This window comes from Nocardia cyriacigeorgica (assembly GCF_029868385.1).
GTDB lineage: Bacteria > Actinomycetota > Actinomycetes > Mycobacteriales > Mycobacteriaceae > Nocardia > Nocardia cyriacigeorgica_F.
Map to the genome: position 1 here is coordinate 1 of NZ_JARWNX010000060.1, position 57,001 is coordinate 57,001.

Annotated in this window: 51 protein-coding genes, 1 tRNA gene and 1 pseudogene (1 of these 53 cut by a window edge); 18 read left to right on the forward strand and 35 right to left on the reverse strand. The window is 67.4% G+C overall.

Annotation, left to right across the window (positions count from 1 at the left end; all coding sequences use genetic code 11):
• Window positions 1-125 (forward strand): annotated as a pseudogene (locus tag QH168_RS20765) (lipase); the annotation flags it as partial.
• A gap of 746 nt (window positions 126-871) precedes the next feature.
• Here QH168_RS20765 and QH168_RS20770 read toward each other — a convergent pair.
• The 5 genes from QH168_RS20770 to QH168_RS20790 form a co-directional block, all read right to left on the reverse strand.
• Window positions 872-2,422 carry an acyl-CoA carboxylase subunit beta gene (locus QH168_RS20770; RefSeq protein WP_280236424.1) on the reverse strand — a complete coding sequence of 517 codons (1,551 nt, stop codon included), beginning with the start codon at window positions 2,420-2,422 and terminating at the stop codon, window positions 872-874.
• A gap of 138 nt (window positions 2,423-2,560) precedes the next feature.
• The gene (locus tag QH168_RS20775; protein ID WP_280236425.1) at window positions 2,561-2,716 is read right to left on the reverse strand and encodes a hypothetical protein; all 156 of its coding nucleotides are present in this window, start codon (window positions 2,714-2,716) and stop codon (window positions 2,561-2,563) included.
• 192 nt (window positions 2,717-2,908) lie between these two features.
• On the reverse strand, window positions 2,909-3,475 hold the full coding sequence (locus QH168_RS20780; protein ID WP_280236426.1) for a hypothetical protein: 567 nt from the start codon (window positions 3,473-3,475) through the stop codon (window positions 2,909-2,911).
• A complete protein-coding gene (locus QH168_RS20785; protein WP_280236427.1) occupies window positions 3,472-3,744 on the reverse strand; it encodes a hypothetical protein in 273 nt (90 codons plus the stop codon). Before QH168_RS20785 ends, QH168_RS20780 begins: the two co-directional genes overlap by 4 nt.
• Before the next feature lie 271 nt (window positions 3,745-4,015).
• On the reverse strand, window positions 4,016-4,990 hold the full coding sequence (locus QH168_RS20790; protein WP_280236428.1) for an AraC family transcriptional regulator: 975 nt from the start codon (window positions 4,988-4,990) through the stop codon (window positions 4,016-4,018).
• Window positions 4,991-5,187: 197 nt separating this feature from the next.
• On the opposite strand from QH168_RS20790, the gene QH168_RS20795 reads away from it, so the two are divergent.
• Both QH168_RS20795 and QH168_RS20800 read left to right on the forward strand, forming a co-directional pair.
• Window positions 5,188-6,156, forward strand: coding sequence for an alpha/beta hydrolase (locus QH168_RS20795; protein WP_280236429.1), 969 nt, complete (start codon window positions 5,188-5,190; stop codon window positions 6,154-6,156).
• A 25-nt stretch (window positions 6,157-6,181) separates the two neighbouring features.
• Window positions 6,182-7,870, forward strand: coding sequence for a 3-ketosteroid-delta-1-dehydrogenase (locus QH168_RS20800; RefSeq protein ID WP_280236430.1), 1,689 nt, complete (start codon window positions 6,182-6,184; stop codon window positions 7,868-7,870).
• Between the two features lie 308 nt (window positions 7,871-8,178).
• On the opposite strand, the gene QH168_RS20805 is transcribed toward QH168_RS20800, so the two are convergent.
• Window positions 8,179-9,042: a MerR family transcriptional regulator gene (locus tag QH168_RS20805; RefSeq protein WP_280236431.1), complete on the reverse strand. Its 864-nt coding sequence runs from the start codon at window positions 9,040-9,042 to the stop codon at window positions 8,179-8,181.
• A 222-nt stretch (window positions 9,043-9,264) separates the two neighbouring features.
• Between QH168_RS20805 and QH168_RS20810 the strand changes: the two genes are divergently transcribed.
• The 4 genes from QH168_RS20810 to QH168_RS20825 all read left to right on the forward strand — a co-directional run bounded on the left by QH168_RS20810 (window position 9,265) and on the right by QH168_RS20825 (window position 13,411).
• Complete coding sequence (locus QH168_RS20810; RefSeq protein ID WP_280236432.1) at window positions 9,265-9,876, forward strand: lipocalin family protein; 612 nt, start codon at window positions 9,265-9,267, stop codon at window positions 9,874-9,876.
• Complete coding sequence (locus tag QH168_RS20815) at window positions 9,873-11,231, forward strand: cryptochrome/photolyase family protein (RefSeq protein ID WP_280236433.1); 1,359 nt, start codon at window positions 9,873-9,875, stop codon at window positions 11,229-11,231. The genes QH168_RS20810 and QH168_RS20815 overlap by 4 nt, the downstream gene beginning before the upstream one ends.
• Before the next feature lie 61 nt (window positions 11,232-11,292).
• Window positions 11,293-11,955: a fasciclin domain-containing protein gene (locus tag QH168_RS20820; protein ID WP_280236434.1), complete on the forward strand. Its 663-nt coding sequence runs from the start codon at window positions 11,293-11,295 to the stop codon at window positions 11,953-11,955.
• Between the two features lie 160 nt (window positions 11,956-12,115).
• The gene (locus QH168_RS20825; protein WP_280236435.1) at window positions 12,116-13,411 is read left to right on the forward strand and encodes a hemolysin family protein; all 1,296 of its coding nucleotides are present in this window, start codon (window positions 12,116-12,118) and stop codon (window positions 13,409-13,411) included.
• 208 nt (window positions 13,412-13,619) lie between these two features.
• On the opposite strand, the gene QH168_RS20830 is transcribed toward QH168_RS20825, so the two are convergent.
• From QH168_RS20830 to QH168_RS20870, 9 genes are all read right to left on the reverse strand, one after another.
• Window positions 13,620-14,972, reverse strand: a complete 1,353-nt coding sequence (locus QH168_RS20830) for a flavin monoamine oxidase family protein (protein ID WP_280236436.1) — start codon at window positions 14,970-14,972, stop codon at window positions 13,620-13,622.
• 41 nt (window positions 14,973-15,013) lie between these two features.
• The gene (locus QH168_RS20835) at window positions 15,014-15,709 is read right to left on the reverse strand and encodes a transporter (protein ID WP_280236437.1); all 696 of its coding nucleotides are present in this window, start codon (window positions 15,707-15,709) and stop codon (window positions 15,014-15,016) included.
• 118 nt (window positions 15,710-15,827) lie between these two features.
• The gene (locus QH168_RS20840) at window positions 15,828-17,126 is read right to left on the reverse strand and encodes an NAD(P)/FAD-dependent oxidoreductase (protein WP_280236438.1); all 1,299 of its coding nucleotides are present in this window, start codon (window positions 17,124-17,126) and stop codon (window positions 15,828-15,830) included.
• Window positions 17,127-17,131: 5 nt separating this feature from the next.
• On the reverse strand, window positions 17,132-17,506 hold the full coding sequence (locus tag QH168_RS20845) for a hotdog domain-containing protein (RefSeq protein ID WP_280236439.1): 375 nt from the start codon (window positions 17,504-17,506) through the stop codon (window positions 17,132-17,134).
• A complete protein-coding gene (locus QH168_RS20850) occupies window positions 17,503-19,167 on the reverse strand; it encodes a flavin-containing monooxygenase (protein WP_280236440.1) in 1,665 nt (554 codons plus the stop codon). The genes QH168_RS20845 and QH168_RS20850 overlap by 4 nt, the downstream gene beginning before the upstream one ends.
• 113 nt (window positions 19,168-19,280) lie before the next feature.
• Window positions 19,281-20,738 (reverse strand): aldehyde dehydrogenase family protein, encoded by a 1,458-nt coding sequence (locus tag QH168_RS20855; protein ID WP_280236441.1) that lies wholly within the window; start codon window positions 20,736-20,738, stop codon window positions 19,281-19,283.
• Window positions 20,739-20,782: 44 nt separating this feature from the next.
• Window positions 20,783-21,877 (reverse strand): Zn-dependent alcohol dehydrogenase, encoded by a 1,095-nt coding sequence (locus QH168_RS20860; RefSeq protein WP_280236442.1) that lies wholly within the window; start codon window positions 21,875-21,877, stop codon window positions 20,783-20,785.
• On the reverse strand, window positions 21,877-22,671 hold the full coding sequence (locus QH168_RS20865) for an enoyl-CoA hydratase/isomerase family protein (protein ID WP_280236443.1): 795 nt from the start codon (window positions 22,669-22,671) through the stop codon (window positions 21,877-21,879). Before QH168_RS20865 ends, QH168_RS20860 begins: the two co-directional genes overlap by 1 nt.
• A 10-nt stretch (window positions 22,672-22,681) precedes the next feature.
• Window positions 22,682-24,289, reverse strand: coding sequence for a class I adenylate-forming enzyme family protein (locus tag QH168_RS20870; RefSeq protein WP_280236444.1), 1,608 nt, complete (start codon window positions 24,287-24,289; stop codon window positions 22,682-22,684).
• A 288-nt stretch (window positions 24,290-24,577) separates the two neighbouring features.
• Here QH168_RS20870 and QH168_RS20875 point away from each other — a divergent pair, with 288 nt between their 5' ends.
• On the forward strand, window positions 24,578-25,258 hold the full coding sequence (locus QH168_RS20875) for a TetR/AcrR family transcriptional regulator (RefSeq protein ID WP_280236445.1): 681 nt from the start codon (window positions 24,578-24,580) through the stop codon (window positions 25,256-25,258).
• A gap of 68 nt (window positions 25,259-25,326) precedes the next feature.
• On the opposite strand, the gene QH168_RS20880 is transcribed toward QH168_RS20875, so the two are convergent.
• From QH168_RS20880 to QH168_RS20890, 3 genes are read right to left on the reverse strand one after another with little or no spacing between them, the layout of a single operon-like run.
• Entirely contained in the window at window positions 25,327-26,091 is a 765-nt protein-coding gene (locus tag QH168_RS20880; protein ID WP_280236446.1) for a gamma-glutamyl-gamma-aminobutyrate hydrolase family protein, read from the reverse strand.
• Window positions 26,088-27,443 carry a glutamine synthetase family protein gene (locus tag QH168_RS20885; RefSeq protein ID WP_280236447.1) on the reverse strand — a complete coding sequence of 452 codons (1,356 nt, stop codon included), beginning with the start codon at window positions 27,441-27,443 and terminating at the stop codon, window positions 26,088-26,090. The genes QH168_RS20880 and QH168_RS20885 overlap by 4 nt, the downstream gene beginning before the upstream one ends.
• Window positions 27,436-28,092 (reverse strand): hypothetical protein, encoded by a 657-nt coding sequence (locus QH168_RS20890; RefSeq protein WP_280236448.1) that lies wholly within the window; start codon window positions 28,090-28,092, stop codon window positions 27,436-27,438. Before QH168_RS20890 ends, QH168_RS20885 begins: the two co-directional genes overlap by 8 nt.
• A gap of 155 nt (window positions 28,093-28,247) precedes the next feature.
• On the opposite strand from QH168_RS20890, the gene QH168_RS20895 reads away from it, so the two are divergent.
• The gene (locus tag QH168_RS20895; RefSeq protein ID WP_280236449.1) at window positions 28,248-29,207 is read left to right on the forward strand and encodes an alpha/beta hydrolase; all 960 of its coding nucleotides are present in this window, start codon (window positions 28,248-28,250) and stop codon (window positions 29,205-29,207) included.
• A 126-nt stretch (window positions 29,208-29,333) separates the two neighbouring features.
• Here QH168_RS20895 and QH168_RS20900 read toward each other — a convergent pair whose 3' ends face one another.
• The 3 genes from QH168_RS20900 to QH168_RS20910 all read right to left on the reverse strand — a co-directional run bounded on the left by QH168_RS20900 (window position 29,334) and on the right by QH168_RS20910 (window position 30,701).
• Window positions 29,334-30,047 carry a DUF998 domain-containing protein gene (locus tag QH168_RS20900; RefSeq protein WP_280236450.1) on the reverse strand — a complete coding sequence of 238 codons (714 nt, stop codon included), beginning with the start codon at window positions 30,045-30,047 and terminating at the stop codon, window positions 29,334-29,336.
• A gap of 148 nt (window positions 30,048-30,195) precedes the next feature.
• The gene (locus QH168_RS20905; RefSeq protein WP_348537603.1) at window positions 30,196-30,558 is read right to left on the reverse strand and encodes an NUDIX hydrolase; all 363 of its coding nucleotides are present in this window, start codon (window positions 30,556-30,558) and stop codon (window positions 30,196-30,198) included.
• Window positions 30,559-30,628: 70 nt separating this feature from the next.
• A tRNA-Asn gene (locus tag QH168_RS20910) sits at window positions 30,629-30,701 on the reverse strand.
• A 199-nt stretch (window positions 30,702-30,900) separates the two neighbouring features.
• Here QH168_RS20910 and QH168_RS20915 point away from each other — a divergent pair.
• A complete protein-coding gene (locus tag QH168_RS20915; protein WP_280236452.1) occupies window positions 30,901-31,146 on the forward strand; it encodes a hypothetical protein in 246 nt (81 codons plus the stop codon).
• Window positions 31,147-31,159: 13 nt separating this feature from the next.
• On the opposite strand, the gene QH168_RS20920 is transcribed toward QH168_RS20915, so the two are convergent.
• The 5 genes from QH168_RS20920 to QH168_RS20940 form a co-directional block, all read right to left on the reverse strand.
• The gene (locus QH168_RS20920) at window positions 31,160-31,810 is read right to left on the reverse strand and encodes a DUF6636 domain-containing protein (RefSeq protein ID WP_280236453.1); all 651 of its coding nucleotides are present in this window, start codon (window positions 31,808-31,810) and stop codon (window positions 31,160-31,162) included.
• A gap of 231 nt (window positions 31,811-32,041) precedes the next feature.
• The gene (gene dnaG / locus QH168_RS20925; RefSeq protein ID WP_280236454.1) at window positions 32,042-33,970 is read right to left on the reverse strand and encodes a DNA primase; all 1,929 of its coding nucleotides are present in this window, start codon (window positions 33,968-33,970) and stop codon (window positions 32,042-32,044) included.
• Window positions 33,971-34,047: 77 nt separating this feature from the next.
• Entirely contained in the window at window positions 34,048-35,301 is a 1,254-nt protein-coding gene (locus QH168_RS20930) for a deoxyguanosinetriphosphate triphosphohydrolase (RefSeq protein ID WP_280236455.1), read from the reverse strand.
• Window position 35,302: 1 nt separating this feature from the next.
• A complete protein-coding gene (locus QH168_RS20935; RefSeq protein ID WP_432421146.1) occupies window positions 35,303-35,998 on the reverse strand; it encodes a YdcF family protein in 696 nt (231 codons plus the stop codon).
• Window positions 35,999-36,074: 76 nt separating this feature from the next.
• Window positions 36,075-36,683 (reverse strand): TetR family transcriptional regulator, encoded by a 609-nt coding sequence (locus QH168_RS20940; protein ID WP_280236457.1) that lies wholly within the window; start codon window positions 36,681-36,683, stop codon window positions 36,075-36,077.
• A 258-nt stretch (window positions 36,684-36,941) separates the two neighbouring features.
• Between QH168_RS20940 and QH168_RS20945 the strand changes: the two genes are divergently transcribed.
• The 3 genes from QH168_RS20945 to QH168_RS20955 all read left to right on the forward strand — a co-directional run bounded on the left by QH168_RS20945 (window position 36,942) and on the right by QH168_RS20955 (window position 39,692).
• Entirely contained in the window at window positions 36,942-38,264 is a 1,323-nt protein-coding gene (locus QH168_RS20945; protein ID WP_432421147.1) for a lipase family protein, read from the forward strand.
• 370 nt (window positions 38,265-38,634) lie between these two features.
• The gene (locus QH168_RS20950) at window positions 38,635-39,291 is read left to right on the forward strand and encodes an SRPBCC family protein (protein ID WP_280236459.1); all 657 of its coding nucleotides are present in this window, start codon (window positions 38,635-38,637) and stop codon (window positions 39,289-39,291) included.
• Window positions 39,291-39,692 (forward strand): ArsR/SmtB family transcription factor, encoded by a 402-nt coding sequence (locus QH168_RS20955; RefSeq protein WP_280236460.1) that lies wholly within the window; start codon window positions 39,291-39,293, stop codon window positions 39,690-39,692. Before QH168_RS20950 ends, QH168_RS20955 begins: the two co-directional genes overlap by 1 nt.
• Before the next feature lie 300 nt (window positions 39,693-39,992).
• Here QH168_RS20955 and QH168_RS20960 read toward each other — a convergent pair whose 3' ends face one another.
• Both QH168_RS20960 and QH168_RS20965 read right to left on the reverse strand, forming a co-directional pair.
• Window positions 39,993-45,452, reverse strand: a complete 5,460-nt coding sequence (locus QH168_RS20960; RefSeq protein WP_280236461.1) for a carboxyl transferase domain-containing protein — start codon at window positions 45,450-45,452, stop codon at window positions 39,993-39,995.
• 160 nt (window positions 45,453-45,612) lie between these two features.
• The gene (locus QH168_RS20965; RefSeq protein ID WP_280236462.1) at window positions 45,613-46,290 is read right to left on the reverse strand and encodes an MBL fold metallo-hydrolase; all 678 of its coding nucleotides are present in this window, start codon (window positions 46,288-46,290) and stop codon (window positions 45,613-45,615) included.
• A gap of 143 nt (window positions 46,291-46,433) precedes the next feature.
• Between QH168_RS20965 and QH168_RS20970 the strand changes: the two genes are divergently transcribed.
• Window positions 46,434-48,404, forward strand: a complete 1,971-nt coding sequence (locus QH168_RS20970) for a TPM domain-containing protein (RefSeq protein WP_280236463.1) — start codon at window positions 46,434-46,436, stop codon at window positions 48,402-48,404.
• 98 nt (window positions 48,405-48,502) lie between these two features.
• On the opposite strand, the gene QH168_RS20975 is transcribed toward QH168_RS20970, so the two are convergent.
• On the reverse strand, window positions 48,503-49,786 hold the full coding sequence (locus QH168_RS20975) for a phthiocerol/phthiodiolone dimycocerosyl transferase family protein (protein WP_280236464.1): 1,284 nt from the start codon (window positions 49,784-49,786) through the stop codon (window positions 48,503-48,505).
• Here QH168_RS20975 and QH168_RS20980 point away from each other — a divergent pair.
• Window positions 49,764-50,258, forward strand: coding sequence for a hypothetical protein (locus QH168_RS20980; protein WP_280236465.1), 495 nt, complete (start codon window positions 49,764-49,766; stop codon window positions 50,256-50,258). The two genes, QH168_RS20975 and QH168_RS20980, sit on opposite strands and share 23 nt — an antisense overlap.
• Here the strand turns inward: QH168_RS20980 and QH168_RS20985 are convergent.
• On the reverse strand, window positions 50,228-51,628 hold the full coding sequence (locus QH168_RS20985; protein ID WP_432421148.1) for a glycine--tRNA ligase: 1,401 nt from the start codon (window positions 51,626-51,628) through the stop codon (window positions 50,228-50,230). The two genes, QH168_RS20980 and QH168_RS20985, sit on opposite strands and share 31 nt — an antisense overlap.
• Before the next feature lie 210 nt (window positions 51,629-51,838).
• Between QH168_RS20985 and QH168_RS20990 the strand changes: the two genes are divergently transcribed.
• Complete coding sequence (locus QH168_RS20990) at window positions 51,839-52,189, forward strand: ArsR/SmtB family transcription factor (protein ID WP_014349778.1); 351 nt, start codon at window positions 51,839-51,841, stop codon at window positions 52,187-52,189.
• A gap of 2 nt (window positions 52,190-52,191) precedes the next feature.
• Complete coding sequence (locus QH168_RS20995) at window positions 52,192-52,608, forward strand: Fur family transcriptional regulator (RefSeq protein WP_280236467.1); 417 nt, start codon at window positions 52,192-52,194, stop codon at window positions 52,606-52,608.
• A 74-nt stretch (window positions 52,609-52,682) separates the two neighbouring features.
• Here the strand turns inward: QH168_RS20995 and QH168_RS21000 are convergent, their stop codons facing one another.
• Window positions 52,683-53,657 (reverse strand): hypothetical protein, encoded by a 975-nt coding sequence (locus tag QH168_RS21000; RefSeq protein WP_280236468.1) that lies wholly within the window; start codon window positions 53,655-53,657, stop codon window positions 52,683-52,685.
• 104 nt (window positions 53,658-53,761) lie between these two features.
• Between QH168_RS21000 and QH168_RS21005 the strand changes: the two genes are divergently transcribed.
• On the forward strand, window positions 53,762-54,376 hold the full coding sequence (locus QH168_RS21005) for a TetR/AcrR family transcriptional regulator (protein WP_280236469.1): 615 nt from the start codon (window positions 53,762-53,764) through the stop codon (window positions 54,374-54,376).
• 9 nt (window positions 54,377-54,385) lie between these two features.
• Here the strand turns inward: QH168_RS21005 and QH168_RS21010 are convergent, their stop codons facing one another.
• The 4 genes from QH168_RS21010 to QH168_RS21025 form a co-directional block, all read right to left on the reverse strand.
• A complete protein-coding gene (locus QH168_RS21010) occupies window positions 54,386-54,814 on the reverse strand; it encodes a YbjN domain-containing protein (RefSeq protein ID WP_280236470.1) in 429 nt (142 codons plus the stop codon).
• The gene (locus tag QH168_RS21015) at window positions 54,811-55,638 is read right to left on the reverse strand and encodes an isoprenyl transferase (protein ID WP_432421149.1); all 828 of its coding nucleotides are present in this window, start codon (window positions 55,636-55,638) and stop codon (window positions 54,811-54,813) included. Before QH168_RS21015 ends, QH168_RS21010 begins: the two co-directional genes overlap by 4 nt.
• A 66-nt stretch (window positions 55,639-55,704) precedes the next feature.
• Entirely contained in the window at window positions 55,705-56,484 is a 780-nt protein-coding gene (gene recO, locus QH168_RS21020; protein ID WP_280236471.1) for a DNA repair protein RecO, read from the reverse strand.
• A gap of 65 nt (window positions 56,485-56,549) precedes the next feature.
• Window positions 56,550-57,001, reverse strand: the 3' portion of a protein-coding gene (locus tag QH168_RS21025; RefSeq protein ID WP_280236472.1) for a TetR/AcrR family transcriptional regulator. 151 nt of this gene lie beyond the right edge of the window; 452 of the gene's 603 nt are visible here — the last part of the coding sequence; the start codon falls outside the window, past its right edge — the gene reads right to left on this strand; its stop codon occupies window positions 56,550-56,552.

Genomic DNA, 57,001 nt, shown 5'->3' on the forward strand with positions numbered 1-57,001 from the left:
ATTTGACGATGATGTATTCGCCGCGGGCGTTGTCGATCGCGCTCAACGCGCTCGACCCCGTTGCGTTCCCGCAACTGCAATGCACGTTCAACCCCTGGCTCATCGGCGGAGGCGGCTCCCTCTAACCCCCCGAGACCGGCATCCCCACCGAACCGGATAGACACCGACTCCGACCGGTCCGGTGGGTTGCCCGGCCGCCGACGCGCCCGCACGAACCAGGTGACCCGCGCCGGTTCATCCGGAAGCGATCGGCGGATGCCCACCGAGTGACTCAGGCCCTGCTCACTCGGTGGGCATACCCGTGTTCAGCTGGACCAGCACCCGGCAGCGGGACCGTCGAGCCAGAACGCCCTGGCCTACGGTCGGCGACGGTGAACCTGTGATCGCCTGTGGCGACGAAGTTCTCATCGTCCGCAATGGAATGATCCGATCGCCCGAGGGAGATCGGGTCGCGCATCCTACGCGAAGCTGAAGGGACCGCCGCGATATCCGGGCGATCTCGACACCCGCACCACCGGACGCAGCAAGGCAGGATGATGATCCTGCATCGGTAGCCGCTACCGGCGGTGCGCGGGTCGACCGGCTTCGGTCACCCCATCACGGCACATGCTCATCCAGAGACGACGCGGCCCTGCCGACACCCGAATCGGGACCGTGTGTGTAGTGACTCGACCCGGTCCATCGTCCACAAGTACCACCCGAACCATCCGCACTCCCCGTGCACAGCACTGCGATCGGGCCGAGCGGTTCCGCCGAGACACCCGGCGCCATCGCAACGTTCGCGACACCCGCGAGGGCGGCAATGATCAGCGCACCGCGCGTGAAATCGGCCATGGTGCAACTTCCTCGGACTACGGCGGGGGGACAAGCCTCACATGGGGTACAAGCTGTGCTTGCGCGGATTGAACTCCACCGTCCCCGCCTTGTCCCGCAACAGCCGCAGCGCATGCCGCAGTTCCAGCCGGGTGGTGGCGGGCTCGATGACCGCGTCGATATAGCCGCGTTCGGCCGCCACCCACGGTGTGGCCACAGTGGCGTTGTACTGATCGATCATGAACTCGCGCACCGCGGCCCGCTGTTCGGGCGGCACCTTCTCCAACTGGCGGCGGCCGACGATATCGACCGCGCCCTCGGCACCGATCACCGCGATCCGCGCGGTCGGCCAGGCGAAACTGATATCCGCACCGAGCTGCTTACAGGCCATGAATCCGTAGGCGCCGCCGTACACCTTGCGCACGACCAGATTGACGATGGGCACCGTCGCCTCGATGATGGCGCGCGGAACCCGACCGCCACGGATGATGACGCCGTTGCGTTCCTCCTCGATACCGGGCATCACACCGGGCGTATCGACGACGAAGATCAACGGCAGCCCGAACGCATCGCACAACCGGATGAAATAGGTTGCCTTATCGGAGCATTTCGCGTCCAGCGCACCACCGAGCACAAGTGGCTGATTGGCGATGACGCCGACAGCGCGGCCATCGATCCGGGCGAATCCGGTGATCAGGTTGGGTGAATTGGTCGCCCGGATCTCGTGGAAATCACCGTCGTCGAAGATACGCAACAGGATCTCGTGCATATCGTATCCCTCGCGATCGGAGTCCGGGATGATCGACTCCAATTCACGGTCGTGCACGGTGATCTCGGGTTCGAGTCCCGGATTGACGATCGGCGGCTGTTCCAGACAGCTCGACGGCAGATAGCTCAGATACTTACGTGCCCAATCGAATGCGTCCTGCTCGGTCTCGCACACCTGGTGAATCACACCGTTGCGGGCCTGCACCTCGGCGCCACCGAGTTCCTCCGCCGACACCTCTTCACCGGTAACGGCTTTGATCACCTCGGGTCCGGTCACGAACATATGCGCCTTACCGGTCGCGACCAGAACATCGGTATTGATCGGACCGTACACCGCTCCGGCCGCGCATTTGCCCAGCATGATCGACACCTGCGGCACGAAACCGGACAGTCGCTCCTGACACCGGCTCATATGCGCGAACCAGGCGAGGGAGGCGACGGCATCCTGGATCCGGGCGCCGCCGGAATCGTTGATCGTCACCACCGGGCACGCCTTCTCGTAGGCGAACCGCAGAATGTGGGTGAGCTTGCGCCCGAACATCTCACCGACCGAACCGCCGTACACGGTCTGATCGTGGGCGATCACCACCACCGGCCTGCCGTCGATGCGCCCATGGCCGGTGACGACCCCGTCGCCGTACATGGCGTCGGGATCGCGTGGATTGCGCACCAGACCACCGATTTCGGCGAAGGTGCCCGGATCCAGCAGCGCCCGCACCCGATCTCTCGCGCTGGGAATCCCCTTCTGCTCACGTTTGGCGATTCCCGCAGCACCCGCTGGTTCGGCCGCGGTGGCAAGCACCCCGCGTAGTTGCTCCAGCTTGGATTCGGTGCCGATCATCCGGATGCGCCTCTCGCCGTGCGGTCGTCCGGGCGAACATAGCCGGGCGAGCATGCGAGTCCGGGCCGCTGCGACACAGTCTGGACAGAGTCACAGCGGCGACGCTGATCTTCTGGCTACATAGCCAATGTTCCCGGCTCAGGTACCGATATCCCGACGGCGCAGTTGCTGCGCCGCCGCGACGGCCTCCTGCTTGGAGAAGCCGTCGGCCATCCACTCCGAATCCACATACCAGGCCCGCCACGTGCCGTCACCGCGCTGTTCGGTCCGCAAACTCTGGTCCAGGGCAATCACCGGGTCCCCTTGTCTGGTAGTCGGTCACCAAACCTCACTCCGCGATTCTGAGGCGGACCAGACCCTACAACCAGAGCGGGCGCACGGCAGCGATTCGGGCCCGTGACCATCGGGTCGTAATACAACTGGCATCCGAACCGTCAGCCCGCGGCGAACACCGACGGATCGTGCCGTACGCCCGTACGCCTGCGCTTATGCGGCCACGGCCGGTGCGGGCGGGTGTGCGAACGTCGCGGTGCGCGCCCCGGCCAGCGGCACCGGCAACCATCGTGCGAACCGTTCGAGTTCGGTCAGCGCACCGACCGACACACAGGCTTCGACCAGGGCTTCCGCGAGCCGGAGGTCGTCGTCCTCCAGGCCGTAGATCGACAGCAGCACACCATGTGGCGGTACCACGGACAGATCGCTCGCGAAGATGATCGGCTGGACACGTGCCGGGCACCCCGAGTGCAGGACGAGCATGGTCCGCAGCGCCTGGGCCAGATCGCGAGTGTCGGGTACGTGCCCAGCCGCCACCGCGCCGATGATGTCGGCGGGCAGCACATCGGCGCCGAGGTAGCCGCTTTCGACGGCGCGCCACCGGCGCAGCGGCGGGAAGTGCGCGCAATCGTCGCGGCCCGACCAGCGTCTGCGGGCCCGATCCAGCAGGAGGTCGGTGACCGCTCGGCAGCGGCGCTCGTCGTCGATGACCGCCAGCACCTGGAGCAACCGGCAATCGATGCTGTCCGGCGGCGCGGCGGGGAGATCGGTGACCGTCATAGCCCACCGCCGTGACCCGGCCCCGAGCGCGGCCCGGCGCCCTGACCCGCTTCGGCGGGCACCGGCACGTGCGCGCGGCGCCACGCGGTCACGAACAATGCCGAGGCCGCCGTCACCGCGACGACCACCGCCACGGTCAGCAGGATCAGCGGTGTCGTCGCGGCCGCATCGGCCGGGCCGCCGCCACTGCGCACGATCAGCAGTGCCGCGACCAGTGGACCGACCATGCTCAGCGCGGCAGCCGCCAACATCAATCCACCGGTAGTCATGGCGACCGCGCCCAAGGGGTCATCTGTCGCCGGGCGCGTATGCCGCTCACGCCCCGTACGAGAAATCAGCAAACGCGCACCATCAGCCATGATCGCCCCTCCGGCTACCTGCTCGAAGTACGTCTGAACTGGGAATTGAAAGGTACAGCCCCGGCACCCGGAAAGGGGGCCGATGAGATCGAACTGTCATGACCACTGACACCAGCAACTTACCAGCGACCAGGAGTGCCACGGGATCACCGCGACACTTTCCGGCGTTATCGGGTCGTGGTCAGACCGGCGAGAACAGTACGTTCTCCCGGTATTCGGCAGGCGTCATTCCGGTTTCGCCACGGAATACGCGATAGAAATTGCGGTCGCCCGCGAACCCGCAGGCGGCGGCGATCGATGCCACGGTCCGGTCGGGGGCCGATATCAAGAGTTCACAGGCTCGTTCGGTCCGCAGTCGACGCAGCAGCGCCATCGGTCCGCCGTCTTCGTCACCGAGAACCCGAAACAGCGTGCGCCGCGATATACCACAGGCCTGCGCGATTCGGTCGGCATTCAATGCCGGATCGCTCAAACGCTCACGCAGGAACCGGACCACCAACTCGCGATCGAGGGTCTGACCGGCCGAATCGGCAGGAGTGCCGCCCGCCTCGAGCGCTACGGCCGCGCCAACGAGTTCGATTCCGGCATTCAGCAGGGCCGTGGTACGCAGCGCCTGCGGCGGCAAGGTGGCGAGCCGACGGAAATAGTCGATGACCAGCGCGCCGTGCGCGACCGGCTCCAGTACCGTCGCTGCGGGAAAGTCATCCGCGTGCAGACCCGCCGACCGCATCAGCGCCGGTTTCGATATCCGGATCAGCACACCTTTGTATTCGGTTGTCCGTGCCTCCTGCGGCACTTCACCGTCGACGATGAACATGGTTCCAGCGGGTGCCCGCAGATACCGCCCGTCGCACGCGATATCGGAAATACCGGAGAGGGCCAGACCCGCGATCACATACGGCGCACCGGTGCTGGCGATATGACGGCGGTTACGCCGCGCGATCTCGGCCGAATTGGCGACGGCCGCGATCGCCAGGTCCGCCGATTCCACCACCGGCGTGAGTGATCCGGAGAAATTCCCGTCGCCGAGCGGTGCCATCGAGCACGGAACCACCGACTCGCTCATGATCGAGGTCCACTGCTCGAAGGATTCGCGCGCGGATACGCCGGTGGTCGATATCGTCGGCCCGCCCACGATCACCTCGCGCTCGTTCATGCGCACCATGCTGACATCCGGATCCGGCGGATTCCTTGATCTCCGCACCGGTCGCGTGGCTCGACCACACGTACCGAAGGTGTGTGTCCGCTCATCGGGAGAGCCGTCCGCCACCGGGCGGGCGGCGGCTTAGCGTGACGCACGCCGGGCTCGAGCTCGAAAGTCACATGCAAACGGACCGCAGGAGGACCGCGACAATGGACGCCACCGCCGCTGCGAACGATGTAGCCGCACCGAGATTACGTCCGGAAGTGGCCTCGCTGCTGGCCGCACTCGACGCCGGGTTTCCCGATGTGACGGCTCTGCCGCCCGCGGAACTGCGCCAGGTGATCCGCGGTCGACGCGGACCCCTGACCAGGCTCCCGGATATGCGTGAGGTGCACGATCTGACCATCGACGGGCCGGGCGGCGATCTGGCCCTGCGGGTCTACCGGCCGCATCGGGACGACCCCGCGCTGCCGGTGATCGTGTTCGCGCACGGCGGCGGGTTCGTGTTCTGCGATCTGGACAGCCACGACGAGTTCTGCCGGTCGATGGCCGAGGGTGTCGGCGCGGTGGTCGTCGCGGTGGATTATCGCCTCGCACCCGAGCATCAGGGCCCGGCCGCGCACGAGGACATGTACGCCGCACTCCAATGGGCCGCGAAGAACGCCGCCGAGTTCGGTGGCGATCCCGCGACGATCGCGGTGGCCGGTGACAGCGCGGGCGGCAATCTCGCGGCCACGGTGGCGATCGCGACCGCCGAACGTGGCGGACCGGAACTCTCGGCGCAGATCCTGCTGTACCCGGTGATCGATGACGATTTCGAGACCGAGTCCTACCGCCGATACGGCAGTGGGTACTACAACACCACCGAGGCCATGCGCTGGTATTGGCAGCAGTACGCACCGAACGGGACCGACGACCCCCGCCTGGTGCCGACTCGGGCGCAGTCGTTGGCCGGGCTGCCGCCTGCCGTCGTGATCACCGCCGAACTCGATCCGCCGTGTTCGGCGGGCGACTCCTACGCGCAACGACTGCTGTCGGAGGGCGTCGCGGTGCGCCACCGCCGCTATGACGGCCTGTTTCACGGCTTCCTGACCTTCCCGAACCTGCCCCAGACGCAGCAGGCGCGCGCGGAGATCTGGGAAATGATCTGCGGCGCACTCGATGTGCCGCGTGCCTGACCGAACCAGCCAAAGGACTACACCGATGAACACCGCACCAACGGCAGCGCACGACGAGGTGAGCGTCGATCTTCTCGTGATCGGCTCCGGCACCGGCATGGCGGCCGCGCTCACCGCCAAAGAACTCGGGCTTTCCGCCCTGATCGTGGAGAAGACCGAATACGTTGGCGGTTCGACCGCCCGTTCCGGCGGCGCGTTCTGGCTGCCCGCGAATCCGGTGCTGCGCGCGGCGGGCGCGGGCGACTCCCGTGAACGTGCGCACACCTATGTGCGCGCCGTCGTCGGCGATACCGCACCCGCCGAGCGCGGCCTTGCCTTCGTCGACACCAGCGCCGCCACGGTGGAAATGCTGCAACGCATGACGCCGATGAAATTCTTCTGGGCCGAGGGCTATTCGGACTACCATCCCGAACTCCCGGGTGGATCGGCTGTCGGCCGCACCTGTGAATGCCGACCGTTCGATGCGTCGGTCCTCGGCGCCGAACGGCCGCGGCTGCGCCCCGGGCTCATGGAGGCCCCCGTCCCCATGCCGACGACCGGTGCGGACTACAAGTGGATGAACCTCATGGCGAGGGTTCCCACCAAAGGCATTCCGCGCGTGATCAAGCGTGTGGCACAAGGGCTCGGCGGCCTCGCGCTGCGCCGCGAGTACATGGCCGGTGGGCAGGCGCTCGCGGCCGGGATGTTCGCCGGGGTGCTGCGCGCCGACATCCCGGTCTGGACCCGCACGGAGCTGGTGCGGCTGACCACCTCGGGCGATCGTGTCACCGGAGCTGTCGTCCTCAGGGACGGCCGGGAGGTCACGGTGACGGCGCGACGCGGCGTCGTGCTCGCCGCGGGCGGCTTCGACCATGACATGGCCCTGCGGCACAAGTACCAGTCCGAACGGCTCGGTGAACACGAAAGCCTCGGCGCGGAAGGCAATACCGGCGACGCGATCCGGCTGGCGCAGGAGGCGGGCGCGGGTATCGACCTCATGGATCAGGCGTGGTGGTTCCCCGCGGTGGCGGCGCTGCCCGGAGGTACACCGACGGTGATGCTGGCCGAGCGCTCGCTGCCGGGGTCGTTCATCGTCGATCACACCGGGCGCAGGTTCATCAACGAGTCGATCGATTACATGTCGTTCGGGCAGCGGATTCTCGAGCGTGAACGCGACGGTGACCCGGTCGAGTCGATGTGGATCGTCTTCGACCAGAAGTACCGCAACAGCTACATTTTCGCGGCCGGGCTCTTCCCTCGCCAGCCGCTGCCGAAGTCGTGGTACGAGGCCGGCATCGCGCATCGCGCCGACGACCCGGCCGAGCTGGCCGCCAAGATCGGCCTACCGGTGGACGCGTTCACGGAGACGTTCCAGCGGTTCAATGCCGACGCCGCCACGGGCAACGACAGCGACTTCCGGCGTGGGCAGAGCGCATACGACCGCTATTACGGTGATCCGACGATCAAGCCGAATCCGAACCTGCGGCCACTCACCGGCGGGCGGCTCTACGCGGTCGAGATGACGCTGAGCGATCTGGGCACCTGCGGTGGTGTGCGGGCCGATGAGCGGGCGCGTGTGCTGCGCGAGGACGGCAGTGTCATCGACGGCCTCTACGCCATCGGCAATACCGCGGCCAACGCGTTCGGCCACACCTATCCGGGAGCGGGCGCGACGATCGGACAGGGGCTGGTGTACGGCTATATCGCCGCGCACGATGCCGCCGAGCGGTCCTGACCAGTCGAGGGGGCCGTTCGCGGCCGTATACGCCCGCAACCAGCGGGCGCAGGATCAGCCGACAACACTGACGCGGGTTCATCCAGCACGAGGTCTTCGGCAACGGGGCCGAGGTCGAACTGCTGGATCCGACCCGCGGCCCGATGTGCCGTTCGGGTTCGTCGGCCTCCCCCGGTACGAGACCGAGCGGATTCTGCGGCAACGCCTGGAGTGGATGGGCACGCGCGTCGGGCGCGGAACCGGCCGGGACTGCCAGCGTGGCGAGCCATTTCGCAACGAATGCGCATCGATTGCTATCCGCGCGACAGTCAGACTTGTTCCTCACCGCCGATCCGGTCCACCGCATCGGCGAGATCGGACAGTTTCGTCGCTGATTCCGGCAGAATCGCCGAATCCCACCCCGGGCCACCGACGAACACCCGTGCGCCCGCGGCCGCACCGGCGCGTATCGCCGAGATCAAGGCGGTCGACTCCTGCTGCGACCACAGCACCACCGCGGGAGGATGTTCGGCGCGCGCGAGGGTATCCGCGATCGCCGCCGTGGGGACGTTCGCGCCGAGCATCCAGACGCCGATCCCGCGCTCGGCGAGCGCGGCCCGCAAGGCCTCCAGCGGTAGCGCATGGGTTTCACCGCTGGTACAGGCCAGCACCGCGGCCCGCGGACCGGCTGCGGCAGCCTGCGGGGCGTGGTTGTGCAGGGCGACGGTGACCGACCACGACAGCAGATGCTCGACGTCGACGCACCCCTCACCACTCAACTGGCGTGCGACGATCTCCGCGAAGGCCGGGCGACACATCAGATCCCAGGTATCGATGACGCCATGGGCCGCCAGATGCGCGCCGAGCAGCTCCGACATGGCACGGGTGTCCATCGCGAAAGCGGCCGTGAGCAGTGGTTGCCAGTCGCCGCGATCGGGCGTGACCCGCGCTCCCGTGATCGCGGCCGCCGCGCTTGCCGGGCTCGCACCGGCGCGGATCAGCGCCAGCATCCGCTCCGCGAGCGCGATATCGGACTCGCTGTAGAGGCGGTGGCGGCCGGGCTGGCGCGCGGGGCCGATACCGTAACGCTGATTCCAGCTACGCAGTGTGGCCGTGGGGATGCCGAGACGCTCGGCGACCACGCGGACCGGATAACCCGGTGCGTCGGAATGAGAGATGGAACCGGCGAGCATGAGGTCATTCTGCCTCGTCGGCGCACGTATACCCGCGACGCCGTCCGAGATCCGACCGGGAATCCCACGGCGCGAACCCCGGTAGCCCTTCCCGAACGAGTGCCGAGCCATGCGGAGTCGGCACATCGTGACAGCGCACCTTCCACACCTGCATTTTGCATCGTTCATGCATCGTTATATGGTAGCGTTCGATTCTGAGACGGCAGACACGAGGAGTTGTGGATGAGGTCATTCAGCAAGGCCGTACCGATCCTGCTGTCGGCCCTGGCGGCCGTGGCGGTCACCGCCGTGTCGTCGGCACCGGCACCCGCCGACCCGCCACCGGCCGGGCCCGCGCCGGTCTCCGATCTGGCGCTGGACCGCTACCTCGGCACCTGGCGTCAGCTGGCCGCCGTTCCGCAGGTGTTCAACCTCTCCTGCGCGCGCGACACCACCGCCGAGTACCGGCTCGACGAACGTGGAGACATCGCGGTGCACAACTCCTGTATCACCTGGTCCGGCGAGGTGAACGAGATTCGCGGCACCGCGACGGTCAACGATCAGCAGACCCGAGCGCAGTTGCACGTCGGCTTCCCCGACGTACCAGGTCAGGACCAGCGGACCGGCCCCACCAACTACATCGTCACCGCCCTCGGCGCCGACTACTCGTGGGCGTTGGTGACCGACCCGACTCGACTGTCGGGCTTCGTCCTGGCCCGTGAGGCCCGCCTCGACGCCGCGACCTGGGACCAGGTGCGCGCCGCGATCGCCACCGCGGGACAAAGCCCCTGTATCTACCTGACATCGCCCACCACCGGCGGGCTCGATGACATCACACCGCTGTGTACGCGATGAACGCGCCGACATCCCGCCGATCCGCGGCGGCCCGAGGCCCAGCGATCGCGCTGTTCACTCGCGATCTCCGGGTCGATGACAACCCCGTTCTCGACGCCGCACAGCGCACCGGAACCTCGGTGACCCCGCTGTTCGTGCTCGACGACGGCATCATCGCCCGTTTCGGCGCACCGAATCGAATCCGGTTCCTCATCGCCGCGCTGACCGAACTCGACGCCGAACTCCACGATCTCGGCAGTCATCTGGTGGTCCGCCGAGGCGACACGGTCGCCGAGACCGCGCGAATCGCGGAGCAGATCGGCGCACGCGCCGTGCATGTCGCGGCCGACGTGAGTGCATACAGCGCACATCGCGAACAACGCTTGCGCGACCGGCTCGCCGATCTCGGCTGCGATCTGCACACCCATGGCGAATCGGTGACCACAGTCGATCCCGCCGCATTGCGCCCATCGGGCGGCGGCGAGCATTTCGCGGTCTTCACCCCGTATTTCCGGCGTTGGATCGAGTTCCATCGCCGTACCCCGATCCCGGCTCCGGCCGATCTCGCGACACCACCGGTGCCCGCGGGGCACCTCCCCGACGCCGCCGAACTGTGTCGGGAATCCGGCTCACCGCACCTGAGCCTCGGCGGTGCGGCCACCGGGCGGAAGCTTTTGCACCAGTGGGCATCCGGCGCCATCGAGGGCTACGAACAACGTAACGACGCGCTCGACGCCGACGCCACCTCACATCTGTCCCCCTACCTGCATTTCGGCTGTTTGTCCCCCACGCAGGTGCTCGCGGCAGTCGACCCGGCCACCGACGACGGACACGCCTTCGCCCGCCAGCTCGCCTGGCGAGACTTCCACCATCAGGTCCTCGCGGCCCGGCCGGACACGGCATGGTCGGATTACCGGCCCCGCGATATCCGCTGGCGAGACGACCCGCACGCCGTACGCGCCTGGCAGGACGGCCGCACCGGCATCCCGATCGTCGATGCCGGACTGCGCCAGCTGCTCACGGAGGGCTGGATGCCGGGCCGGGCCCGGCTGATCGCGGCGAGTTTCCTCACCAAGACGCTGCGCATCGACTGGCGGATCGGCGCCCGCCATTTCTTGCGCTGGCTCGTCGACGGCGACCTCGCCAACAATCAACTCAACTGGCAGTGGGCCGCCGGCACCGGCACCGACACCCGCCCCAACCGCGTCCTCAACCCGCTGCGCCAGGCCGCCCGATTCGATCCCGAAGGCGCCTATGTGCGGCGCTGGATCCCCGAGCTGGCCGAGTTGCCCGGTGCCACCGTCCACCGCCCCTGGCGGTACGACATCGACCACGCGATCTATCCGGCGCCGATAGCGGAGTGCGTGGGCATGTGAGGAGAAGCGAACACAAGTAGCGACGGACGGACCGCCGCCAGGACGAAAAGTGGTGAACGACATGAGAAACACCAAAGCTGTAGTGGCGGCCATTCTGCTCGCCTTCGCCGTCGCGACCTCCGCGGGCTGTACCGATGACGAATCGGACTCCTCGACGGCCACGCCGACGAACCCCGCACCCATGCAGACCACCGCACCGGAAACCACCATGCCGAGCGACGACCCCGCCGCCGCACTCGTCGGCCCCGGCTGCCAGTCGTATGCCGATCAAGTACCCAGCGGACCAGGATCCATCGAGGCCATGGCCGAAGAACCGGTGGCCGTTGCCGCGTCGAACAATCCGCTCCTGACCACACTGACCGCGGCAGTCTCCGGCCAACTGAACCCACAGGTCAACCTCGTCGACACCCTGAACTCCGGCGAGTTCACCATCTTCGCCCCGGTCGACGAGGCCTTCGCAGCCATCGACCCGGCCACCATCGAAGCACTGAAGACCGACACCCCCACACTGACCACCATCCTGACCTACCACGCCGTACCCGGCCGCCTCTCCCCCGACCAGATCGCCGGAACCCACACGACCGCAGAAGGATCCGACCTCACCGTCACCCGCTCCGGCAACGACATCCAGGTCGGCGACGCCAGCGTGATCTGCGGCGGAGTCCAGACCGCGAACGCCACGGTGTACTTGATCGACGCGGTACTCATGCCACCGACGAACTGAGTCGCCGACCGCTCGATTCCGACCACGAGCTGGACCAGTGCCGACGCACGGGCGGTTCACTACACTCGGGGTAACCACTTCGTGCGCCCGCGGTGCGGTGAAGGGATATGGACGACCACGACAGACCTGTCTCCTCCAGCCGTGATGGTCGGCGGCGGTGATGACGGTGGACACTGTCCTGAACGTGGTGCTGGTTCTGGTGTTCATTCTGGTGGGTGGGGTGTTCGCCGGTGCCGAGATCGCGCTGGTGTCGTTGCGTGAGAGTCAGCTGCATTCGCTGGCCGGGCGTGGTGGGCGTGGGGCTCGAACCGCGGCGTTGGCGCGCGATCCGAACCGATTCCTGTCGGCGGTACAGATCGGGGTCACCGTCGCGGGCTTCTTTTCCGCCGCCTACGGCGCCTCGACGATCGCACCGGATTTCAGTCCCGCCTTGCAGAGGTGGGGGTTGTCCGAGGAACCGGCCAACGCCGTCGCCTTGATCGCGACGACACTGGTCATTTCGTATCTGTCGTTGATCCTCGGCGAACTGGTGCCCAAACGTATCGCGTTGCAGCGGGCGACGGGGGTCTCGTTGGCGACCGCCTCGCCGCTGGACCGGTTCGCGACCGTGATGTCACCGGTGATCTGGTTGCTGTCGGTGTCCACCAACGCACTCGTACGTCTGCTCGGCGGCGATCCGGCGCACAAGAGCGAGGAGATGACCCTCGATGAACTGCGGGAACTCCTGACCGGCCATCGCGGCATTCCCGCCGAGGAACGCCAGGTGCTCGCGGAGGTGTTCCGAGCCGGAGAGCGCAGCCTCGCCGAGGTGATGCGCCCACGGACCGAAGTGGACTTCCTTCACGCCGATATGACCGTGCCTCAGGCGCGCGAGCTTGCGATCACGCTCGCGCACAGCCGGTTTCCGGTGACCGACACCTCACTCGACGATGTGGTCGGCTTCGTTCATCTCCGCGATCTGCTCCGCGCCGACGACCGTGAACACCTCACCATCACCGGCCTGTGCCGACCGCTGCTGCAACTACCGGCCTCGAAACCGGCCCTTGCCACGCTCGCCCGCATGCGCCGCGACAATACACAGCTGGTCCTGGTGGTCGATGAATACGGCGGCACCGCCGGTATCGCCACCGTCGAGGACATCGTGGAAGAGGTCGTCGGCGAGATCGGCGACGAATTCGATCCACTACCGGAGAAACATGCATCCGTCGCCCGGCCGCATCATCGTCGTCTCGACGGATTGCTGATCGTGGAGGATGCCGAACAGATCATGGGCATCACGCTCCCCGACGGCCCTTACGAGACCGTCGCCGGATGCGTTCTGCACCATCTCCAGCGGCTGCCCCGGCTCGGAGACAGCGTGGTCATCGCGGGATATCGGTTCACGGTGAGCGATCTGGACGGCAAGCGCATCGCCGGGCTGCGCGTGAGGCCTCAGCGCGCATCGGCGCCGCCGTAGACGGGTGGCGGCTTCACGGCAAGGCTGCGCGATCTCGGGCGGCGCCACGCAAACGACAAAGATGTCGGCCACCGGATCGGCGACCCGCTGTCCGCCAGGCTCGCCGCCGGTGCCGAGCCTCCCCGATTCCGGGTACCCGGCTACGTTCGCCGATCACCGCGACATCGACCGGACACCTGCTCGACCCGGCGGATCAGCGGTCGAAACCTCAGCTGCCGCCACGCATCAGACTCATCAGGACAGCCTTCGCCGATCGCTCACCTGACGCGGCGGCATCGGCGAGTGAGGGCATATCGAGCTGGTAGTCGCCCGCGAGGTGGATGGGTCCGAGAGGCTCACGCAAGGCTGGCAGCGACTTGCGCCGCCCGGGCGCCCAGAACGGCACCACCCGGCGGTGCCTGCGCAGGATGCCCTCCCCCAGCTTCCCCTCCAGCTCGGGCAGCACGGTGAGCAGGTCATTCGTGAATCGCGACACGATCTCCTCATCGGGCAGGTCCAGTAAGGCGTCGGCCTTGCCGCCCCCGGCGAAACAGGCCAGAGCGCCGCCCGGCTTACGGTCGTCGCCGGTGCGCAGAGCCGCGGCATGGTTGAACACCGCCTGGAACGACAGCTGCGGCGTGGAGATGCCGAAGTAGTCGTCCCAGCGCTGCGGCCCGACTTCGTCGGTGAAGAACCCGACGACCACGTAGCGGCCGTAGGTGATGTCGTCGAACGCGTTGCGGTACCGCTGCGGGAGGTCCGGGATGATCCGTTCGGTGATATCGGCGGGTGCGGTCACGATCGCACGCTCGGCCCGCAACCGCGCCGGCCGGTCACCGTCGAGATAGTCGACAACCACCCCGTCACCGTCACGGCGCACCGACCGCACCACCGAGTTCAGCCGGATCCGAGCGCCGAGGTCTTCGGCGAGCACATCGGTCAAGGTCTGGTTGCCACCGGCCGGAAGCGAGAAGTTCGGGATCTTGTCCGGATCGGCCAGCGCCATGCCGACCGAGGTGACGAACTGGGTGGCGGCCGTCTCGTCCACATCACACCCCATCCACTGCGCCGACCATGACCGGACGACGGTGTGGGCCAGCTCCGAGCGGACACCTTTCAGCAGATACGACGCGAGCCTGGTATCGAGTCCGGCGCGAACCCGCTGGGCATAACGGCTGTTCGATTCGAGAAACGGGGTGACCGCGAGGATGCGCGCACCGACGACGGCGAGGCCGATACGATCCAGCATGGTCATCCGGGTGCCGAACATGAGCGCGAACGGGTTCGAGGTGTCGACCGTCCCGCCGTTGAGATGCAGCGCGATGCTCTTGCCCGCGAGCGAACCCCTCTCGATGCCGTGCCGGTCGAGGGCGTCGATCAATGTGCCGGTGCCCTCGGTGAATTGAGTGCCGAGGTTGATCCAGTAGTCGCCCTGTCGGACGGTGTCGACCCGTCCGCCCGTGCGATCGCTGGACTCGAGGACCACCACATCGCTGTTCGGCGCGAGCGTGGTCGCCGCCGTCAACCCCGCCATTCCGGCGCCGACGACGACCACCTCGGCGATTTCATCCTGTACTGCCATGTCGGCTCCTGACTCTGGAACGATCGGCGGAAGTCCGCCGCTTACGCCGTGACGGAGGCGTCTCCGGTGATCACTGGGGTGTGGACGCGCTTGTTGTAGGCATCGAATGCCCGGTAGGCGCGGTAGTACGCGAACATCTGGAGGCCCCATGTCGACAGCGCGAAGATGTAGAAGATCGTGTGCTCGGCGTCGTCACCCGGAATGGTGACGAAGTCGTAGGTCGCGGCGATGACGAATCCGCACGCTGTCGCGATACCCGCCCACACCGCGTGGCCGCGCTCACCGATATCCCACAGTCGCTTGCTGAAGTAGATCAGGAAGATCGTGGTGAGCACATTGGCCACGATGTAGAAGATCTTGCCCGGGGTGCCGATCTGCTCGGCATAGGTGCTGAGGGCGAAACCGACCACACCGGCGAGGGCGAACGCACCGATATCGACCGCGACCGACGGCTTGTACCGGTGGGTGACCCGCATCAGGCCGAGGACCAGGATCAGCGTGATGCCGATGGACCGGGAGAACGCGTCCAAGAAGTACGCGAAGGTATACATCGGGCTGTCGTGACCGGCCTTCAGCAGGCCGTAGATCAGGAAATTCGTTCCCGATGTCGCGACGATGATCCACTCGATACCGAGCAGATAGTTCTGGTAATTCCGGATGAACTTGACGCCGTAGGTGAAACCGACAGCGATCATCCAGATATCCGCGATCGCGAAAAGCAGTTCTTTGAGGGACATGAGCCTCTCCTGGAAAAAGGTGAGCCCACCGCGGGCGTCAATGGGTGATTTCGGCGGCGCTGCCGAGCGATCGAGAACCAGTGGGCGTCTCGATACGCGCCGATCAGCGCAGACATCGTTATTTCCCGAGCGCTGCCATTCGGTCGGCCGCACGATCGGCGAGCCAGCCGGAATACAGTGCCGGGCCGCTGACGAAACTGGGCCAGAACCGCTTGCGGCCGTGCCAGATCGCCGCCAGATCCTCGTGCAACGGTGCGCCGACGACACGGTCGGCCAGCAGATGGCCCACGTACTGCGCCTGAGCGAAGCCATGCCCGTTGCAGGCCAGCGAATAGAGCACATTGTCGGAAGCTTCCCCCGCGACGGGAAGCCACGTGGAACTCATCCCGATCCACCCGCCCCACGCTTTCGCGGGCTCGATATCGCGCAGGCCGGGGAAACGCTCACGGAATCCGCGAACGAGGTCGTCGGCTACATTGCGCGCCGGGGTGCGCTCCGGTAGCGGGTTGCGGCCGGTCTGTAGACGGCGCGTGCCGAATACGACGGTGCCACGTGGCGTCACGCGGTAGCTCTCCAGGATCATGTGCAGCGTGACCAGCGGGGCGCGGCTGGTCCAGCCGATGGCGTCGAGTCGTTCGGGGGCGACGGGTTCGGTCTCGACCAGGGAGGTCCACACCGGGCTGGCCACATGCTTCGGCGCGATGGACAAGCCGTTGCTGTAGGCGTTGGTGGTCAGCAAGGCCTTGCGAGCGCGAACCTTGCCGTCCGGGGTGTCGACGGTGACGCCGTCGCCGGTGTCGGTGATGTCGCGGGCGGGGGTGTGCTCGTGGACCCGCACGCCGGAGGCGATCGTCGCGGCTCGCAGACCGAGGGCGAACTCACCAGGGTTGAGCGTGCCGCCGACACCCTCGCGGATTCCGCCGAGGAAACCGTGCGGCAGACCCGCCGCGGGGCCCTCGACGAATTCGGCCGCCGATCCCGCCGCGGCCATGACCTTCGCATTGCGGCGCGCATGCCGCAACTGCCCCTTGGACACCGCGGCGATCACGATGCCCTCCTGTCGATAACCGCAGTCGATCCCATGGCGCTCGATGGTGTCCTCGGCGAAATGCACCGCGTTCTCGGCGTATCGGTACAGTTCGCGCAGCCGTTCGCGCTTCAGCAGCAAACCCAATATCTCCGGGTCGGCGGCCACCGAGTTCGTGATGTAGCCGGCATTGCGCGAGGTGGCGCCCCAGCCGAGGGTCTTCGCCTCGAGCAGCACCACATCGACGCCTTTCTCGGCGAGGCGAAGGGCGGCCGACATGCCACCGCCGCCACCACCGATCACGACCACGTCGCAACCGCTGTCACCGGTCGGCGGCGGTTCGACGATGGCGGGTTGTTCGGCCCAACCGGTATCGCGAATCAGTTCCATGACGGCTACTCCGTTCCGTCCGCGGGGATGACGGCGGTACCGCGAGCGCGGACCGCTACCAGAGGCGGTTCCAGGACCTGCGCGCGACCGGTGTCATCGGAACCGCGACAGATCACCCGGAGTTCGAAATCGACCGTGCGGCTGCGATTTCCCTTGTCCACCAGAGTTGCCTCGGCCTCGACGACGTCGCCGCCGCGGATCGGCGCGAGGAAGGCGACGGACGAGTAGCCCGCGAACAGGCCTTCGTGGCCGTCCAGCTCGATCGACAGATTCGTGCCGACGTCGCCGAACAGTTTCAGGGCGTAAGCGCCGTCGACCAGATTGCCCGCGTAGTGCGCATCGGAAAAGGCAACGTAGCGCCGATGGATTGCCTTGCTCATGGGATCTCCTCGTGGATCGGGCCGAGAGTGCGCGACCGCGCTTCGCCGTCGATCTCGATGCCCGGATAGCCGCGCTTGGCGATCTCGGTACACATCCGGCGGTATTTGCCCACCCCACCGACGTAACCCATGAAGGTGTTCGGCTTGCCCTCGACGTTGGAGCCGCGATACCAGGAGTCGGTCGTGGCGAACAGGGTGGGGGCGACGGTTGCCTCGGTGATGTCCACCCACTCGTTCTCGGCCTCGGCGGTGGCTTCGATCACCGTCGCGCCCTTGTCGCGGGCGTGTTCGAGGAGATCGGCGATCCAATCGACGGCCTGCTCGATCGTCACCACCACATTGCTCACCAGCGCGGGGCTCAACGGGCCACCGACCATGAAGAAGTTGGGAAAGTCCGCGGCCATGATCCCCAGATAGGACCGGATTCCGTTGCGCCAGGCCTGCTGTAGCCGCACGCCGGAGGCGCCGGTGAGGCCGAGCCCGAACAGCGGGCCGGTAAAGGCGTCGAACCCGATGGCAAGCACCACCGCGTCCACCTCGTAGGAGCCCTTCGAGGTGACGATCGCGTTCTCGGTCATCGTCTCGATCGGCTCGTCGCGCAGCGACACCAGCGATACGTTCGGCCGGTTGTAGGTCTCGTAGTAGTCGGTGCCGAAGACGCTGCGCTTGGCGCCGAGCGGGTGATACCTGGGCACCAGCAGTTCGGCGGTGGCCGGGTCGTCGACGATCTCGCGGATCTTGTCGTGGATGAACTCCGAGGCGGTCCGGTTCGCCTCGGCGTCGATGAGCAGATCGGCGAACTCGGCGCCGACGCCCTGGAAGCCGCTGCGCTCATAGGCTTGCTCGTAGCGCCGTCTGCGCTCCTCGTCCGAGACATCGAAGGCGTTGTCGGTGACGGGACGATCGGGGATGCCACCGGGCGAATGCCGGCATTCCTCACGGATCGCCACGTAGTCGTCCTTCACCGCATCGACCTGTTCCGGGCGGAGTTCGGCGTTGCGGGCGGGCATCACGTAGTTCGGGGTGCGCTGGAACACCGTGAGATGCTCGGCGACCTCGGCGATCAGCGGGATGGCCTGCACACCGGAGGAACCGGTGCCGATCACGGCGACGCGTTTGCCCGCGAGATCGTCGAGCGAGATATTCCACCGGCTGGTCGATACCCGTAGACCGGTGAAGTTCGCCAGGCCGGGCACGTCGAACTCCTTCGGGGTGGACAACCCGCCCGCGCCCGAGATCAGATAGCGGCTGCGCCGGGTCGCACCGTTGTCCAGCCGCACCTCCCACAACCGATCGGCGGCATTCCAGGTCGAGCCGACCACGCGGGTGTTGAAAGTGAAGTGCTTACGCAGGTCGAAGCGGTCGGCGACATGGTCGAGGTAGCCGAGGATCTCGGCCTGCGGCGCGAACCGCTGGCTCCAGGTCCACTCCTGCTGGAGCGCCTCATCGAACGAGTACGAGTAGTAGATGCTCTCCACGTCGCAGCGCGCGCCCGGGTAGGTGTTCCAGAACCAGGTGCCGCCGACGCTCGGCCCGGCCTCGAAGCCCGCGAAGGTCCATCCGGCTGTCGTCAGCCGGTGCGCGAGGTAGAGGCCGGTGAAGCCTGCGCCGACGCCGATGACGTCGACGACCCCGTGGTCGGAAGTAGAGGTGGATGCCATGGCATGAGCCGCTTTCGTTGATTTGGTCGAACGACTGGATCAAATGACTTACTTCAAAGTAGACCAGTGCTCCCGGTCACAGTCAAGGGGTGAGGCGGAAGTACTCGTGATCGCTACATGGGAAGCTCGGGCGAATCGACGCCGACCACACGGTCGCCGCAGAACACCCGCACGGACTCACCGGGGGCGTGGCCGCCGATTCCCGAAGTGCCCCAGAAACTTTGAGCCGAACCATCGGCCAGATCGGCGACCTTGGCGCCATTCACCCTGACCTCACCCGACAGCACCCGCGAGCCCACCTCGATCGCACGATCCAGATCGCCGCCGAACACATAGGCGTCCAGACCCGACGGATCGGCGTTGGCGACGCGCAACGCATCCTCGTCGGACTCCACGGCGTGCAGGCTGATGATCGGACCGAACAGTTCCGCGGTGGCCACCGACGCGTCGACTCCCGTGGCGACGGTCGGCGACAGGAAGAACCCGTCGAGCGCTGGCAGCGTCGCGGGCTGATGGATGGTCGCGCCGTGTGCCCGCAGCCCCTCGACGCGATCGCGCAGCATGGCGAAATGCGGGGCGTTCGAGATCGGACCGAGTTCGACGTTCTCGTCGAGCGAATGGCCGATCTCGATCCGGGCGATACGCTCGAGCAGGGCATCGAGCAGAGGCTCGACAAGACTCTTGTGCGCCAGCACCTTTCCCGGGCCCTCGCACCACTGACCGTTGAGCTTGGTCATCCCGTCGAGGATGCCATCGGCGGCCACGTCGATATCGGCGTCGTCCAGCACGAGGGCCGGATTGTTGCCGCCGAGCTCGAGCTGGAGGACCTTGAAGTCCTCCGCCGCGGCGCGAGCGATCGCGCGACCGGCGTTCGGGCCGCCGGTGAAGGAGACGACCTTCACCCGCGGGTCGCCGGTGAGCGCCGCACCCACCTCACCCGCACCATGTACGAGCTGCAACGCACCAGGGGGCAACCCGGCCTCGACGAAGCTCTCGACGATGATCTGCGCGCTGCTCGGTGCGTGTTCCGACGGCTTGAGGATGACGGGACATCCGGCGGCCAGCGCGCTCACCAGCTTCGCGGCGGGAATGAAACTGGGGCCGTTCCACGGGGTGAGGATGGCAGCGGGGCCCCACGGGATCTTGTAGAGCCGCACATCGCGGCCACCGGCCGCCAGCGCGGTGCGACGCGGGATGGCGCGCAGCTCCGCGGCCGCGCAACGAATCCGGTGCGGCAGGAACTGTGCGACCAGCCGGGCTTTCCCGATCGGGACGCCGCTGGTGAGGGCGTCGGTGCGGGCGATGTCCTCGATCCGGGATTCGACGATGTCGGCCGCGCGCTCGATGACGGTGGCGCGTTTCTTACTCGCCGCATCGTCCCAGCGTTCGAAGCCGTAGGACTGTTCGGCGTGGCGCAGCGCGCGCTCCACGTCATCGGGGCCGGTGGTGACGGCGCGATGTACCGGTCGGCCCGTATTGGGGTCGAGATTCCAGGCATCCGGGATCGTCGCGCACTCGGACCATTCGTCGGCGATGTAGTTGATCGGCTGGGGCAGTTGCGTATTCGACATCTGAGGCTTCCTTCGACGCTCGGGTGGGATGGATTCGCCGGTGATCAGACGGTGAGGTCGGCGACGATGCGGGTCACCGCGCCCGACTTCATCGCCTCGAAGCCCTTGTCGATCTCGTGGAACGGGATCACGTCGCTGACCATCTCGTCGAGCAGCAGCCGACCCTGCAAGTACAGGCGGGCGAACTGGATGATGTCCTCGTGTGCTTGGCCCGAGCCCATATACGAGCCGATGAGGCGCTTCTCGCCGAAGAAGAAATCCGACGCGGGCACCGTCAGCTCGGTGCCGTCGGGGGCAATGCCGACCAGGCACGCCGTGCCGGTGGTGCGCAGGACCGACAGCGCGGTGGCCGCGGTCCGCGCCGAACCTACGGCCTCGAACGAATAGTCGACGCCGTCGCCGAGCAGGTTCCTGACCTCGGTCGCGATATCGGCCGCACCGTTCACGACGTGCGTGGCGCCATAGGTCCGCGCCGCCGCGAGTCGGGCGTCGTCGAGATCCACAGCGACGATCGCCGAGGCACCGGCGAGTCGCGCACCCTGGATGATGGCCGATCCCACACCGCCGCAACCGATCACGGCGACGGTGGCGCCCGGGCGCACCTCGGCCCCCCGGAAGACGGCGCCGACGCCGGTGATGACGCAGCACGACAGTAGACAACCCACGTGCAGCCCCACCTCGTCGGGCATCTTCACCAGCGAGTTATGCCGCATCAAGGTGTGGCGGGAGAACGCGCCGACGTCACCGAGCCGCTCGACGATCCGACCATCGGGCAGCTGGAAGGCGGGACGTGGGCGCTGCCGGATCCGGGCGAGGCGCTGGCACTGGGTCGAATGGCCGACCTGGCAGTTGCGACACAGCCCGCACGAGGGCGTGAGGGCTCCTACGACACGGTCACCCGGACGCAACGTGGTCACCGCGGAGCCGACCGCCTCGACGATGCCCGCCACCTCGTGCCCGACCACCACGGGCAGGTCCGCGCCGACGGTGCCGGTCATATAGTGCAGATCGCTGTGGCACAGGCCGACATTCGAGACCGCGAGACGGACCTCGTCTGGCTCCGGGTCGTCGACCCGGATCTCGGTGAATTCGAGCGGTTCGTTCACCGCGGTGAGAACAGCTGCTTCGGTGGTGATCATCATCGTCTCCGATCTCGATTGCGCCATGCGGGCGCCGACGGCGCCGCGTCCTTCGATGTCCAGAAGCCCGCGATGCCTTCGTTGAAGGCGCCGGACTCCCAGGACCGGCGGGCGGAATCGCCTTCGCGGGCGAACGCGGCCTCGATATCTTCGGGGCGCGGCCGCAGCAGGCCGAGGTGCAGTGCGGTGATCCGCGGATCGGAGTTCCACTGCCCGACCATCTCGACCGCTCGGGTGACCAGCGTTTCCCGCGTGACGATCTCGTCGAGCAGACCGATCCGCAACGCCTCGTCGGCGCCGATCCGCCGGGAGCCGAGGACGATGCGCATGGCGTGGTTACCGACCAGGCGGCCGAGCAGGAAGCTCGAGGCGTTGGAGATGATGATCCCGCGGTGGTTCTCCGGCTGGTAGTACTCGGCGGTCGGGCTGCCGATCCGCCCATCGCAGCACAGCGTGATCTCCGAGGCTCCGCCCACGGCGATCCCGTTGACGGCCGCGATCACGGGGACCTTCGTCTCGAGGATGGCGCGGGTGATGTCGTGGAAGGTGGCGACGGCCTCGGCCATCTCGTCATAGGTCGACGGCACGGCCCGCAGATCCTCACCGGCGGAGAAGGCGCGTCCGGCGCCGGTGAGCACGATGCCGCGGACGCGATCACCGGTACCGAACCGGCGGATGGTCTGTGCGAGCCGTACCCGGGTCGCCACGTCCAGCACGTTCAGTTTCGTCGGCCGGTTCAGCGTGAGTACCGCTACGTCCGCCTCGATATGGAGGTCCAGGTGGTTGTCGGTCATATCCGGCTCCTCAGTCGCGCGGCGGTCGTAGGTCATGGGTGATGCCGGGATGTTCGGCGGCGCGCGCCTTCAGCGCGGGCTTGGACACCCGCTCGGACGGGGTGCGGGGGAAGTCCGCGACGAACTCCACGTAGCGTGGAAGTTTGAAGCGCGCCAACTGGTTTCGCACCCGGTCGAGAAGCTGCTGCGCGGTCGCCCGGCTCTGCTCCACGCCGGGCGTCAGCTGCACGAATGCCTTGACCTCCTCGCCGAACAGTTCATCCGGCACGCCGACGACCGCCGCCGCGACGACACTGTCGTCACGTTCGAGCACCCGTTCGACCTCCGCGCTGGCGATGTTCTCCCCGCCGCGACGGACCATGTCCTTGATCCGGCCGACCAAGCGGTAGCTGCCCGCCTCGCGGATGGCGACATCACCGGTGTGCAACCAGCTGTCGCGGAGGACCTGCGCGGTGTCCTCGGGCCGATTCCAGTAGCCGAGCATCATCGGTGCGCCCGAGGTGATCAGTTCACCGGACTCGCCCTCGGCGACCTCGCGGCCCTGCGGGTCGACCACCCGCACCTGCTTGGTGGGGACCGGCCGTCCCAGCCGTCCGGTACCGACGTCGGTGGCGCAGTCGGGCAGGCTCACCAGGTCGACTCCGCTCTCGGTCATCCCGAAGATCTCTCGCCACGGCGCGCCCCACCGCTGTTCGAGCTGCGCGTGCAGCGTGGCGGGGACGGCCGAGCACAGCACCAGGCGCAGGTCGTTGTCGCGGTCCTCGGGGGTGGGCGGCTGCTTGAACAGCAGGGTCGGCATCGAGCCGAGCACATAGCAGAACGTGGCCCGGTGCTTGCGGACATCGGCCATGAAACCCGAAGCGGAGAACCGGGGAAGCACCACGAGCGGCATGCCGACCGTGAGACACAGCGAGGTGTTCCACTGCGGGTCCATATAGGAGAACGGCTGCGAGGTGAGCGCCACATCGCCGGGCCCGAGGTCCGCGGCGACCGCACAGATCCACCCCAGCCGAGTCCAGTAGTCGTGGGTCAGCATGCAGGCCTTGGGAAATCCCGTTGTCCCCGAGGTGTATTGGAGGTTGGCGAGCGTCGCACCGGACAGGGCGACAGCGGGCCGCCGCGCGGGAAACCGCGCGAGGTCGCCGGGCGAGGCGACGTCGCCGATTCGGAGATCGGCCAGATCGCTGTTCGCGGCCAGCACCTCGTCGACGAGCGGGGCATGGGCGGCATCGGTCAACACCATCCGGGCGCCGGAATCCCGGAGCACGAATTCCAGGTCCGCCCGCTGATAGGACGAGTTGACCGGCACCGCCACGCCACCCGCCGCCAGGATGGCCAGCCAGGCGATCGGCCACTGCACCACGTTGGGCAGCATGATCGCGACCCGATCGCCCGGGCGGACCGCATCCTCGGTGACCAGTCGCTGCGCGAGACGCGCGGTCCACTCGTCGACCTCGCCGAAGGTCAACGATCCCTCCGCGAATCGGAGGAACTCCTGGTCGGGACAGCAGGCGGCCTGGTCGGCCAGCAGACCGACGAGAGTGTCGACGGACGGGTCAACGGCCATGCGATCGATGGCGATCGCACCTGTGGGGCGGACCGGTTCGATTCGGGTCATGTCGTCCTCTTCGCGAATAGCAGATGGTGGGCAGCTCGTCATCGATCGACCTGCGGTCGCCGGACTGCCGCCGACGCGACGCTCACGCCGCTGGGCGCGAGTACGGCCACCAGTGGATGGAAATGTGAGGCCTGCCATAACGGTAGCGATAGTTTGTCAATTGATCAAGCCATTTGACCCACTTCGTTGGACGCACGGCGTCGGGCACGCCGGTGATATGCCGTTCCAGCTGGTAATGTCGGCACTGACTTGATCAATCGTTCAGATCTGACCCGACAGGAGCAACGCATGGCTCGCATCCCCGCCGCCGAACGCCGCGCCGACCTGGTGGCCGCTGCCGTGCGCGTAATCGCCGCCCATGGGGTGGACGGAGCCACCACGCGCCGTATCGCCGAGGAGGCAAATGCCCCGCTGGCCACGCTGCACTACTGCTTCTCCACCAAGGAGATGCTGTTCGGCGCCGTCTTCGAGCATCTCGCCGGTCAGTATCGAGAAGTATTGACGCGCAACGATGCCCACAGCGATGTGCAGACCACGGCACGCGCGCTGCTCCGCGGCGTGATGGAGTGGTATCTGGAAAATCCGGACTTCGGCGCGACGATCATCGAACTGATCAGCTGGGGCCAGCGCGAGGGCGAGCAGACCCAGGGCGTGTACAACGCGGCCTTCGAGACCATGCGCGCGATCCTCGAAGCCACCCCGACGCGATCGGGTCGACCGGTCGACCGTGACACGATCGACCGACTGATCTACGTGGTGTCCGCATTGTCGGACGGCTTCGCGCTCAACTGGCTGGTGTTCACCGACACCGCCGCATCGGCCGCGCAGCTCGAGCTCACCCTCGGCGTGCTCGATGCGTGGATGTCGACCAACCTCGGCGATGCCGCCGCCGCGCCCGCGGTCGAGCCCGCGAATGCCACACCCGTGCCGGATATGCGGTCACTGGTGTCCTGGGTGCGCACGGATTGATATCGCGCCGACCCGAAAGTCTGTGGCCGACACCGAAAAGACCGCGGCCACAGACATTTTCGGTCCACTCAACGCCGCTCGGCGGCCGCCTCGGTGAGCCAGCGCAGCGCACCGTCATCGCTTTCCATCCACTCCGGATGCCACTGCACCCCGAGTACCGCGGCCCCGGCGAGCTCGATGGACTCGGCCACACCGTCATCCGTGCGACCGGTGACCACCAGACCGTCGCCGCAGACGTCGACTGCCTGGTGGTGCCACGAGTTGGTCACCAATCGGTCGCCGAACACCTTCTGCGCGATCGTCCCCGCATCGAAGGTGACCATATGGTCGGGGTCACCGTCCGACAGCGGCCCACTCGACATGAGGTGGCGCACCGGCCCGACCGGCAGATCGGGGATCAGCGTGCCGCCGAGCGTCACATTGAGCACCTGCATACCGCGACACACGCCGAGCAGCGGGATCTCCCGGTCGAGCGCGACCCTGGTCAACGCCATCTCGAACTCGTCCCGGACAGGGTCGTGAACCGAGGGATCCGCGAGCGGGTCGACACCGCTGACCACCGACTCGTCGCCGCCCCAATAGCTCGGATGCACATCCTGACCGCCGGTGACCACCACACCGGACAGCCACTGGCCCAACGCCTCCGGTTCGGCGTCGTAGGGCAGCATCACCGGCACACCACCGGCGCGCGTGATCCGGTCGGCGAAATCGGAGATGAAGCTATCGGTACGGCGCTGACCGTACCCCGGATGGCTGCCCCTGATCAGCTCGGTGCGAAACCGCCGCCCGGTCAGTCCGATCAGCGGTTTCGCCCGTGCCGAGCGAGCTGTCACGGGAACTCGAAGTATCGGGCCGACTCCCACTGCGAGAGTTCGGCGAACGGATCACCGCCGGCGGTGTGGAACTGCATCCACTCCCAGCGCCGCGTCCCGACCCAATAGTCCACGAACTCGTCACCGAGCTGTTCGCGCAGGATCAGATCGGCCTCGAGCGCGTCGGCCGCCTTGGTCATGGTGTCGGGCAGCCGCTCGAGGTCGGGCACACACCAGGCCAGGTCGCTGACCGGCTCCGGCGGCTCGAGCTCGCCGTCGAGGCCCGCGATCACACCGGCGAGAATCGTCGCGACCGCCAGGTACAGGTTGGCGTCGGCGCCGGGAACGCGATATTCGAGACGGGAGTAGGCCGGGTGTCCGCACACCGCACGCACCGCGGTGCTCTTGTTCGCGATACCCCAGGTGACCGTCGTCGGCGGGCCGCTCAGGTCCACCAGGCGGCGATAGGACGTGATCTGCGGGAGCATGACCGACGCCGCGCCCCGCATTGTCGCGAGCAGTCCACCGACAGCGTGCCGCATCGTGTCCGACGGCCCGTCGGGAGCATGGAACGCGTTGACCCCGTCCCGCCGCAAGGACAGGTTGATGTGGGATGCCTGGCCGTATCCGGCGGTCGGCTTGGCCATGAACGTCACGGTGTGACCGAGTTCGAAGGCCACTTCCCGCATCACCTGCCGGGCGCGAGCCCAGTTGTCGCACACCGAGATCGGATCTCCGGGAACCAGATTGAGTTCCACCTGGCCCGCCGCGTCCTCATCGCTCCACGCTTCCCACTCGATGCCGATCTCGTCGAGGCGCCGGGCGACCGACGACATGTAGTCGACCCAGTCCTTGGACTTGGCGAGGTGGTAGGCGGTGCCCGCACTACCGCCGAGCGGGGTCAGATCGCGGTAGCCCTTGGTCCGGGCCTCATGGATGGATTCCTGGAACACGGTGGCCTCGATCTCGACCGCGATGGTCGCGGTGAAGCCGCGCGTGGCGAGTCGGTCGACCAGTGTGCGAGCGAGGTTGCGCGGACAGGTCCCGATCGGCGTGCCATCGGCCTGCCAGTAGTCACCGATGACGGACTCCAGGCCGGGCGCCCACCGCACCAGCGTCGACATATCGGGCCGGAACTGCACATCCGACACATGCCCGCGCCACTCGGGAAAGGCGAAACCGAAGGTCGGTGCGTTGCCCAGATCGAGGCCGAACAGGAGATCAGCCATTGCGAAGCCCGAGTCCGCGCATGCGGTGAACTTCTTGGGTGCCAGATTCTTACCGAGGAAGCTGCCGTCATGGTTGGTGGACTCGAGCCGGACCGTATGCACCGGAATGTTGTGATCCGTTGCGGTGGCAGTGATTTCAGACATCGTATCGAACCTTCCATGATGCGGCGACCAGCACCGACAGCTGTGAGAACGTGCCGCGTACGCCGATATGGCCGGTGGACAGGGCAGCGATCAGGTCGTCGGCGCCGGAGAAGATGCCCGCCAGCAGCTCCGTCGGACCGGCGATGACGTAATGGCTCTCCCCCTCGCCGACGACGTGCTGATCCAGCCCGTCCGGGCCCTCGGTGATCGCGATGAGCACGTCGGGGATGCCCGGCACCGACCGGGCGGCGGCCCAGAACGACTCCGCGGCGGTCCGCCAATCCGGCAGTGGCGGCGCGAGCAGGGCGATCGTCGCCGCGGCGAGATCGTCGGCGCCCACCAGCTCGCCGACCAGGGCGAACCGCTGGTTCAGATCGACGATCATGGTGAGGTCGGGCTCGACGAACACACCGCTCGACACCGCGATGGCACCGGGCGTGAGGGTGATCGTCGCGGCCTGCGGGGTGTCGTGCGAGCGGATGGCGACTGTGCCCGCCACCGTATCCGGGACGGCGCCGTCGGCGCGGATGGAATCGGCAATGGTCCGACCGATCAATCGGACGATCGGACTCGCGTCCTCCTCGATCCGAATATCGACCCCGCCGACCGCCTCGGTCCCACATGCGGGACCGATCGTCGTTTCGGTCATCTTGCTGTCCTTTCGATTCGACGAGATCGCATGCGCGGTAGACCGTCGTCAGTGGATCCCCGAGTTGACCAGAATTTCTAGTCAAACGTCTGAGTCATATGACTATGATAGTGAGGCACAGATCACTTCCTGTCAACGACTTTGCGAGGTTTTCCATGAACGACGGCCCGGACTGGTGGCACCTGCTCGATGACCAGGCGGCGGCAGTAGCCCGGATGCTCGGTCAGATCCTGCGGAAACCCCTCCGCGAGCTGGGACCCGAGCAGGCCAGGGCACTGGTGGACTCGACTCCGTCCAGTGAACCGATCACGCCGGTCGAGCATGTCGGACAATTGACCGTGCCGACACGTGCGGGAACGATCCGGGCTCGCCGGTATCGCGCGGGCCGAGCCGCGCCCGCCGACGGCGCACCCGCGCTGGTCTACCTACACGGCGGCGGTTTCGTCCTCGGCACCTTGGACGGAGCAGACGAGGTGTGCCGCGCGATCGCCGCGGGTTCGGGTTGGACGGTCGTATCCGTGGAGTACCGCTTGGCTCCGGAAAACCCCTATCCGGCAGCGCTGCAAGATTGTATCGACGCCTACGCATGGCTGACGACAACAGCGCCGGAGCTCGGCATCGACCCGAACCGCCTCGCGATCGGCGGCGACTCGGCGGGTGGCAATCTCGCCGCAGCCCTGTGCCTGCACCGACGCGAGGAAGGCAGCAGCCTTCCGGTGACACAGGTGCTGGTCTACCCCGCCGTCGACGACACGTTCACCACGGCGTCGTGGTCGGACTTCGCCGACGCACCGCTGCTGAGCGCGGCCAATGCGCGCTGGCTCTGGGAGCAGTACGTCGGTGCGGACCACACGGGTGGCGACCACCTGGCGGCACCCATGCGCGCGGCGTCGCTGCACGGCTTGCCGCCCGCGCTGATCATGACCGCGGAGGTCGACCCGATCCGCGATGATGCCGAGGCGTACGCATACCGACTGCGACGCGAGGGCGTTCCGGTCACACTGACCAGATACACCGGCGTCTTCCATGGGTTCTTCACCGAGGTCACGGCGTTCGCGCAGGCCGGACAAGCGATCGAGGAAGTGTGTATGCATCTACGCGAGATCGCGCAATAGCCAACCGATCTGGTGACCGTGATGCTGTGCGCATCACGGTCACCAGATGTGCGGCGAGCAGTGCCGGTACAGGTGCGTTGGGCGTTCGCCTGCCGACCACTGCTCGTCGATGACTGGCAGATCCCGTTATTCGGCAGAGGCCCGGGCGGGACTGCGCATCAGGCGGATCGCCAACACGACGATCCAGATGCCGCTGGCAACGATTCCGAGCCGTTCGATGAGACCTGCGGGTCCTCCGTCCACCAATTTGGCGATCAGGGCGAAGACGATATAAGTGGTGGGGACCAGCAGGCCGGTGGCGACCGAATACCGGTACCAGCCGCGACTTGCCAGCGGCTCACCGCGCCGGGCGAGCACGAAGCACACCGCGGTCATCGAGGTGAACTGAACCAGACCGAGGAGAGTGTGCACGGCGCCGTGAACTGTCAGCGTCTCCGGCTCTCCCGGCGGGTAGCCCAGCGAGGGGTCGGGCAGGATGGGTCCGATGGCGACGAAGGTGAGGCCATAGATGCCGAGCAGAACGGGGCCCCAGGTGGAACCGCGCCCGGTGCGCATCAGCTGCCGCGTCCCGAAGGCAAAAGCGAGCAGCAGCGATCCGGTGACGATGTAGTTGGTTATCTGCATCCATCCGCCGGGACCCAGTTCGAGGTTGCTGTCGGGCACCACCCAGGGGTTGTAGTCGGGGCGGATCGCACCGAGGACGTGAATGACGACAATGTTGAGCAGCGGACCGATGACACCGCAGATCAACAGCAGTTTCATCACTGCCGAGTGCTGTCCGGCGCTCGGTGCCGAGGTATGGGCGGTCGGTGGCTTCGCGGGGCCGAGAGTGTCGGTCACGACACGGCTCCTCTCGTCGATCGGGGTTGTTGTCGGTTCGAGGTGCGTTCGATTCGCCGACCGCACCCGAGGGGACACCACTATCGAACGATCGGTCACCCCGAGTATTGGAAAAATGTTCCCCGCGCCCGTACCGCCCCTTGGCACTTCAGCCCAGGTATGGCATACGGCGCCCGTCCAGGTAGTGGGTCAGCCTGAGCCTCTGCGTGTGGTGGATGTCGAGGCCGTCCAGTTCGGCGGGACTCACGAACCGCAATTCGGTCGACTCGTCGGAGACGGCGAGGACGCCCCCGATGACACGGGCGAGGAAGCACACATTGAACTGGCGTCGGACCTCGCCGTCACTGTAGGCGATGATATGGCGGGGATCGGTGTAAGTGCCGACAAGTCCGGTGATTTCGATATCCAGCCCGGTTTCTTCCTTGACCTCTCGCACAGCACAGCCGGGAAGGCTGTCGGTCAGTTCAGCCGAAGAAAGTAACGGATCGTTTGTAGTGGGAAAGTAGCGGATGTGCGGCGATTTCCCCCGATGAGACCAAAAATCCCTCTACCAGCTTGTGCTGGTAGAGGGATTCTTCCTGCTCCCCCATCTGGACTCGAACCAGAAACCTGCCGATTAACAGTCGGCTGCTCTGCCAATTGAGCTATAGGGGACTATCCTGTGGGCCGTCGGCGTACCGGGCGGACCGAGGTGAAACTTTAGCGTATGGGTGGGCGGGGGCCCAAATCGTGTCGTCAGAGGGGGGTGAGGGGGTGTTGAGCGGGGTGTCTGTGGGGTGGGTGGATCGACAGGGGTGGTGGGTGTCGGGCAGGATGTAGGCCGCGGACAGGCGAACGGGAGGAGCTCGAACAGATGCTGCGGTTGATGATCGGCATCGCGGCCGGGTATGTGCTCGGCAGCAAGGCCGGGCGGGCGCGCTATGAGCAGATCAGTGCGGCCACCCGCGCGGTCACGGGAAGCCCGGTCACCCGCAAGCTCGTCCAGGTGAGCAGGCAGCGGCTGTCGGACAAACTCAGCACGCGTCCGGCGCTGGAGCCGATGGAGCCGCTCGATGAGCGGACCACGGTGCTGGTGCCGCACGATCAGTTGCGGCGCTGAGCTTTTCGATCCCTCAGAACAGCGACTGCGCGTCCGCGGCGATCATGAAGCCGTGCCCGGCCTGATCGCAGCGGATGCCCGTGGGCATCGACGTGCACGCGGTGCCGCGGACGATGATCGTTTCTCCGTACTCCAGGACGTTTCCGCCGCCCTTGCGGGTGCCGTCGGTCGGTGAGCCGACGAAGAAGCCCTGGTTCACGCACATGAATCGGGCGGCCCCACCGACGACCTGGGCGGCCAAAGCGCGGTCTTCGCGGCTGGTATCGCAGTCGGTCAGCTCCGGCGGCACCACTTGTGTGGTGCGCAGTTGGCAGCCGGTGCCGAGTTCACCTTCGTTGATGAAGCCGCACATGATGTTTCCGGTGGGCGACTGGAAGTAGTAGTGGTTGCCCTGCTGGAAGTCGCGGGCGTCCACGGTGGCGTCGTCACGGGAGGGCAGGGTGGTCGGCGGGACGGCCTCGCCGGTAGGGGGCTGGCCGGGGTTCGGCTCGCCGGAGGCGATGGCGGGCGGCGCGGGTTCGGGAGTGCCCGGTGTGATCGGCCGCTCGGGAGCCGTGGACACCGCCGAATTCGCGTCCGCTGACGGCGGGGAGCTGTCTTGCGCGCAGCCCGACATCCCGAACGCCACGAGGACCGCCAAGCTCGCCAGAAACACTCGCTTCATCCCACGCCTCCCACCGATGGTGCCGAACCCGACTACCGAGTTGATCATCGAGCAGGACGTGATCGTTACGGCGCAACCGATCCGTACTCACTACCTTCCCACCCGGCACAAGGACCGCCGCCGGACCAAGTGCATGCTCGCACCACCTTCGCCGACCTGGTGCCGGGGACAGATCCACCTGTGCCAGGCCACTGCACGCATGCGGGTGAGTGCCACTCGGGCGACCCCGAATCAGTGCGGCGCGAAATCGTCCGAATTCCCCATGGCCTGCTCCAGCAGGCTCTTGCGGTACTGCTCCAACGCCACCAGATCGCCGAACAACGTCAAATAGGCCTCGGATTGTTCGGTCGACGACACCCGGTGCAGTTTCGATTTCAGCTCCGCGATCTGGCGGCCGACCAGGCCCTCCTGCGCGCGGGCGAGCACACCGGTGACGAAACGCGGGATATCGCCTTCCGACCGCACCGGCAGGGGCTCGCTCGCCAGTTCCGAGATCAAGGCGCGCACGGTCAGATCGTCGGTGCGATCGGATACCGCGCCGACCCATTCGGCGCCGACCAGTCCGGCCGCGGTACCACCGGCTTCGGTGATGAGCGTGCGGATCGTCACGTACGCGGGATGGGTGAACGCCTCGACTTCCAGCGCATCGAACGAGGGCCCGGCGATGGACGGATATTGCAGTCCGGCCGCGAGCGCCTGGCGCTGCGGGAGCAGGACGGGATCGTTCGGGTTCGGCCGGGCGACGGGAGCGTCGGCGGTCTGCTCGCGCGGATTACGTCGCGTGGTGCCGGGCGCGGCGCCGCCGGTGCGCTGACGTTTGGCTTCCTCTTCGACGCGCCGGTAGACGGTCTGTACATCCAGCCAGCCGGTGCGATCGGCCAGGTCGGTGGCGTAGCGCTTACGTCGTCCGTGGTCTTTGATCTGCGCCACCAGCGGCACACCCCAGCGCAGCACCTCCACCTGACCGTCGCGGGTCAGATCGTTGATCCTCGGGTCCTTGCGCTTCTCGATCTCGCTGTCGAGCGCGAATTCGAACAGCAACCGGCGTTTGGCCACCACATCGCGTACGGCGGCGTCGCCGGAATGCTGGCGCAATTCACACGGGTCCTGCCCGTCCGGCGTGGTGGCGACGTAGATCTGGGCGGCGACCTTCTGGTCGTTGAGGAACGCCTTCAGTGCGGCCGCCTGGCCTGCCGCGTCACCGTCGAAGGTGAAGATGATCTCGCCGCGCCAGAAGTTGTCGTCCATGAGCAGGCGTCGCAGGATGGCCAGATGGTCGTCGCCGAACGCGGTACCGCAGGCGGCGACAGCGGTTTTCACCCCGGCCAGATGCATGGCCATCACGTCGGTGTAGCCCTCGACGACCACCGCCTGATGTCCCTTGGCGATCTCGCGTTTGGCGTGATCGAGCCCGAACAACACCTGAGACTTCTTGTACAGCACCGTTTCCGGCGTATTGACGTACTTACCCGGCATGGTGTCGTCGTCGTAGAGCTTGCGGGCGCCGAACCCGATGACCTCGCCCGCCAGATTGCGGATGGGCCACAGCAGCCGCCGGTGGAATCGGTCGATCGGACCGCGCCGACCCTCCCTGGACAGGCCTGCCGCTTCCAGTTCCTTGAACTCGAAACCCTTGCGCAGCAGGTGTTTGGTCAGCGTATCCCAGCCGTCGGGGGCGTAGCCGCAGCCGAACTGGGCGGCCGCGGCGCCGTCGAAATTGCGTTCGGTGAGGTAGGCGCGGGCCGCTGCGGCTTCGGGTTCGCGCAGCCTGGCCATGTAGAACTCGTGCGCTGCGGCGTTCGCGGCCACCAGCCGGGCTCTGGTGCCGCGGTCACGCTGGACCGAGGTCCCGCCGCCCTCGTAGTTGATCTGGAAGCCGACCTTGTCGGCGAGCTGTTCGACCGCTTCGACGAAACCGATGTGCTCGATCTTCTGGATGAACGCGTAGACGTCGCCACCCTCACCGCAGCCGAAGCAGTGGAACAGGCCGTGGTTGGGCCGCACATGGAACGACGGCGATTTCTCGTCGTGGAACGGGCACAGCCCCTTCATGGAATCGGCGCCGCCACGCTTGAGCGCGACGTACTCCCCCACCACATCCTCGATCCGGACGCGTTCGCGTATCGCAGCGATATCGCGATCTGGGATTCGTCCGGGCACTGTTGAAGTCTAGCGGGCGCCGCCGGGCGCGGGCCGCCGCAGTCCTGACGAGGCCACACGGCCATGGCCCGGCCCGATCAGCGGTTCACGCGGGCGGCGATCCGCTCCAGCCTGCTCTCGGTGTAGGAGGCGATCTGGTCGACGATCACCCGCACACGCGCGGTGTCGTCGGCGGCGGCGTGCCACCACGGCAGCAGCAGCGGGTCGAGTCCGTCGGGCGCGCCCGCGAGCAGACTTTCCGCGACGGCGATGATGCGGTCACGCTGGTCGGCCTGACGCAGTTTGTGGTCGGGATCGGACATCACATAGCGCAGCGCCACCGTCTTGAGTATCGCGACCTCCGCGGCGGCGATCGGCGATACCTCCAGGTCGGCGGCGTAGCGGGTGAGCGGTCCTTCGCCAGCCATGCGGCGGGTGTCGACCACCGCGGCCGTCGCGAAACGACCGACGAGTTCGCTGGTCAGCCGCTTCAACGCCACCGAATCGGCGAGCGAGCCGTCATAGGTGAACACCCGCGCGACCACCGGCAGCTCCGACAGCCGCTGCGCCGCCGCGACCAGATCATCGACCGAGAGCGACCGGTGGTGCACATGCCCCATCTCGGCGAGCGCCCGCTGCTCCACTCGGTCGGCCAGCGCGCGCAGATCGATGCGTCCGGCGATGATGCCGTCCTCGACGTCGTGCACCGAATAGGCGACGTCGTCGGACCAGTCCATGATCTGGCATTCCAGGGTCTGCCGTCGCGGCGGCGCGCCCTTGCGGACCCAGGCCAGCCGGTCGGCGTCGACATCGTAGGCGCCGAATTTGGTACCGGACCCGGTGCGCTGCCACGGGTATTTGATGGCGGCGTCGAGGGCTGCTCGTGTGAGGTTGAGTCCGGCGCTGGTTCCGTCCGGCTCGAGCACTTTGGGTTCGAGGCGGGTGAGGATGCGCAGATTCTGGGCGTTGCCCTCGAAGCCGCCGTACCGGTCGGCCCAGATGTCGAGGGCCTGCTCACCGTTGTGGCCGTAGGGCGGATGGCCGATGTCGTGGGCGAGTCCGGCCAGGTCCACGAGGTCGGGATCGCAGCCGAGCCCGTCGGCGATACCGCGCCCGATCTGGGCGACCTCGATCGAATGGGTGAGCCGGGTGCGCGGGGTGTCGCCGTCACGCGGGCCCATGACCTGGGTTTTATCGGCGAGGCGGCGCAGGGCGGCCGAATGCAGGACGCGGGCGCGGTCGCGGGAGAAATCGCTGCGATGACCGTTGCCGTCGCTGGTGAGCCCGGCGGTTTTCGGCCCTTCGAGGACGAGGCGTTCGCGGTCGGGTGCGGAATAGCCGAGGATGCTCATCTCACTGCCCCGCCGTGTAGCCGAAGTCGGCGGAGAAATGGGTGAGCTGGTACCACAGCAGTGCGAAGGTCTCCCGGAAGATGCCGTGCGCCTGCGATTCCCTGGTGTAGACGGCCGGTCCGGTGCGGGTGGGCGCGGTCCAGGCGTCGAGGCCCGCGTCACGGGCCATGGTGCGGGTGCGCAGTGAATGCCACGGGTCGCTGACCAGCACCGCCGAGGACATCTCACGCGCGCGCATGGCCGTTGCGACGGCTTCGACGCTGCGCAGGGTGTCGGATCCGGTTTCCACGGCGAGGATCCGATCCGCGGGTATGCCACGCTCCATCAGATAGTTCTTCCCCGATGCGGCCTCGGTATACAGATCCCCCTCCTGTTTTCCGCCGACGGTGATCACCCGCGGCGCGACCCCGGCCTCGAACAGGTCGTACGCCTGGTCCAGCCTGGCCTCGAACACCGAGGACGGCGTACCGGAATACTGGGCGGCGCCGAGCACCACGATCGCGTCGGCCTTGCTGTAATCGTCGATCCGCGCCACCTGCCACACCCGGAACGCGGTGCCGAACACGAGCACGATCCCCACCAGCACCACCCCGGCGACCAGCCGCCACCCCCATCGCAGCATTCCCGCTCCTACTCCCCGCGGTACGGCGGGTTCGGTGACAGTGCCCGTCCGGGTGCGCAGTGGTGCCGAATTCACTCCTCGAGTTTGCCAGCTGGGTTCGATGGTTCCATTCCGGCGAGGGTTCTCCATCGAATCGTTATTGACCCGTGGGTCACGCATCCTCGTCCCGCGGCTCCGGCGTTTTCCCGCCGCGGGCAGCTGTTTCGTTGTCGGCGGTCAATCGGAATACGGTGCGTTCGAGCATCGGCAGGATCTCGGTGATCTCGATCGAACCGATGGCGAAGGCGCCGATGAGCGCGAGCACCATATTGGTCAGGATGAGCGCGACGTCCTCGGCGTAGGCCGGATCGAGCCCGTCGAGGACGCCGACCGCCACCGGCAGGACCGCGTTGAACCCCTGTGCGTCGAGACGTTGACCGGCCGGGCCGAGGCGGGCCCGATGGTAGGCCTCGAGCATCTTCGGGCTCCGCTCCCACGGTTCGAACACCGCCCGCAGGACCGAGATGAGCCCGTCGCGGACAGTGTCCTGCGAGGTCAACGGCTTCAATTCACCGTAGGTGTGCTCGGTCATCCACTCCTCGATCGCGGAGACGATCAATTCGTCCCTGGTCGGGAAGAGCTTGTAGACCGTGGCGAGCGAGACGTGCGCGCGGCGGGCGATCAGGCGCAACTGGACCGCGTCGTAGCCCTCGGATTCCAGTACATCGAGCACGACGCCGGTGATCTGTCCGGATATCTCCGACTCTCGCCCGCTACCCATCCTCGTCACAGTAATTCGATTGCCAAGTAACTGTGTTACCAGACACGGTAACCATGTTACTCTCACTGCTCGTGAGCCGGTTCGCGCCGGGCCTCGCCACATGGGAGTCCGGCGCGCAGGGGGTTCTATGTCGTCGATCAGGGCTCGGTCCACCACCGCTGATCCCGCTCGACAGCTTCGGCACGCGGATGCGGACCGGCCATGGTTTCCGGGAGTCGCCGCGAGCATTTCGACAATGGTTCGCACGGAAAGAAACTCATGCATCGACAGCATTCCGCCCCGTCCTCGCGTGGTCGACGACCCGGACTGATCCGCCGGACGCTCGCCGTGAGCGCCATCGCCCTGCTCGGCGTCGCGGCAAGCATCTGCACCGCCACGGCCGCACCCGACTTCTACACTCCCCCAGGCGAATTGCCGTCCACACATGGTGCCGTGATCAAGACCGAACCCATGCCGCTGTTCCTGATGACCCCGGGCAGCGAGGGCTGGCCGGTGCAGGGCCAGCGGGTGATGTTCACCTCGCGCACCCAGGACGACGCCCCCGTCGCGGTAACCGGCACCTACATCGACGCCACCCAACCGTGGCGCGGTGCGGGCGAACGGCCGACGGTGGTCATCTCACCCGGCACCGTCGGTCAGGGTGATCAATGCGCACTGTCGCGGGCCTTCAGCGTCGGCATGCATGTGAGCACCGAGCCGCTCTCGCTGTCGGCGAATCAGGAGGCGCAATCGGCCGCGGCCTGGAACGCGCTCGGCGCACGCGTTTTCGTCACCGACTACATCGGGCTCGGCACGCCCGGCGTGCACACCTACGCCAATCGCATCGAACAGGCGCACGCGGTACTCGACGCCGCACGCGCCGCCCACGCTCTCGCGGGAACCGGACCGGATACGCCGCTGGTGCTCTGGGGTTATTCGCAGGGCGGTGGGGCGAGCGCGTCGGCCGCGGAAATGCAGCCCGATTACGCGCCGGAACTGAATCTGAAGGGCACCTGGGCCGGTGCGCCGACCGCCGACCTGATGGCCGTGGTCGAACAGATCGACGGCAATCTGATCGGCGCCGCCATCGGTTTCGCCATCAACGGTTTCGTCGCCCGCTATCCCGAACTGGGCAGCTTCGTCGACGACCTGGTCTCCCCCACCGGTCGCGCCCTGCTCGACAGCGTGCAGAACGAATGCATCGCCGACATCATCACCAACCACCCGTTCACCCGAACCAGCGACCTCACCGTCGACGGCCGCCCCCTGCTCGACCATCTCCGCGAACTCCCCGCCGCCGACCGCATGCTGCGCGAACAACGCACCGGCACCCTGAAACCCACCAGCCCCGTACTGATCACGCACGGCATCAACGACGACACCGTGCCCTACAGCCAGGGCCGCCGACTCGCCGAGGACTGGTGCGACAAAGGCGCAACCATCACCTTCCGCACCAACCACCTCCCCCCGATCGCCCCCGGCACCACCTTCGGCAACCACTTCGGCCCCGAGTTGATCGACGGCTTCGGACCGGACAACGCGATCAGCTACCTACTGGACCGGCTCGCGGGAAAGCCGGTGCAGGGCTGCACATTCGACTGAGTACGAGATCCCTACGCCCGCCCTGTTCGGCCGATCGGTCGCCCGGTCGGCCGAACAGAACTTCTGCCGACGAACATCGACCGGCTACCTGTGATCACACGCCGTAGAGGCAGGCCGTCATGAGCGGCAGCCGAATGACCCGGGTTTCGACACCAGCGAGTACGACGTAGACCGCAAGGACTGCGATCGAGTTCATCGGCACCGTTCGTTGGCACAGACACCCGGACCGAGCAGACCGCCCGAATCAGCATCGCCGAACTGACTGTATGGAGCATGAGGTCGCGGCGAAGTCAGGCAACACCCTAGGGGTGCTCGACTTGCGAAGGTTCGGAGAGTTATCATAAGTGTCAACTTATAGAAGGAGGTTGACATGGCATTGCTGACCGACCCGGCTGCCGTCGCCGGACTGGTGGTGCGTGAGGTGCGTAATGGGGAGCGTGGTGGGGTGCCGACGAGGATTGCGGTGGCTCGGCGGAACTATTCGACGGATCGGGAGGATCTGTGGGATGCGTTGACCAATGCGGAGCGGATTCCGCGGTGGTTCCTGCCGGTCAGTGGGGAGCTGAAGGTCGGGGGGCGGTATCGGTTGGAGGGGAACGCGAATGGGGTGGTGGAGCGGTGTGTGGCGCCGGAGTCCTTCGCGGTGACCTGGGAGATGGGGCCGCTGGTGTCGTGGGTGGAGGTCACCTTTGCGGCGACCGAGGGCGGGACGCTGCTGCAACTGGAGCATGAGGCGCCGGTCGATCCGCAGATGTGGACGCAGTACGGGCCCGGCGCGGTGGGCGTCGGGTGGGATCTGGTGATGATGGCGCTCGGCCTTCATCTGTCCAGTGGGGAGGCGGTCGATCCGGCCGAGGGGCTGGCGTTTCCGACCACTCCGGAAGGCAAGGAGTTCGTCGGTGCGGCTGCGGCCGGTTGGGCCGAGGCGGCCATCGGCTGCGGTGACGATCCGGCGGAGGCGAAGGCGGCCGCCGAGCAGACCGTGCTCTTCTACACGGTGGAGCCGGAGGACGGCGCCGAATCCTGATGAGCGCGCCTGCGGAAAAGATCTTCGAGGCGCTGGGCGACCCGGTCCGGCGGCGCATCCTCGAACTGGTGGCGACCGGTGAGCAAGCGGCCGGAACGGTCGTCGCCGCCATTCAGCAGCACACCGCGATCTCCCAGCCCGGCGTCTCCCAGCATCTCAAGGTGCTGCGCGACGCCGGGCTGGTCAGTGTTCGCGCCGAGGGCACGCGGCGGTTGTACGCGGTCGCGCCGGCTGGTGTGGACGCGGCACGATCATGGCTCGACAACCTGACCGACCCGTTGGCCCAGTTCGCACAACCGCTCGACGCACTCGCCACCGAGGTCGCACGTGGCAAGCGTGCGCGGCGCACCGGCGAGAGCGGTCAGGGGGGCGCGGTGGAAGAACGCAGTCGCCCGGCGTGAGTCCGCGCCGTGTGGACCGACATTCGCTGAACCTGTGGACCACGCCGAAACGGTCGACAACTGCCCAGCGCGGTTGAGCCGCGCATTCCACCACTCATCGACGGCAGCGCCCGTGCGCGTCACACGACCACGGCTTCCACGCGTGTCGTTGGTCGCGATCCCCACAAGCGCCGACCGCTGCCCTCGCCAGGGCTGCCGAACCATCTAGCAAACAGCAACGGTGGCCAGGCCGCTAGGACCTGGCCACCGCTACTTTTCACGATCCGTATCCCCTGACCGATCCCGATCAGGCTCCACGCATCAGGACAACCGGGTCTCGATCGCCTCGATGATGCGCGGGCGGAGTTCGGCGGCGCGGATGACGGCGTCGACCGAACCGACTTCCACGGCGCGGTGGATGTTGTGCACGCGGTCGAATTCCGCGGCCACATCGCCCAGTTTCTCCGCGCGGACCGAGGAACGGAGTTCGTCGAGTTCCGCGGTGAGGGCAGCGCGGTCGGCGCCGGACGCGTTGGCGGCGCGCGCCTCCAGATCCTTCACCCGCGGATCGGAAGCCGTGCGCGAGTTGACCTCACCGGAGAACACGACCGCGGCGGCGGGGGCACCGCCGAGCACCGAGGCGAACGAACCTTCCAGTGCGAGCACTGTCATATTCGGGTTCAGCGCCTTGGAGAACACCACGAACGCGCCACCGTGGTAGCGCGAGATCACGCAGAACACGATCGGCCCGCGGAAGTTGACGATGGCCCGGCCGATCTCGGCGCCGTACTCGAGCTGCAATTTGCGCATCGACTCCGGTGAACCGTCGAAGCCCGACAGGTTCGCCAGCACGACCAGCGGCCGGTTACCGCTCGCGGTGTTGATCGCCCGCGCGGCCTTCTTCGACGACCGCGGGAACAGCGTGCCAGCGGTGTAGGTGTCCGGACCGTCGGTGGAGGGGAAACCGCGACGCGGGATCCCGCGGGACTCGATGCCGAGCAGGCACACCGGGATTCCGCCGAGGTGCACATCCTGCACCACCGCGGTCTCCGCATCGGCCATACCGGCCCAACGTTCCAGCACCGGGTGGTCCTGGTCGGACAGTGCGCGCATCACGGTGCGGATATCGAAGGGCTTCTTGCGATCCGGGTTCGCGGTGGCGGAGAAGATCTCGCCAACGGTGGTGAAATCGCTGTCGGCCATGGTGTGCGGGAAATCGGAGACATCGCGGTCCACCGGGTCGGTGGTCTGCGACCGCCGCGGCGCCTGCTCACCGGGTGCGACGTAGGTGTGGTCGTAATGCGACATCAGCACGTCGCGGGCCGCGGTGAGGTTCGGCGCCCAGTACTGCGCCTGCCCGTTCGGGCCCATCACCCGGTCGTAGCCGCCGATACCGAAATTGTCCTCGGCCGATACGCCACCGGAGAAGTCCAGCGACTGCTTACCGGTGAGCACCATCGCCGAATCCGGCGTCATGACCAGGATGCCCTTGGTGTGCATGAGCATCGTCGCTTCGGCGTTCCAGTACGGCTGCGCACCGACGTTGATGCCGGCCACGACGATATTGATCTCGCCGCCGTCCTGGGTGAATTCGACGATGCGCTTGAGCGCGGCCGCCACCCAGTCCATGTTCTCGGTGCCCGACTTCATGGAGATCCGGGCGCCGGAGGACAGCGCGTACCACTCCAGCGGCACCTGCATCTGTTCGGCGAGATCCAGGGCGGCGATCACCCGGCGGCATTCTGGTTCCGACAGCGCGCCGAGCGATTTCGTCGGATCGCCGAGCAGCACCACCCGGGTGATGCCCTCCGGGTGCTGCGGGGTCGGCGTGGTGACCACACCGGCGACGATCGCGGCGGAGTTGTTGCCCTTGGGCCGGTCGACCGGCACCAGCGCATGATCGGCGTCGAGGTCGTATTCGGCGAACTCCCCCAGCCGACCGGTCAGCTCGTACGGGTACACGGTGTTGCGCGCCGCGGCCCGCAGCACCTTCTGCCGGTACTCGTCGAGCGGCTCGACCGCATCGTCGGTCCGTTCGCCAACGGTCACCTCGGTGCCGCCGGTGGCGTCGAAACCGATCCGCACCACGATCTTGACCAGCTCGCCGGTCGCCGGATCGGGTTGACGGGCGATGAGCAGGATCTCCTCGAGCCCGGCGCCGACGGTGGTCGGCTCCACGCGCTCGACGATGGTGTCGAGCTCGGCGCGGGTGAGATCGAGCGGCGGCCAGATGTACATGACGATCCGGTTGGTGCGCAGGCGCTTGGCCGAGGGTCGCAGCGACTGGGCGCGCCGGATGCCGTCGACGCAGGCCGCGAGCGTGCTCTCGGCCGTCGGCAGGGCCAGCAGCCTACCGTCGTGCTCACGCAATGCAGCGAGATCGCGCACCTGGGTGAACGCGATGAGCCGCTCGTCGGAGGGGTTCTCCTTCGCGACGCACTGGAACAGGTAGACCTCCTCGTCCGAGGAGGGCAGGCGGGTGAGGTCGAATTTGCGCAGCCGCTTCATCTGCATGCGCTCGGCGATGTACGGGTGCAGGCCACGGATCAGCCGCTCCTCGTCCATACCGGTCACCGAGGGTCGGAAGGTGAAGTGGTGGTGCATGACCGTGCCGTCGCTGCCCGCGACCGTCGCGGTGATGCGGTGCACCTGATTCGGCAACGGCTGCGCGCTGAGCACTTCTTGCAGCGCCGCGGCCATATCGTCGAAGTCCTCTGGCTGCTGCTCCCAGGCGAGGTAGATATCGGCCTCGATGGACGCGGCGCCGCTGGCGAGTTCGGCGAGCCCACGCAGCACGGCGTCGAGGGCGTCGAAGCTCACTGCGGCCGAGACCAGGGTCAGCCCGCGACGCTCGGCCACCACGAATGTGCAGCCGCCCGCTTCCCGGCTATGGACGTCGACGAGGTCCTTGTTGCCGTAGTAGCGGCGGGTCAGCACCTCCAGCATGACGGTGTTGTCGGCGCTGCCGCGCACCAGACGCTGGCCGAGCAGCCGCACCAGCGGCTCGGTGCTGCGCACCATCTCCGACAGCCGTTCGGCGCGGTCCGCGGCGTCCGGGTGCGCGTCGAGGTGGTTGAGGTGTTTGCGGACGTCGGCGTACACGCGAGCCCGGTTGCGCCGCAGCAGCGGCTGGCCGTACCAGGCGTACACCACACCGCGGGTGAGGTCGGCGATCACGGGGAAACGCACCTGCGTCGCCGCGACCAGCCGCTCCAGCGCCAAGCCGACGGGCTCACGCAGCGCGCGATCCGGCAGCGGCTCACGCAGCCACTCCCGCAGCAGGGTGGTGATCACCGTGACCGTGTCGGTGGGACGCTGCTGGGCGAGGAAGATGCGGAACACCGCGGCTTCCAGATCGGGAGTGCGCTCCAGCTCGGTGACACCGTAGTGTCCGAGCGCCTTGGCGAGCTTGGCCCGATACGACTCCGGCAGCCCGGCCCGTTCGACGTCGAGGCTCTGCAAATAGGTGTGGAAGTACTCGCGGGCACTGTGGACGTGACCGTGGCCGCCGTCCTCGCCCCAGGTGCGGTTGTGGCTCAGCTCGGCGAGGTCGGCGAACACCTCGATGAGTTCGAGTTCCTCGGCCAGCGGCCTGCGGTTGTCCTCGATGGCGGCCTTGCGCGCGGCGAGGTAGTCCGCCACCACCCGGCGGTCGTCGTGCGGGTCGACGTCGAAGCCGAGCAGCAGGCTGCGCAGGTCCTGCTGACCGCGCAGGATCCGCTCGTGCGGCCGGATCGCGGTGGATTCGGCGGGCAGGTCCAGCTCCACCGACTCCTCCACCGCGGCGTCGGCGGCGGCGTCGTCGTCGGCGAGCGGCTCGAGCCGCAGCAGCGGCGCACCGGCCTCCACCTGCGTGCCGACCGAGACGGCGCATTCCTTGAGGCGGGCACGGAACGGCGCGCGCAGCACCGTCTCCATCTTCATGGACTCCAGCACCAGCACCGGTGCGCCCGCTTCGACCTCGGCGCCCACCTGCAACGGGGTGGCGACGACGAGCGCGGGCGCGGGCGAACGGACGACGCCGCCTTCATCGCGGCTGACCCGATGGGTCACACCGTCGACATCGACCACGTGGACCGGCCCGTGCGTGCCGGTGACCAGCCGGTACCGGATGCCGTTGACCACGATCTGACCGGTGTGCCGGTCGAAGCGCTCGAGGTCGACGTCGGCGGTGCGGATCTCGGCTCCGGCCTCGATACCGATCCGGAACCGGTGCGCACCGATCCGGGCGACCCGCACGCGGTATCCGGCGCCGCGCAGCTTCAGGTCCAGTGGCCGTCCGCTCTCGTGCTGCACCTGCGGACGCCCACCGGACGCGGTGGACAGCAGACGATGCCGCTCGACCCGCTCTTCTTCTTCGTAGGCGTCGATGGCGGCGGCGGCGAGCGCCACGGCGGAGTGCCGCTGCGATACCAGGCGGCCCTCACCGCGCACCCGGTCGATCCAGCCGGTGTCGGCGCTGGCGTCGATCACCTCGGGCTGGTTCAGCAGGTCGAGCACGAAGCTCTTGTTGGTCGCGCCGCCCTCGATGATCACGCGGGTCTGCGCGACGGCCCGGCGCAACCGACCGAGCGCTTCCTCGCGGTCACGGCCGTAGGCGATGATCTTGGCGATCATCGAGTCGAAGTCGGCGGGAATCGTGTCGCCCTCGCTGACACCGGTGTCGACGCGGATACCGGGGCCGGCGGGCAGATCGAGCAGCGCGATGCGGCCGGGCGCGGGCGCGAAATCGCGGTCGGGGTCCTCGGCGTTGAGCCTGGCCTCGATGGCGTGGCCGCGCTCGGCGGGCGGGGTGCCTTCGAGGCGGCCGCCGGAGGCCACGTGCAGCTGTGCGCGCACCAGGTCGAAACCGGTGGTGTACTCGGTGATCGGGTGTTCGACCTGGAGGCGGGTGTTGACCTCGAGGAAGGCGAACAGCTGGTCACCGGGGTGGTAGAGGAATTCGACGGTCGCCGCACCGCGGTATCCGACGGCGATCGCGAGCCGCTCGGCCGACGCCTTGAGTTCGGCGGTCTGCTCGAGGCTCAGCACCGGTGACGCGGATTCCTCGATGACCTTCTGGTTGCGTCGCTGCACCGAGCAGTCACGCACACCGAGCGCCCACGCGGTCCCCTGACCGTCGGCGATCACCTGGACCTCGACGTGCCGGGCGCCGGTGACCAGGCGCTCGAGGAAGACGACGCCGCTGCCGAAGGCGCGCGCCGCTTCCTGGCTGGTGCGTTCGTAGGCGTCGACGAGTTCGGCTTCGTCATTGATCACCCGGATGCCGCGGCCACCGCCACCCGCGGTCGCCTTCAGCATCAGCGGGTAGCCGATCTCGGCCGCGGCAGCCGCCGCCGCCTCGACGGTCTCCACCGCACCGCGGCTCCACGGCGCCACCGGCACACCGACTTCCTCGGCGATCAGCTTGGCGCCGATCTTGTCGCCGAGCTTGCGCATGGCCTCCGGGCTCGGGCCGATGAAGGTGACGCCGATCTGTTCGCACAGTTCAGCGAACGAAGGGTCTTCGGCGACGAAGCCCCAGCCGACCCACGCCGCGTCGGCGCCGGTCGTCACGAGGGCGCTTTCCAGCGCTTTCAGATCCAGATACGGACGAGCGGACGCCGGGCCCAGGTCGTAGGCGATATCGGCCTCGCGCACGAACGTCGCATTGCGATCGACGTCGGTGTACAAGGCGACGGTTTCGATCGGGCGCGCAGTCGCCGCGGCCAGATCTCGGACTGCGTGGATGAGGCGCATGGCGGCCTCACCCCGGTTCACGATGGCAATGCGGCTGAACACTGTGCCGCTCCTTTCAAAGCAGGCTCCGCCCACCGGCGGAGGTTGCAGGTTGTCCGTCAGTCTGAACGCATGTGCCGCGATTGTGCACAGCGTGCGGAGGCTACCGGCCCGTATTTTCAGCGGAGCCGTACGCGGCGCCCGCTCCGGCGGCGATGTCCGGTCACCAGCCGCGGGCCTTCCACTCGCCCAGATGCGGCCTTTCGGCGCCGAGAGTGGTGTCGTCGCCATGGCCCGGGTAGACGACGCTGTCATCCGGGTATCGGTCGAACAGTTTGGTGGTGACGTCGGTGTAGAGGCTGTCGAAGTCGTGCGGGTTCGCGGTTTTGCCCACCCCGCCAGGGAACAGCGAGTCGCCGGTGAACAGGTGGGTGCGGCCGGAACCGTCGGTGAGCGCGAGGGCGATGGAGCCCGGTGTGTGGCCGACGAGGTGGATGATCTCGAAGGTCAGCTCGCCGATGGCGAGGGATTCACCGTCGGCGAGGGTGGCGGCCGGTGTGACGGGTAGGTGGTCGGCGTCGAGGGCGTGGGCGGTGGTCGGCGCCGTGGTGGCCGCGGCGACCTGGGCCAGGGCCTGCCAGTGGTCCGGATGCCGGTGGGTGGTGACGATGCGGCGGATCTGGCCCGGTGTCTCCTGATCGATCAGGGCGATCAGCCGGTCGGCCTCGTTGGCGGCGTCGATGAGCAGGGCGTCACCGGTGGCGGTGCACTGCACCAGATAGCTGTTGTTGTTCATGGGCCCGACCGACATTTTGATGATCCGCGCGCCGGGGACATCGCGCTGCTGCGCGGCGGACCCGGCCGAGACCTGACCGGTATAGGTGCCATCGATAGTGACCACGCACCGATGTTATCCCCGCCACGCCCCGATGTCGGCGGCAGCGACCGCGGAGGACCGCCCGCACGACGCACCGAAGTCCCGACCGACCGCCGCGGTGCCCGACCGTGGCCGATCCGCCCGTGGCGCGCGATAGATTCGACCGCATGGCGCTGCATCGGGTCGTCCGCTGGTTCGTGCTGATCGTGCTCGGGGTCGCGGTGGTCGCGGTGCCGATGGCGCGAGCGGAGCCGCCGACACGAATGGACACCTATGTGGTCGATTCGGCGAACGCACTCGACTCGACGGGCGCCGATGAGGTGCGCGGCGCGGTCGACGAGCTCTATGCCGATCATCAACTGCGGCTGTGGGTGTATTACGTCCGCGATTTCGCCGGATCGAGTCCGCAGGATTGGGCGACACAAACCGCGCAGCGCTCGGGATTCGGTGAGCGGGATCTGTTGCTCGCGGTGGCGGTCGATGACCGCGCGTACGCGTTCGAAGGCGAAACCCCCAGCGGTGTCAGCGAATCCGAACTCGACCGGATCCTCACCACGGAGGTCGAACCCGCACTGCGCGACAGTCGCTGGGCCGAGGCGGGCGTGGCGGCCGCCGACGGGATCGGCGCGGCGATGTCCGGCGGCGGGGTGAGCGTCGTTGCGGTCCTGATCATCGGGGTGCTGATCGTGTGTGCCGTCGGGGCGCTGGTGCTGTTCACGCGCAAGCGGCGGCGGGGCCGCGAACGCGCCGAGTTGGAGCGCGCCCGCACAGTCGATCCCGCCGACACCGCGACGCTGGCGCGGCTGCCGTTGCCCGTCCTGCATGCCCGCTCACGGGAGCTGCTGGTCGATATCGATAACGCGGTGCGCACCAGCGCCGAGGAGCTGGAGCTGGCGGCCGGCGAATTCGGTGATACCGCCGTCACCCCGTTCCGCACCGCGCTCGATCAGGCGAGGGCGGCGATGGGGCAGGCTTTCGCCATCCGGCAGCGGCTCGACGACGCCATCCCGGAGACTCCCGACGAGCAGCGAGCCCTGCTGATCGACCTCATCGGCACCGTCGGCCGAGCCGACCGTGAACTCGACGAGCAGGTCGCGGCGTTCGATTCCATGCGTGATCTGCTCATCAACGCCGGTGACCGGTTGGACGCGCTGACCCGTGACCTGGTCGAACTCACCGGCCGCGTGCCCGCCGCCGATGCGGAACTCGACCGCCTCGTCGCCGCGCATCCGCCGCAGGTCCTGACCTCGATCCGGGACAACACCGCGATGGCGCGTGAACGCATCGCCTTCGCCGAACACAACATCGACACCGGTCGCGAGGCCTTGCGACGGAAGGTCGGCGAACAGGGCGGCGCGGTGGCCGCGATCCGGGCCGCCGAGGGCGCGATCGGACAGGCGCGCACGCTGCTCGACGCCGTGCTCCACGCCGCGACGAATATCGAGCAGGCACGCGCCGGACTGCCCGCGGCACTGGACGAACTCCGCAACGACCTGGCCGCCGCGGACAGCCTCACCGGCTACGGCGGATCCGAACTCGCGACAGCGACGGCCAACGCGCGCACCGTCCTCGACAACGCGCAGACCGCTTCCGCCGCAGACCCTTTGGGTGCCTTCCACGACGCGGTGACTGCCGACGCCGACCTCGATCGGGCATTGGCGAGCGCCACCGACCGCAAACTCGCGGCCGAAGACCTGCGGCGTCGACTCGACCAGGCGTTGACCGACGCAGGCGCGAGGGTGCGCGCCGCCGCCGACTACATCAGCACCCGGCGCGGCGGCGTCGACGCCACCGCCCGCACCCGTCTCGCCGAAGCACAACGCCACCTCGACGGCGCGACCCAGCTGCGCGACAGCGATCCGACCACAGCCCTCTCCCACGCCCGGACCGCCGCCGAGCTGGGTGGACGAGCGCTACAGCAGGCCCAAGCCAGCGTCCAGAGCTGGGAGGCCGGGCGCGCGCCCTCGGGAGGCGCGCAGGCCTGGGCGATCCTCGGCGGCATCCTGATCGAGGGACTACAGCGCGGCGCGGCGACCGGCGCGCGGCACGGTGGTGGGTATGGCGGTGGCCGCTATCGCCCACCGTCGTTCGGCGGTTCGAACGGATCACGCCGGGTCAGCCGCGGCGGACGCTTCTGAACTCGGCGCGCGGGGAGCGCAAGGAATGCCCGGCCCCGACGCGCGTTGCTGCTGCCTGACCGCGGCGCGCGGTGAACGCAACCCACTCGACGCACGGTCTACACCAACTGCCCGCTGCCCACTTCCACCGGTGCCGCGGTCAATTCGGCATCGACGGCGCCGAGCAGGTCGTCGCTGGGGTATGGCCCGCCGAGCATCGCGACGGTCAGCCGGGCGGCGAAGGTATAGGCGAGGAAGGTGACCACGGCGGAGGGACCGAGTGAGCGACGCGGGTGCGCCGACAGGTACACGATCTCGTAGTCGGTGATGTGCACGCCGTCGGGTGTGCGCAGGTGCGGCACCACCCCGGTGTTGGTGATCGCGATATGTCCGGCCAGCGAGTGGATGCGGTGGTCGCCGAAGTAGTCCGGGAAATGCAGCACCGACTGCTGGACCGTGCCGGTCGCGAGATCCTCGTGCAGCCGGGACGAAATCCGTTGTGCCAGTTCGACGATACAGCCCGCACGGTCGATATCGGCGGCGAAGGAGGCGAGTCCGGCCATATTCGTTCCGGCGGCGGCGGGAATCGGCGGGTTCAGCCGGGCGCGCAGGTCCACCGGATAGAGACAGCCCACCGGTACGGGGACACCACCCACTCCCCCGGTGGCCGCGGCGTACGCGCGCAACAGTGCCGCGGTGAGCAGAGCATTGACGCTCACCCGGTGCGAACGGCTCAGTTCGACCACGCGTGCGGTCGCCACCGGATCCAGTTGCAGGCGCCGCGGCCGGGCCAGCACACCGTCGGCCGGTACATCGTCACCCGGCCCCGAGGTCGTCGGTGGCAGTGGTCGCGCCACGTCTTCGAAGCCCGATCGCCGGTGCCGAGCGATACCGCGTTGTTCGGCATACCATTCCAGCGACATCGGGTAGTCGAAGGTCATCATGGCATCGGGCGCGGACAGGGTCCGGCCGGTGTAGCAATCCCATAGCCGCGCGAACAATTCGATGCTGTGGCCGCCGTCGGCAACACCGTGGTGCACATACAGCGTCACCCGCGCCCGGTCACCCGATCCGAGTACGACATCCAGATAGGCGAGCTGCTCGACGGGGTCGAGCCGATGTACGGGCATCGTGAGTTCGGCCGGATCACCGTTGCGCGCCTGTACGGGCACCGGCAGAGAACTCGCAGGCCGCAGCAGGTATCCGCGGCCGTACTGGTCGATCCCGATCCGACAGATCAGCACCGGATAGGCGCGCAGCAGCATCGCGAAGGCGACGTTCAGCGCCGAAATATCGAGTCGACCGGCCACCGACACCGACCGCCCGGTATAGGTACCGTGCCGGACGAAACGTTGTTCCGACGGCGCCAGCAACCGCACGATGTCACCCTCATCCCACAGCACTCCGCAAGCGTGCGGCAACAGTGGTCCGCGCGCAAATCCACAGAGCCCGAAAACATTACGGTTCGGCATCGAAGCGGATTCGGTCGCCGGAATCGCCTGCGGCGACCTGCCCGACGCGGTCTTCCGGTCGTGGCTCGAGCAGGACTATCTGTACCTGGTCGACTACGTGCCTGTGTTCAGCAGGCTTGCCTGGCAGGCGCCCGCGGCGCGTCTCGGCGATCTGGTCGACCCCGCCCATTCGACCTATCACGAGGAACTGTCGCTGCACCGGACTCTTCCGCGAAGGCATGCGCCACGAACTCGCCTTCCGGGACGTCCCGGCTTGAGCGGGCGAGGTGCCCTTGCCCTGCGGGTAGGGCTGATCCGGTCCCTATCCACCCTGGCGCACAGCTGTATGCCGAAGGGCCGGTACCGCATGCGGTACCGGCCCTTCGCGTCGGATCAGGCGCCCAGCAGATGCTTGGCCAGATAGCCCTCGACCTGATCGAGGGCGATTCGCTCCTGCGCCATGGAATCGCGTTCGCGGATCGTGACGGCCTGGTCGTCGAGGGTGTCGAAGTCGACGGTGATGCAGAACGGGGTGCCGATCTCGTCCTGGCGCCGGTAGCGGCGGCCGATCGCGCCCGCATCGTCGAATTCGACGTTCCAGTACTTACGCAGCTGTGTCGCAAGGTCTTTCGCCTTGGGCGTCAGATCGGCATTGCGCGACAGCGGCAGCACCGCGGCCTTGACCGGCGAGAGCCTGCGGTCCAGCCGCAGCACCGTGCGGGTGTCCACGCCGCCCTTGGCGTTGGGCGCCTCGTCCTCGGCGTAGGCGTCGACCAGGAAGGCCATCAGCGAACGGGTGAGACCGGCCGCGGGCTCGATGACGTACGGGATGTAGCGCTCCTTGGTGTTCTGATCGAAGTAGACCAGATCGGTGCCGGAGTGCTCGGAATGCGTCTTCAGGTCGTAATCGGTGCGGTTGGCGATGCCCTCGAGCTCGCCCCATTCGCCGCCCTGGAAGCGGAAGCGGTACTCGATATCGGTGGTGCCCGCCGAGTAGTGCGACAGCTTTTCCTTGGGGTGCTCGAACAGGCGCAGGTTGTCCGGGTCGATGCCGAGGTCGGTGTACCAGGAGAACCGGGTGTCGATCCAGTACTTGTGCCATTCGGCGTCTTCACCCGGCTTGACGAAGAACTCCATCTCCATCTGCTCGAACTCGCGGGTGCGGAAGATGAAGTTGCCTGGAGTGATCTCGTTGCGGAAGCTCTTGCCGATCTGGGCGATACCGAACGGCGGCTTCTTACGCGCGGTGGTCATCACATTGGCGAAGTTGACGAAGATGCCCTGCGCGGTTTCCGGGCGCAGGTAGTGCAGGCCCTCTTCGTCGTCGACGGGGCCGAGGAAGGTCTTGAGCAGGCCGGAGAAGTTCTTCGGCTCGGTCCATTTGCCGGGCTGGCCGGTTTCGGGATCGTTGATATCGGCCAGGCCGTTGGCCGGGGGGTGACCGTGCTTCTCCTCGTAGGCTTCGAGCAGATGGTCGGCGCGGTAGCGCTTGTGCGTGTGCAGCGATTCGACCAGCGGGTCGGAGAAAGTCGCGACGTGGCCGGAGGCCTCCCAGACCTGACGCGGCAGGATGACCGAGGAATCGAGGCCCACGACGTCGTCGCGGCTGGTGACCATGGCGCGCCACCACTGCTTCTTGATGTTTTCTTTCAGCTCGACGCCGAGCGGACCGTAATCCCAGGCCGACTTGGTGCCTCCGTAGATCTCACCGCACGGGTACACCAGACCCCGGCGCTTGGCGAGGTTGGCAACGGTGTCCACCTTCGACTTGGGTGCCACGCGAGATTTCTCCATCCAGTACGAGTCGGAATCGGGCGGCCGGATCGGGCCTGCTCGATCTACATCCTTTGTAGTTCAGGCTTTGACTGCACTATAAGAATGCGATCAGACCGCTACAGCCTATCGACCCTCCACAACCGGGTTTCCACCCCCACGGAATGCCTATTTGACATGCGCACCTGTGCATATCAAAATGGAATCGCTTTCCAATAAGGAGATGGTTCGATGACAGCCGAGACGGCCACCGCTCACCCGCACAACCCGTATCGGTCCCCCGCCCCCGCGCCGGTCCCCACCCGGACCGTACTCGAAGACGCCGGAGAGCTGCTGCGCGCACTCGCCGCCCCCGTTCGCATCGCGATCGTGCTACAACTGCGGGAGTCGCCGCGTTGCGTGCACGAGTTGGTCGACGCGCTCGGCGTCACACAGCCGCTGGTCAGTCAGCATCTGCGCATTCTCAAATCGGCAGGTGTGGTACACGGCGAACGTTCGGGCCGCGAAGTGCTCTACGAACTCGTCGACGACCATCTGGCCCATATCGTCGTCGATGCCGTCGCGCATGTGGAGGAAGGTTGATCGTGTCGGACAAGTTGGTCGTTTCGCAGAAGCCGGTGGGTATCCGCAGTACCCGCCAGCGCAGCGCGATCGCCGCACTGCTGGGGGATATCGATGAGTTCCGTTCCGCCCAGGAGTTGCACGACGAACTGCGCCGACGCGGCGAGGGCATCGGCCTGACCACGGTCTATCGCACCCTCCAGTCACTGGCCGACGCGGGCATGGTCGACGTGCTGCGCACCGACTCCGGCGAATCCATCTACCGGCAGTGCTCGACCGGCCATCACCATCACCTGGTGTGCCGTCGCTGCGGCCGCACCATCGAGGTCGAGGGGCCGACGGTCGAGGCCTGGGCCGAGTCCATCGCCGACAAACACGGATTCACCGAGATCAGCCATACCCTCGAGATCTTCGGCACCTGCCGCGCCTGCGCGGGCTGATCGCGCGGTCGACGCTGCCTCACCGGCGTCAGCGGTGGCAATCCGGTCGAACGCACCCTGCCAGGTATCGGTACTCAGCTCGCCATCGCGGGAGCCGGAGCCGAGTCCGGCGCATCGGTTCCGCGCCGTTCGCGGATCGCGCCGACACCGAGCAGCGCCACGGCCACACCGGCCCACACCAGCAACACCACCAGCGGGCCCATCGCGGCGGCGCCGTCGAAGAAGGCCACCGATCGCAGCAGGGAGGCGCCCGCACCAGGCGGCAGCAGTTGGCCGATGGCGCCCCACGGCTGCGGGAGCAGTTCCGGCGCCGAGGTGGCGGCGGAGAACGGGTTGCCGATCAACAGCATGGTCAGCGCGGCGATACCGATGCCCGCACGGCCGACCACCGTCGCCAGACCGGCCACGATCCCCGCCACCGCGAACGACACCAGGCCGGCCACCGCCGCCAAGGTCAGGTAGCTGCCGGGGACCAACGAGAGCCAACCCTGCACGATCACCATGCTCAGCAGGCCGCCGACCACCGCGAAGCTCAGCAGACCGACCGTCCGACCGAGAGCCGAGGGCACCAGCAACGTCAGCAGCACACCGGCGGCGATACCCGACATCACCAGCGGCAGCGCCATGGCGCCGAATCCGACGCCACGCGGATCGTCCGGATCGGCGGCGACCAGATCCTCGACCGGGGCACCCGATACGCCCGATATCTGCTGCGCGATCTGCGTCAGCTGCTGGGCGACGGCCGGGCTGGCGCCGGAGGCGATCAGCACACGGGGCGCGCCCCCGCCGGTGACGATCGCGCCATAGACCTCACGATCGGTGATCGCGGCGCGCGCGGCGTTCTCATCGGGCGTCGTGGTGATCTCGAAGGCGTCGGGATCATGCGCGACCAACCGTTCGGCGACCATCGCCGCCTGCGGGCCCGTCACCGCGACCGGCAGGTCACGCGGCGCCATATTCGCGGCGGGCCAGGCGAAGGCGATCAGCATCAGTGCTTGCAGAAGGGCTGCGGCGGCACCGATGGCCACGGCGCGCTGGGTGATGTTCATGATGACGTTCTCCCGAAAATCGGAGGCTCGTTCTTTTTGATGCACTCACCGTCCCACCGGGCCTCGAGCTTGTCAAGAACGGATATTCGTTTTACTTTGGGGCCATGCCCCGAGTCAGCGAAGAACATCTGGAACGCCGCAGGCAACAGATCATCGACGCCGCCCAGCGGTGCTTCTCCCGCAAGGGGTTCTACAACACCTCGATGCAGGATGTCTTCGCCGAATCCGGGCTCTCCGCCGGTGCGGTCTACCGATACTTCAAGAGCAAGGACGAACTGGTCGCGGCGTTGGCGTCGAACGCGACAGTGGACCTGCGGGCGTTGATGGCCGATGTGGTGCGCCGCGACCCGCTCCCCACCCCGGCCCAGGTCATCGACCACATGCTCACTTGGTTCCTGCCGCAGACCGGTCCCGAGGGCAGGCTGCGGCTGGCCCCACAGGCGTGGTCACTGGCGCTGGTGGATCCCGACGCCGCCGTCTACGTACGCCGGGCGATGCTCGGAATCCGCGAGATGTGGACCGAGTACATCGAGCGCACGATCGAGGCGGGTTGGCTACCCGAAGGCACCGACAAAGAAGCGACGGCAACCGCGTTGTTCGGCCTCCTACCCGGATTCCTGTTACAGCAGTTGATCATCGGCGATTTCGACCGCAAGACCGCGGTGCGCGGTATGGAGTCACTGTTCCCGTTCGGTGCCACGACCCCGAGCAGGGCCTGAACCCGCCGCTCAGGGCAGCAACAGCCCCTGACGCGCCTGCCCCGCCCCCGACAGCACCAGCAGCAGCATGGTGGCCAGCGCATGATCGTCGAGACCTGCGGCAGGGAAGGTGTAGCGCAGCACGATATCGGCGAGCTTGCCGTGGCCGATCACCACGATCGAGCCGAATTGCAGGGTGCTGTTACGTTCGGCGACCCGCTTGTGCAGCTGCGGTTTGAGCGGGCGATCCCAGGCCAGCACGCAGGTCAGCGTCAGTACGTCCAGACCGGTGGTGAGGTTCACCGCGCCCAGTGAGCACAGCGCGCCCTCGTAGTCGAAACGCAGCGAACCGTCGTTGTCGACCCGCACATCGATGTCGTACATCGACAGACAGGCACCTGCCCGCGCTTGCAGTTCCAGGTCCGGCTCGAGTGCGGAATTCATATTCTCTCCGGTCATTTGGTGCCACCGAAGCGGCGGTCGCGCTTGGCGTACTCCAGGCAGGCTTCCCAGAGATTGCGGCGGTCGAAATCGGGGAACAGCGTGTCCTGATAGACGAATTCGGCGTACGCCGACTGCCAGAGCAGGAAGTTCGAACTGCGGAACTCACCCGACGGACGCAGGAACAGGTCCACATCGGGCATATCCGGTTCGTCCAGATAGCGGGCGATCGTGGCTTCGTCGACCTTGTCCGGGTCGATCTCCCCCGCTGCCACCCGGCGCGCGATCTCCCGTGCCGCATCGGCGATCTCGGCGCGGCCACCGTAGTTGACGCACATGGTCAACGTCATCACGGTGTTGTCCTTGGTCAGCTCCTGGGCCGTCTCCAGTTCCTTGATCACGCTGCGCCACAGCCGTGGGCGCCGCCCGGCCCAGCGCACCCTGACCCCCATCTCATGCATCTCGTCGCGGCGGCGGCGGATGACGTCACGGTTGAAGCCCATCAGGAACCGCACCTCATCCGGGCTGCGCCGCCAGTTCTCGGTGGAGAACGCGTACGCCGACAGCCACTTCACCCCGATCTCGATACAGCCCTCGACGGTGTCCATGAGCACCGCCTCGCCGCGTTCGTGACCCGCGGTGCGCGGTAGCCCACGCTCCTGCGCCCAGCGACCGTTCCCGTCCATGACCAGCGCGACATGGTTGGGGACCAACTCCGGCGGCAGCTGCGGCGGACGCGCGCCGGACGGATGCGGTGACGGCGGGCGAACAGTGCGGGTTTCCCCCGGCCGGACAGCGGAGGCGTTGCCCGAAGCAGCGGAAGAGTCTCGGCGGAGGATCACCGGTCCTATCTTGCCCGATGCCGCGAGCGCCGTGTCATCGCGTCGGGGCCGTCGATGTCGGCGCCCTCAGCCGACCTGGTTCCCGGAGGCGGCGAGCGCGACGCCGGTGGACTGCTCGGATCGCTCGATCAGCGGGAGCGTGCGCAACTGACGCTCCAGGTGCCATTGCAGATGGGCCGCGATCAGGCCGCTGGCCTGGCGGCGGGTGGCGGTGGGGACGGTGTCGACGAATTCCCATTCGCCGCGGTGCAGGGCGATCATCAGATCCAGCACGCCGGGGCCAGGGGTCGCGGCGCCGGGTGGGCGGCAGTGCACGCAGACCGCGCCGCCCGCGGCGACATGGAAGGCGCGATGCGGGCCGGGGGTCGCGCAGCGGGCGCATTCGTCCAGGGCGGGCGCCCAACCGGCGAAACCCATGGCGCGCAACAGGAACGCGTCGAGGACCAGCTCGTGCGGACGTTGTCCCGCGGCGATCGCGCGCAACGCGCCCGCGGTGAGAATGTGCAGGCGGGCGGCGGGGGCGCGCTCCTCACCGGCCAGGCGCTCGGCGGTTTCCAACACCGCGCAGGCCGTGGTGTAGCGGCCGTAATCGTCGATGATGCCCGCCGCGTTGGCCTCCACCGTGTGCACCTGGGTGATGGTGTCGAGGTTGCGGCCCGGATGCAGCTGCACGTCGATGTAGGCGAAGGGTTCCAGCCGGGCGCCGAAGCGCGATTTCGTGCGCCGCACGCCCTTGGCGACTGCCCGAACGAGACCGTTTTGCCTGGTCAACAAGGTGACAATGCGGTCGGCTTCGCCCAGCTTGTGCTGGCGGAGCACTACGGCATGGTCACGGTACAAACGCACGCGCTCAGTCTTTCATGGATGGGCGACACCCGGCGTCAGGCCGGGACTACGCGGGTCGCACCTGTTCAGCCGGTGTTCAGGATTCCTCCGAGCAGCAGCATCAAGGCCTGCTGGGATTCCAACCGGGCGGTGTCCGGGTCGTCCGCATGCGCGACGATCAGACCCGATTCGGCCACCGCGCTCAGGATGAGCTGGCCGAGCACCCGCACCGGGACGTCGGGAATCACCCCCGCCGCTCGCGCCTGCTCGAGCTGACCGATGATCAGCCCGAGCCCGTGCCTGCTCTCGAACTCCCGCCACGCCTCCCAGCCCAACACCGCGGGCGCGTCCGACAGGGCGATCCGCACCATGGCGGGTCGGCGGCAGATCTCCAGGAACGTCGCCAGCCCGGTCGCCATCGCCGTCACGGTGTCGTCGGGGTCCACAGTCTCGATGGCCTGCGCTATCTCGGCCGTCGCCGCGGTTTCCAACTGTTCGAGCACCGCGAGGAACAGTCCGCGCTTATCGCCGTAGTGGT

What these genes read in the sequence shown, in the direction of transcription:
- QH168_RS20810 (WP_280236432.1), top strand. Translation starts at nt 9,265, where the DNA reads ATGAGGTCATTCAGCAAGGCCGTACCGATCCTGCTGTCGGCCCTGGCG.
- QH168_RS20985 (WP_432421148.1), bottom strand. Translation starts at nt 51,628, where the DNA reads ATGGAGAAATCTCGCGTGGCACCCAAGTCGAAGGTGGACACCGTTGCC.
- QH168_RS20895 (WP_280236449.1), top strand. Translation starts at nt 28,248, where the DNA reads ATGAACGACGGCCCGGACTGGTGGCACCTGCTCGATGACCAGGCGGCG.
- QH168_RS20890 (WP_280236448.1), bottom strand. Translation starts at nt 28,092, where the DNA reads ATGACCGAAACGACGATCGGTCCCGCATGTGGGACCGAGGCGGTCGGC.
- QH168_RS20845 (WP_280236439.1), bottom strand. Translation starts at nt 17,506, where the DNA reads ATGAGCAAGGCAATCCATCGGCGCTACGTTGCCTTTTCCGATGCGCAC.
- QH168_RS20940 (WP_280236457.1), bottom strand. Translation starts at nt 36,683, where the DNA reads ATGGGTAGCGGGCGAGAGTCGGAGATATCCGGACAGATCACCGGCGTC.
- QH168_RS20820 (WP_280236434.1), top strand. Translation starts at nt 11,293, where the DNA reads ATGAGAAACACCAAAGCTGTAGTGGCGGCCATTCTGCTCGCCTTCGCC.
- QH168_RS20865 (WP_280236443.1), bottom strand. Translation starts at nt 22,671, where the DNA reads ATGACCGACAACCACCTGGACCTCCATATCGAGGCGGACGTAGCGGTA.
- QH168_RS20800 (WP_280236430.1), top strand. Translation starts at nt 6,182, where the DNA reads ATGAACACCGCACCAACGGCAGCGCACGACGAGGTGAGCGTCGATCTT.
- QH168_RS20945 (WP_432421147.1), top strand. Translation starts at nt 36,942, where the DNA reads ATGCATCGACAGCATTCCGCCCCGTCCTCGCGTGGTCGACGACCCGGA.
- QH168_RS20795 (WP_280236429.1), top strand. Translation starts at nt 5,188, where the DNA reads ATGGACGCCACCGCCGCTGCGAACGATGTAGCCGCACCGAGATTACGT.
- QH168_RS21005 (WP_280236469.1), top strand. Translation starts at nt 53,762, where the DNA reads ATGCCCCGAGTCAGCGAAGAACATCTGGAACGCCGCAGGCAACAGATC.
- QH168_RS21000 (WP_280236468.1), bottom strand. Translation starts at nt 53,657, where the DNA reads ATGAACATCACCCAGCGCGCCGTGGCCATCGGTGCCGCCGCAGCCCTT.
- QH168_RS20825 (WP_280236435.1), top strand. Translation starts at nt 12,116, where the DNA reads ATGACGGTGGACACTGTCCTGAACGTGGTGCTGGTTCTGGTGTTCATT.
- QH168_RS20990 (WP_014349778.1), top strand. Translation starts at nt 51,839, where the DNA reads ATGACAGCCGAGACGGCCACCGCTCACCCGCACAACCCGTATCGGTCC.
- QH168_RS20870 (WP_280236444.1), bottom strand. Translation starts at nt 24,289, where the DNA reads ATGACCCGAATCGAACCGGTCCGCCCCACAGGTGCGATCGCCATCGAT.
- QH168_RS20855 (WP_280236441.1), bottom strand. Translation starts at nt 20,738, where the DNA reads ATGTCGAATACGCAACTGCCCCAGCCGATCAACTACATCGCCGACGAA.
- QH168_RS20930 (WP_280236455.1), bottom strand. Translation starts at nt 35,301, where the DNA reads ATGAGCATCCTCGGCTATTCCGCACCCGACCGCGAACGCCTCGTCCTC.
- QH168_RS20815 (WP_280236433.1), top strand. Translation starts at nt 9,873, where the DNA reads ATGAACGCGCCGACATCCCGCCGATCCGCGGCGGCCCGAGGCCCAGCG.
- QH168_RS20780 (WP_280236426.1), bottom strand. Translation starts at nt 3,475, where the DNA reads ATGACGGTCACCGATCTCCCCGCCGCGCCGCCGGACAGCATCGATTGC.
- QH168_RS20950 (WP_280236459.1), top strand. Translation starts at nt 38,635, where the DNA reads ATGGCATTGCTGACCGACCCGGCTGCCGTCGCCGGACTGGTGGTGCGT.
- QH168_RS20830 (WP_280236436.1), bottom strand. Translation starts at nt 14,972, where the DNA reads ATGGCAGTACAGGATGAAATCGCCGAGGTGGTCGTCGTCGGCGCCGGA.
- QH168_RS20970 (WP_280236463.1), top strand. Translation starts at nt 46,434, where the DNA reads ATGGCGCTGCATCGGGTCGTCCGCTGGTTCGTGCTGATCGTGCTCGGG.
- QH168_RS20980 (WP_280236465.1), top strand. Translation starts at nt 49,764, where the DNA reads ATGTCACCCTCATCCCACAGCACTCCGCAAGCGTGCGGCAACAGTGGT.
- QH168_RS20860 (WP_280236442.1), bottom strand. Translation starts at nt 21,877, where the DNA reads ATGATCACCACCGAAGCAGCTGTTCTCACCGCGGTGAACGAACCGCTC.
- QH168_RS20915 (WP_280236452.1), top strand. Translation starts at nt 30,901, where the DNA reads ATGCTGCGGTTGATGATCGGCATCGCGGCCGGGTATGTGCTCGGCAGC.
- QH168_RS20770 (WP_280236424.1), bottom strand. Translation starts at nt 2,422, where the DNA reads ATGATCGGCACCGAATCCAAGCTGGAGCAACTACGCGGGGTGCTTGCC.
- QH168_RS20885 (WP_280236447.1), bottom strand. Translation starts at nt 27,443, where the DNA reads ATGTCTGAAATCACTGCCACCGCAACGGATCACAACATTCCGGTGCAT.
- QH168_RS20920 (WP_280236453.1), bottom strand. Translation starts at nt 31,810, where the DNA reads ATGAAGCGAGTGTTTCTGGCGAGCTTGGCGGTCCTCGTGGCGTTCGGG.
- QH168_RS20955 (WP_280236460.1), top strand. Translation starts at nt 39,291, where the DNA reads ATGAGCGCGCCTGCGGAAAAGATCTTCGAGGCGCTGGGCGACCCGGTC.
- QH168_RS20790 (WP_280236428.1), bottom strand. Translation starts at nt 4,990, where the DNA reads ATGAACGAGCGCGAGGTGATCGTGGGCGGGCCGACGATATCGACCACC.
- QH168_RS20785 (WP_280236427.1), bottom strand. Translation starts at nt 3,744, where the DNA reads ATGACTACCGGTGGATTGATGTTGGCGGCTGCCGCGCTGAGCATGGTC.
- QH168_RS20850 (WP_280236440.1), bottom strand. Translation starts at nt 19,167, where the DNA reads ATGGCATCCACCTCTACTTCCGACCACGGGGTCGTCGACGTCATCGGC.
- QH168_RS21010 (WP_280236470.1), bottom strand. Translation starts at nt 54,814, where the DNA reads ATGACCGGAGAGAATATGAATTCCGCACTCGAGCCGGACCTGGAACTG.
- QH168_RS20875 (WP_280236445.1), top strand. Translation starts at nt 24,578, where the DNA reads ATGGCTCGCATCCCCGCCGCCGAACGCCGCGCCGACCTGGTGGCCGCT.
- QH168_RS20835 (WP_280236437.1), bottom strand. Translation starts at nt 15,709, where the DNA reads ATGTCCCTCAAAGAACTGCTTTTCGCGATCGCGGATATCTGGATGATC.
- QH168_RS20805 (WP_280236431.1), bottom strand. Translation starts at nt 9,042, where the DNA reads ATGCTCGCCGGTTCCATCTCTCATTCCGACGCACCGGGTTATCCGGTC.
- QH168_RS20840 (WP_280236438.1), bottom strand. Translation starts at nt 17,126, where the DNA reads ATGGAACTGATTCGCGATACCGGTTGGGCCGAACAACCCGCCATCGTC.